Source organism: Paenibacillus sp. NRS-1760 (assembly GCF_050467785.1).
Taxonomy (GTDB): domain Bacteria; phylum Bacillota; class Bacilli; order Paenibacillales; family Paenibacillaceae; genus Pristimantibacillus.
In genome coordinates this window covers 922744-971158 of record NZ_JBITPK010000021.1, presented here as the reverse complement: position 1 = coordinate 971158, position 48415 = coordinate 922744, and the positions used below count along the sequence as shown (strand labels likewise).

The following is a 48415-nucleotide window of genomic DNA, read 5'->3' as shown; positions in this document are numbered from 1 at the left end:
AGCTGGTGGTGGCGCAGGCGGTGGAGCAGGCAGAGGTTATGGTGAGAACCAAGGCAAAGGCGGCGGATTTGGCGGAGGCCAAGGAGAAAACCGTGGCAAAGGCGGCGGCATTGGCGGAGGCCAAGGAGAAAACCGTGGCAAAGGCGGCGGTATTGGCGGAGGCCAAGAAGAAAACCGTGGCAAAGGCGGCGGTATTGGCGGAGGTCAAGGCAATAACCAAGGTATCGGTGGAGGCAACTCTAATAACCAAAGCAACAAAGCTCCATCCGAAAACCAAGGCAAAGGCGGCGCTCAAACGGAAAACCAAGGGCCGAATGGAAGCCATTAAGCAACTCTTTGCATTGATATAAGAAGCAGAGAATATAAGCTTTTTAACTAATGGAACGATTTAAAACTAAAAAGGGGGCTGTCCCAAAAGCAATTTCCTAATCATACAGCCCCCACTTTTCACGTAATATGCTGGCAAAAAAAGAACCTTCAGATTCACTTTCATAGTGGTTTTGAAGGTTTTTTTTCATATACTATGGGATTCTTTCACATCGATTTACCCTTTTGGGATATCCCATTTCTAATTCAGCAAATATGCACTTCTACGTTATTCTTAATTATTTTGTATACTGCATATTCGCAGGATAGCGGCATCTTTCTCACACTTACGTGTAGCTATATTGTATTTCCTACAATATACGCGCTCTTAAAGTGCTAAAATGACAGACCATATAGCAAGTTATTGCGTACATACAACATAAATGTCCAACACAGCTATAAAGGGCGAAGTTCCTGCAATTGTGCAGGATAGCTGGACATAGATCGCGGAGAGCATTTAGAGAAAGTAAAAGCCTCACTTGGGAAGCTCCCTGGAACGAGAATCGCAGATGCTAGCTATGCTAGCTATGGCTGAGAAGAGAATTATGCTTACTTAGAGAAGGAACAGCTTGAGGTGCTGGTCAAATACAGCATGTACCATAAGGAAAAGTCGAAGAAAAGGCAAACCGACATCAGCAAGCTCGACAATTTGCCATACAATGAGGAAGAAGATATGTGGACATGCGCGAATGAACAGGAGTTTGTCTTTCGCTACGAAAGTAAAAGCGCAACGGAAAGTGGATTTGAAATCCGACATCGTCATTACCACAGCCTGGGCTGTGAAGGATGTCCGTTGAAAGCTGCATGTACGAAGGCACAAGGAAATCGAGAGATTTGAGTCAGACTGAATTATATGCGCTACAAGCAGCATGCGAGGGAAAAGCTGCGCTGCGAGGCAGGATATACGTTGTCGGTAAGACGAATGATTGAACCCGAGAGTGTATTCGGGCAGATCAAGAATAACCGGGGATTTCGGCGTTTTCTGATTCGCGGCTTGCCTAAAAGTCTAGAGGTCGGGTGGCTTTCGCTTGTCCACAATCTGCTTAAGCAAGCAGCTATAGACCAAAACAGAAAAATAGCGGTACAGGAATAGTCCTCCACCGCTATTTTTTCATGTTTACCAACATTTTTGTTTATAGTGAGATCTCTGTCTAGTGTACTTATTACTTTTGAGACAGCCACTTTCTTATGCTTTTGGATGTTTCAATAACAGTCATTCTGCATGCCATTATGCGATTTGTGTAATAACAAGATGAGCTGAAACAGATCTTGTTCCTCCAGCGAGCGGTGTGATCGTAAGTGCCGTGGAATTGCCCGCAGGGTTTCGCACGGTGAGTATTGAATTAATGACAGTCGTTTGTACAAGAGCCATTCCTACAATTTGAGAAGTACCTGTTGCTCGGCCAACCACTGTATAAGCTAGATCAGCGCCATTAATGGTTAAAATCAGCTGCCCCGGTTCGGTCACACTTACTTGAAACAAAATCTGATACGTTCCAATTACAGCTAAGTTAAATGTAGTAGCACCAGTGCGGGTAATGTTAGTTCCGCTAGTAGGTCCATTTTGCGGAAAACTTACATCTGCACCGACAGCAACAGTTGCTGCATTATCAGGCGGCATCAATGCAAAAAAATCAGCGAAGCTTAATACTCCTCCGGCTACGCCAGTTGCGCCAGCAGCTCCAGTCGCCCCATTAGTGCCAGTCGCACCAGTTGCTCCTACTGAACCAGGAATACCCTGGGGTCCTTGAGGTCCGGTCGGTCCTACCGGAGCAGTTACATTCACTTGAGGAGGAGGACATGTTACCTTCACAATTTTTTTAACAACTCTATTACGGCATTTCTTTCTGTTTTTTGATTTGCATACTATCACACGTATCTTTTTGCAGCGATTTCTTTTATTCAAACAACTCACTAAAGACACCTACCTATAGATGGTTTAGTGTACGTTTATACCTTTTTTTAAGGTTGGACTAATAACCATTTTTAACTAGACTAAAAACTATTTTAAGAAAAATGGGTTAATGATAGGGTTATTTCGCCGCCCAAAAGTTGGGTCTATTAGACTTTTTATGGAATATAGGATATGATTCTATCGAATAATCGATAGAGTGATAGCTATGCTCATAAAGGAGAGGATGTAGTGAGGTTCAAAGGGAAAACAACCGTTATTATTGGAATCCTGCTAATATTTATGCTGGGAAACGCCGTGCAGGTGTTTGCGTATGATGCGCAATTAAAGCCCTATCGAGATGTACCTGTAAAGGATTGGGCAGCCGAATCTATTTATCGTTTAGTCGCACTTGGAGTCGTTTCTGGATATGAGGATGGAACCTTTCGTCCAAGCGCCGAACTTACGAGAGAAGCATTCGTAAAGCTGCTAGTACAATCCGTTAAACCGGTGATAGATAAAGAGAAGTCTGCTGGACTCTCTGACGTGGCCAAGGATCGTTGGTCTTATGCCTTTATTAAACCCGCATATGATGCTGGTTGGTTGGATTTGCTCATCGTAAATGGAAAATTTAATCCGAGCCAAAATATTAAGCGTGAGGAAGTAGCAGCATTAACGGCTTTTGCGCTGCTTCAAGGAAAAACGGCAGAAGAGAAGCAGCAATGGTTAGATACAGGCTGGCAAGAAGCTAGCGAGAAAGCGGCCTTTGCCGATATGAATCAAGTGGATAAAAACCTTGCACCATATGTGCTGCGTACATACGCGGATTCGATTATGCAAGGGGACAATAAAGGTTTGTTTCTTCCGAAAAAGTCGTTATCACGACGCGAAGCAGCCGCCATTGTTGATCGGATGATCGACTTCCAAAGCGAAAGCCGCCAGCTTGAGGTATCAGTTTTTTTTGCAGCAGGTGGACCTTACAAAAAACTGGATAGATTCGCCGCCTCAGATGAGGTTATCTTTGACTGGGCTAAGCTTGACTATCAGGGAGCGGGCAAAGCATCCGTTCTTATGTCGCCGCCAAGCGACTGGAAGCAGACTCTAACAGCGGCAGAAACGAGTGGTTCTACGAAGACGCTAATGATCTTTGGAAATACAACGCTTCAGAAGCTTGGTGATTTTATAATCGATGCTGAAGCTCGCAAAGCATTTGCTAGTTCTGTAGCCGAGGCAGCCGCTAATCCTTTGTATGGTTTTGAGCGAGTGGCGATTGATTTTGAAGGCATGGTACCTGCTGAGTATAAGCAGCCTTTCGTTGAACTGATTCGTGCAATTAAGGCCGAACTAAGCAGTGAAATATCACTTACGGTAGTTGTACCGCCTTCTTATTATTATGCAGGTTATGATTACAAACAAATTGGCGAACTGGCTGATGAAGTTATATTGATGGCCTATGAATTTACGCATGAGGAAAGTGGATTGCCGTCTGCGCCGCTTACGCTTGTTGGCGATTCCGTACGAAATATACTCTCGTATATTCCAGCAGATAAGCTGAAGCTAGGCATTTCTAAGCAGGCTAACCAATGGACAACAAAGGCAGACGGTACTGTAGAGTTTTTCCGGTCGCCAGCCATCGCGGCTGTAGAAAGTCGCTTAACAGCTGCTGATACGAAATCTGTTATGCAGCTACCGTACTTTTTGAATCAAATTACGTTTAAGGACGATAGAGGCTCGCATCTGCTTTGGTATGAGAATACGCAAAGCATCGAAGCCAAAATACGTTTAGCGAAAGCGTTTGGCTTGCGCGGTGTTGCGGTATGGCAAATCAATCAATTAACGGATGCCGATTGGACAATGATCTCTTCTTATCATCATTAAGAAGCAAAAAAATAGGACAAAGCAGACTGCTACAGCTGCTTGTCCTATTTTTTATTGCCATTAGAAGGCAGACCCTTAGAATTATACCCTTATACCTTAGTTTCTTACATCGTAACATTATGAATGCGCTTTTATAATTGAATTATCGCCTTGATGCGATCGCGTCTCCGAATAGGCTATTCGATAATCGGTTGGGGTTAGATTTGTTTCTTTACGGAAAAATTTCGTGAAATGATTCGTTTCTTTAAAACCAGATTGATCAGCAACCTCCTTAATACTGCGAGAAGTTGTCGTTAAGAGCTGTTTGGCGCGATCTATTCGTTTGCGGCTGACGTATTTAAGTGGTGGCATCCCGAAATGTTTTTTGAAATAGGAACTGAAATAGTTGGGATGAAGGTGAACAGATTCGGCCATTTGATCGACGCTGATGCTCGTATGAAGACGACTGTCTACATATTGCTGTATGACGTTCAAACGGTTCATTTCCTCGGTTCGGTGCTGCAGCACGCGAATCGGAACGGATTCGAGAAAACAGCTTATGATTTCTAGCAATACAGCTTTTTCTCGGAGCCTAGCAACGATTGAATCTTGTTCATGCCATTCGATGAGCTCATGGAACAATCGCGTCATACTATTCGTATCCTCAATGTTGATGCAAAGCGGAACCCCAATCCACTGAAAAAGATCAAGGGGACCTGCCATGATATTGAAATGGCACCAATACTTTAAGTATGGACGATGATTTAAAGAGGAGAACGATATCTTTGTATGCGCAGGCGTGAGAAACAGCTGACCGGGTTTTGGATAATAGTCGTCGTTGCCGATGCGAATCCAGCCTTCACCCTCGCAAATAAAATATAGCTTATTGTATTCGGGAACAGAGTTGGTTTCCCCCCAATTTAGAGAGACTTGGGTTTTATGCGCCATAAGCAATTTTAGCTGCAGCGACTGCAGCAACTCAGATAACGCATGTTGTTCACTTGTTCTATCCACCTGCGGCACCGCCATTCAATTTTTTTGAAGGATTATTAATATAGTAAAGGATTGTTCTCTTAAATAAAAGATGAATAAAAGGGGAATGGAAGATGACGCTGGTTGAAGAAACGCGCTTGTGGTATAAGGAGCCTGCCTCCAATTGGGAGGAAGCGCTGCCTGTTGGCAATGGGAAGCTCGGAGGCATGGTATTTGGGGGCATTAGACGTGAGCGGATAGCTCTGAACGAAGACAGCGTATGGTATGGCGGACCGCGTGATCGCAACAATCCAGACGCACTGCCATATTTGCCGAAAATTCGTGAGCTGCTGAGAGAGGGAAGTTTGAACGAAGCACATGATTTATCCGCGATGGCTCTATCTGGCGTACCCGAAACGCAGAGGCACTATATGCCGCTTGGAGATATAGAGCTAAGCTTAAAATATGATTCGAAAGAAGAAGCACGAGAATATGTTAGAGCTCTCGATATCGTCAACGGTATTGCAAGTGTAACCTTTACTAAAGGAGACGTTTGTTTTGCCCGTGAGACATTTGCTAGTTTCCCAGATGAAGCAATAGTTACAAGATTCACAGCAGATAAGCCGGGCAGCATCAGCTTTACAGCCCGTTTGCTGCGCGGCAGCAATCGCTACTATGACGAGCTGGTGAAAGCAGACGAGAATACGATCGTGATGCGCGGCATGTGCGGCGGTTCAGGCGGGTCTGATTTCCGAACTTCTTTGCGCGCGGTTGCAGATGGCGGTTCAGTATCAATTATTGGCGAGCATCTCATCGTGGAAGGCGCCAATAGCGTAACGCTTCTATTAACCGCAGCCACATCATTCCGTCATGCTGATCCGGAGGCATATGCTGTCCATGCAGGAGCCCGTGCTGGCTTAATAAGCTATGAAGAGTTGAAATCGCGCCATATTCAAGATTTCACTTCATTGTCAAAGCGGGTACTGCTTCGCTTAACGGATGCTGCTTATTCGAATGCCGCCTATGTACCTACAAATGAGCGTTTAAAGCTAGTTCAAGAAGGCAGCGCCGACGTAGGATTAATGGCCTTATATTATCAGTTTGGCCGCTATTTGCTCATTTCAAGCAGTCGTCCGGGCTCGCTTCCTGCCAATTTGCAAGGCATTTGGAACGAGAAAATGCTGCCGCCGTGGGACAGCAAATATACGATTAATATTAATACGCAAATGAATTATTGGCCGGCAGAAGCGGGAAATCTAGCAGAATGCCATGAGCCATTATTTGATCTCATCAAGCGGATGCGTGAACCCGGCAGAATAACCGCAAGAGCAATGTACGATTGTGGAGGTTTTGTCGCTCATCATAATACCGACATTTGGGGCGATACCGCTCCGCAGGACATTTATTTGCCAGCCTCGTATTGGACGCTTGGTGCGGCTTGGCTTTGCCTGCATATGTGGGAGCATTATGAGTATGGCCTAAATGATGCTTTTCTTGAACAAATATATCCAACCTTGAAGGAGTCGGCACAATTTTTTGTGGATTTCTTGACGGAAACAGAGGATGGCCTGCTTGTATTGAATCCTTCTGTATCTCCTGAGAATACCTATTTATTGCCAAATGGACAATCCGGTACGTTATGCATCGGTGCATCGATGGATAGTCAAATTTTATATGAATTGTTTACGGCTTGTGCAGAAGCGGCGAAGAAGCTCGGCATCGACTCATCGGAGCAGGAGCTTTGGCACAATATGAGAGCCCGTTTGCCGGCGCCTGCAATTGGCAAGCATGGGCAAATTCAAGAATGGATGGAGGATTACGAGGAAGCGGAGCCGGGACATCGTCATATCTCGCATCTGTTCGCCCTGCATCCGGGCAAGCGCTTTACGGTTAGAGGGACACCTGAATGGGCAAATGCTGCCAGAGTAACGCTAGATCAAAGGCTTGCAAGCGGCGGCGGTCACACGGGTTGGAGTAGAGCTTGGATTATTAATTTCTGGGCAAGGCTTGAGGATGGGGAGAAGGCGTATGCGAATGTGCAAGATCTGCTAAGTCATTCCACGCTGCCTAATCTGTTTGATAATCATCCTCCGTTCCAAATCGATGGCAACTTCGGAGGCGCTGCAGGCATAACGGAAATGCTGCTTCAATGCCATGCGGGCAGTCTGCATGTATTGCCTGCTTTGCCGGAAGCATGGCCTCATGGAGAAGTGACAGGTCTCCGCGCAAGAGGCGGCTTCGAGGTGGACATCCGCTGGTCAAATGGCTTGCTTGTTGAAGCATGCATACGAGCTGGCGCAGCTAATAGCTGTGTCGTGCAAAGCAGCATTCCGCTCATCGTAAGGAAAGATGGCCATGAGGTGAAAGACGTATTCAGCAAGGATGGGCTTGTATCATGGACGGTGAGTGCCGGAAGCGAGTACGTGCTTTCTCCGAAGTAGAGGGTTTGCCAAAGAAACCAGCTGTACCTGATAATCGGGTGCAGCTGGTTTCTTTGGTTTGCCGGCTTTTCTCGGCAGGAGACATTCAATTCTTGAGGGCTTTGCCAATGCGACGGACGCCCTCATAAATTTGCTGATCGTCCAAATGCCCGTATCCAAGCAGCATTCGGTTATTCGGCAGCAAGTCCGCAAATACAGACGCTGTTTCCAACCGGATCATTAAATCTTCCGGCAGCTGCGCTTCAAACTGAGCGACCAGATGCAAACCAGCCGCTCGTCCACATATCTGGTAAGGCAGGGTAATTTGCTCATGTAAAGCATCAAGCAGGAGCTGGCGTCTCTTTTTGTACAACTTTTTCATTTTTAAAATATGAGCATTAAGCGATCCGCTGTTCATGAAACGAATCAAAGCGAGCTGCTCAATCATAGGCGTTTGATAGTCTGACAGCCGCTTAAGCTGGCGACAGGGTTCAACCAGTGGTTCAGGGACAATCATATAGCCGATTCGCAGCGAAGGGAACATGACTTTGCTGAAGGTTCCAATATAGACTACCTGCTTAGGACATAAGCTTTGGAGTGAATGGATAGGAGCCCCATCATACCGGAATTCGCTGTCATAATCATCTTCGAGGATATAGCTGCCGCTTTGGCGGGCGTATTCAACTAATTCAATCCGCCTTTGTATCGGTAAAATGCCGCCAAGCGGGAATTGATGAGAGGGTGTGACGTAGATGCATTTTGGCCGAAGGTTTACGGGAAGCTTGTGGGTTAAAAGGCCGGAATCGTCAACGGGAACGCCATGTAGCTCGGCTCCTGTAGAAGTTAATATCGTCTTTAAATCTACATTGGACGGATCTTCGACTAAAACATCTTCCCCGCCTCTCAGCAGCAGCTTAACGATCAGCTGAAGCGCCTGTACCGCACCGTTTGTAATTATAATTTGTTCGGGATTGCTGACGACTCCTCTTGAAATCCACAGCTGTTTGGATAGCAGACGACGTAATTCCAAGTCACCGGACGGATCGCCATAACCTAATTCAGCAATAGAGGAATCCATGCATACACTTTGCAAAATAGAGCCCCATTTCTTCATCGGAAATAGATTCAGTGCGGGCAGGCCCGTACGAAACGAGATGAAATCGAGCTCTGATTTGTTCGTCGATTCTGCTAATGAAGCGGGTAATGGTAACGGTGGCGCCTTCGTGAAGCCAAGCAAGCAGGCTCCTTGAGCTACATAAGTTCCTGCACCAGAGCGGCCTGTTATGTATCCTTCAGCCAATAAAAGCTCATAGGCTTCCAAAATCACGTTGCGCGAGACATGAAGCTGCGAAGCAAGCTCTCTTGTGGATGGAAGCTTGTAGCCAGCAGGCAGCTCACCCGAGAGAATAGCACCTTGGAGTGAGTTGAAAACCTGGCGAAACATAGGCAAATTTGCTTGTCTATCGATGGACAGCCACAAAATATCCAGACTCCTTTTGAAGTGGTACTATGAAAATGCCTGTTTAATGGCACTACAACCAGTTAACGACCCTTTGCTACAGTATACATGAAACAAAAGTAGAGGGGTTGCTGAATGTGAATCATTCTCGTATTATTGCGTATTTTGAGCTGACCATTGCCGCTATTCTCATCGGAAGCTCCATAGTAGCCGGCAAAATAACGACGATGCAGATGCCGGTTTTTTTGTCACAAGCGATTAGCCTAATCATTGCTTTATTGCTGTTAATTCCGATTTTGATGCTAAGCGGCAAAACCTCGCTCCGAGTCGGGAGAAAGGATTTTTTATTTTTACTGCTGCAAGCGTTTCTCGGGATGTTTTTATTCCGCGTATTCATGCTGTATGGCCTTCGGACCGCGCTCGCAACGGAAGCGGGTATTGTGACGAGCTTAACGCCGGCGGTCGTTGCTTTCCTTTCGTATATGATTTTAAAAGAAAAATTAACGAATCCGATTAAAATAGGCATCGTTTGCTCCATACTGGGTGTTGTTAGCATTCAGGTGCCAGGATGGCTGATTCCTTCCTCTTCGCCTCCGTCACAAGCTTCGTATATTGGGCTTTTGCTTATTTTAGGCGCAGTTGTTGGGGAATCGATGCTTACGATCCTGCGCAAAATGACTGCAAGCAATGTCTCTTCACTGCTTGGGACAACCTATGTAACCTTGTTTTCATTCATCATGTTTTTGCCTATTGCACTTATTGAGGCTAAACAATACGATTTCAGCAGTGTAACTGTTGGCGATATTGGCCTGTTGTTTTATTACGGTATTTTCGTTACCGCTTTGGCTTATATATTATGGTTTCGCGGTGTTTCCAAAGTGAGTGCGGGAACAGCGGCTGTCTACACAAGCTGCATTCCGCTTAGCACTGTGCTTCTATCCTACGGCATTTTAAACGAACCTTTCTCATGGTCTCATCTCGTAGGGGGAGCGTTTGTTTGCCTAGGCATTTGGCAAGTTTCTAAGAGCGATTCATTAGTGCCGCGGAAGCTGAAAAAAAGCCCCAAAAGCAGCAGCGCTTAAACCTTATAAAGATCAATTCTCAGATTATAGAAACTCCATTGTTTCACACCCTATACATATGGGATAATTAATGTGGAACGATCATCAGGAATGGAGCTTGTGTATGAACAAATTCAGTATTAAGAAAAAAGCGGATTTAGCGCTTCTTTTCTCAGCGATCGGAATATTGGCGGCTTTTCCCTTTCATGAAACATTTATTGGCGGCCTGTTATTTTCCTTATTTAGCGCTGCAACGATTGGCGGACTGGCGGATTCCTTTGCGGTTAGCGCATTGTTTGGAAATCCTTTGCAAATAAAGTGGCCGGTGTGGATGGGAACCAACATCATTTCTCGGAATCGTGAGCGCTTGATTGGCGAGCTTGTCCAAATGGTTCAAAATGAATTGTTAACCATCCCGAATATTAGGGAGAGGCTTGACGAATACAATATTGCAGACGTTTTAGTCACATATTTGAAGCAGCACGGCGGCGAACAGGGTGTGAATGACATTTTGCAGCAGCTGGCGGATGATGTAATTACGACAATTGATTTGCAGGAACTGGCCAAAACCGTTCAAACCTTCCTTCTCGAGCATGCCGATTCGATTCCTGTAGCAGACATTGCTGCCGATGCTGGTGATTGGACCATCAAAAACGGTTACGATGATCGGATTATCGAGTTTATCATTCCGGAGCTTATCAAAATTGTGAAATCGGCACCATTTGGCGCTGTTGTAGGCCAAATTGTCGATTCAGCCATTCGTTCCTACGAAGGCGATAAGTTTAGAAGGAAGCTGATCGATTTCTCTGCAGGGCTGGAAGCGGCAAATATTAGTGGACGATTGCAGGAGTGGCTGGTATCTTTTCTACAGAAATTTCATGCTGAAGACCACCCGCAGCGCAAGGAAATCAAAGCTTTTATTGCGCAATTTGTTGCAAGACTGCGTACGGATGAACAATTGCGCAGCCGAATAGAAGCGGGGAAAACAACGCTTCTGTCATCTGTGAAGGATGAGCTTAAGCTCGATGCGTTCATTCAGCGGGGACTGGAGTCCATTCGACTCGCTGCGGCTTCCAATGCGGAAGGCGAGCAAGTGCGCTATCCTTGGATCAAGGATAAAGTGGAAGAAGGAATAGCTTATGTAGTGGGAAATACAGAGCTGCTTACTCGACTGGATCAATACGTGAAGACGACGCTGCTGAAATGGGTGGAGCAGAAGCATTCTTTTATCGGAAAAATGGTAACTGACAAGCTGAACAGCTTCTCTGAAGAAGAGCTTATCGAGCTGGTTAAAGAGAAAGCAGGACGCGACTTGCAGTACATTCGGATTAACGGAATTGGTATCGGAGCGCTTATCGGCGTAGTCCTGCATCTAGCGACGTTTTGGATTGGAGGGCGAGCATAAATGGCTATGAGAAAAAAAGCAAACCGCAGCTTAATATTGCTTGCCGTCTTGTTCGTCATTGCCGCCTGCTGCTTATATGTCTTCCCAGACCAGTGGTGGGCACGGATGCTGCTCTACACGACCGAAGCGGGCCTCGTTGGCGCATTAGCTGATTTATTTGCTGTAACGGTATTGTTCCGCCACCCATTTGGGTGGAAGTGGATTCCGCATACAGCGATTATCCCTAGAAATCGCGATAAGCTGATTGAAGGCGTCGCGAATATGGTCGAGCAGCAGCTGCTCAGCAAAGATTTGTTAAAGGAAAAGGTAAAGCAAATATCGCTTGTAGAGATCGGCATTTCATGGATCGATCGCCGACCAAACGGCATGCTCGCTGAGCAAGGCTGGACGCTGGTGGCTGGTCTGCTTGCCAAGCTGGATATTAAAGGTCTATCCGTCATTTTGGATGAGAAAGCACGAAAAAGCTTAGGCAAGATCAGCTTGTCGCCTTACGCCGGCAAGGCGCTCAAATGGGTGATGGCGAAAGGCAATTTCCAAAGCTGGGTTAGCCAGATCGTTGAGTTCGCCGCGGCACGCGCAGCAGAAGAAGAAACCAAAGTTGTCATTCGTGAGCTGCTTGGCAAGGAGAAGGAGAAGTTTGTAAATCAAGGCAGTATCTTCTCCAAGTGGCTCAAAAAAATGGCAGTGGAGATTGCTGAATCAACGAATGCGCTGAATCTCGACGATGCTACAAATGTGCTGTATGACGATTTGCAGCTGCTCATTAATGATTTGCGAAATCCAGAGCATGAGCTTCGTGTTTTACTGGAGGAAATGGTGCTGCAGCTTGCCGACAATTTGCAGCACCGCGAGGATGTTTCGGCTGCTGTTGATGAATGGAGAGATGAAGTGATTGAGAAGATCTCGTTGCTTCCTTCTATTGAAGCTTTGCTCGGCAACTTTAGACAGCTGCTGATCAGCGAACCGAAGCTGCAGCTAGCCTTGCCGCAGAAACATTCCGTCAATCCATCCGATATTAAGGAGCTGATTAATCAGTTCATTATGTCATACTGGGAGTGGTTCAAAGCGAACGAGGAAACGAAGGGCTGGCTGGAGCAATATGTGCAGAAATTCGTGCAGAAGATGATTGAAACCGAACATGCAATTATCGGAATCATCGTACGCAAGACGCTTGATAGCTTCACAGAGCAAAAGCTGGTGCATTTCATCGAGAGCAAGGTCGAGACCGATCTGCAGCGTATTCGTTTGAACGGAGCTTATATAGGCTCAGCGCTCGGAGCGGCATTTTATATTCTGCTGTACGGAGTATACGAGCCGATTTTGAACTTGTTATAACACGAGAAGCAGCTGTTTCCAGCAGGTTTTTGAGACCTATTGGGACAGCTGCTTTTATTTTTGAGTGAGCTTGTCTTTGGATGATCGTATGAAGGTGCGCAGGTACACTCGTTTATTTAATACTAGACCATAAAGTTTGCAATTACCCCCGTGTAATCCGAAATACAGTCAGGTAGTATGTAGTTAGGTAATGGTTCCGTATTGAACATCTTTGAATATGCATGAAGGGGAAGGTGAGAGGATGCTGCGTGCTTTAATAGTGGACGATGAATTCGAAATCCGCGAAGGTTTACGTAACCGCTTTCCATGGGAAACATTCGGAATTGATGAGGTACTGGTGGCTGATGATGGAGATACGGCATTAATGCTTGCACTGGATATGAGACCGGATCTTATCGTCACAGATATTAAAATGAATCGGATGTCGGGGCTGGAATTTCTTCGTTCATTGACTACCGTTGAAAATTATAAACCGGAAGCGATTGTTGTAAGTGGGTATGATGATTTTGAGCTGGTGAAGCAGGCGATACAAATCGGTGTTATGGACTATATCCTCAAGCCGATCAATTTGGACGAGCTGACCCAAATCGTTAGAAAAACGATGGATCATATCCACAGAAAAAGAATGGACCAGCATAACGAGCAGCAGCTTATTAATCAAGTGAGGTTTGCGATTCCAAAAATGCGCGAGGAACTGCTCAGAGAAATGATTGAGCAGGACTATGATCCTTATCGTGAAGCACGGAGAAGACATCGCTTGCAGACATTGAATTTGGAGTGGATAGCGAATCAGCATATGACGCTTGTTGTTGTGGAAGCTGATGATCTGAAAGCAATCGAGAATCGCCATACGAAGGAAAAGGATTTAATATTGTTCGGAATCGGCAATGTGGTCAATCAAACGCTGGAGGAAGATTATCCCCACCCCTTTGCGCTTTGCATGGACAGCAGCAATCGATGGATTGTCATTTTCAGCTGCTCGCGGCCAGAGCATGCCGAACTGAGCCGGGGCATGGCGCAGCTTTGCTTACAGCGAATCAACGATTTTGTTAAGGTGAAAGCAAGCGCTGGCATGCGAACAACACCTTGTACATTTGAGAATCTTCATGAAATGTATGCGGAAGCGATAAACGTATTGGAGCAAAAGGCTGTATACGGAGGCAATCGATTATTTACGGAGCAGGGTTTATTTTATGAGGGTGACGGGAGTGACTTGTCGCTTAGCGAGCCTGAAGAGGTGCTCGATCTCGTGAAGTATGGCACGGATGAGGAAATTACAGCAGCGATGGATCGATTTGTGGAGATGGTACAAGCCTGGCGTCTCAATCAATTGCGTGACATTCAGCAAAAAATATTTGAGTGGCTGTTCGAGGTGTTTCGCAGAGCGGCGGCGGCAGGTGTTCCAAGCAAAAATTTGGGCAGCAATCCGATCGCGGTGTGGGAGCTGTTAGAGCAATACGATACATTGCAATCGCTGCGTGTGCAAACAGAGCTGTTCCTTCTTGCAATCGCAGCAGATTTCCGCAAGCTGTCCAATACGCCGAGCCAGATTGTCTATGAAGCGGAGAAAATATTGCAGAGGGATTATGCTGAAAGCTTAACTCTTCAGAGTGTTGCAATGGCCGTTCATGTGACGCCGGTATGGCTGAGCAAGCTTTTTAAGAAGGAGAAACGGAAAACCTTTTTGGAATATTTGACAGAAATACGTATTGAGAAGGCGAAGGAAATGTTAGGCGACATCAAATACAAAGTGTATCAAATCTCATTTCAGGTGGGGTATAAGGACCCGGTTCATTTCTCGAAGCTGTTCAAAAAGCAGGTCGGCTGCACGCCGAAGGAATATAGACGACAAAGAGGCATTGCGGATGAAGAGCCAGCTGTGCCACACTAATGATATGAAAAATTGCACTCAGCAAGAAGCATGAAGAGGCAGACTCCTAGGTGAAAATGGCATAACCTTGGGAGACTGCCTCTTTGCATTTTAACTTTTAGTTTTTTGATTTGGTCATTTTGAAGCTGCGGTTAAACCAATCGTTACGATTTTGAAGCCTTCGACCTGAACGCTGTTTTTGATTTTATTTGCGTTATCGTTCTCCATTATGTCGCTTACATAGGATTCAGAAGCAGCGCTTGGATGAATAGCTAAGCTGGTCGTGGATTCTGCTAAATTGTACCACCTTGCCATGCTGTCGCCACGCTCCTCGTTGATCTTCAGGCTGGAGAAGGCGAGCTGGTCACCATTCCATTTGAGGAAATCACAAGTGGGAGCAAGCTCGCCATCATGCAATCCAGCTGCGATTGCCGTAACAGGTATAGGGAAACGATAGGCTTCTCGATAAGCCTCAAAACGTTCTTCAGCGCTGCCGTAAGGAATGATCATCCATTCCGCTTCATTTGTACCTAAGCACTGCGCTTCAGGCGTATGAAATACACCCCAATCGCCAAGCTCTCCGACGGAGCGCAGAAGGGTTACAGCGATCGTATTTCTGCCATCTTGAAGCACTTCATATTCATTTAAGCCTTTGCCTGCAATCGTGAGGCCTCTTTGCTCGCTATGCACGTCAATGAACGTCTGCATATGCTGAGCATTGCTCGGATTTTGCCATTCCTTTGCAGGAACGTTTTGACGCTCAGCGACCTCGAAGATTGAATCTGCAAAATGTGTGGATGCAGCAATATCCGAAGGAAGAAGCACGCGCAGCCTGTGATCTTGTGATTGATTTTCAATGCGCGCATGGACTTGAACACCTTTGCCCTCACGTTCTAGGCTAACTAGTGTCACAATTTCTAGCGGTACAAGGGAAGTCGATCTGCCAGCCTTCCGCTGCCGGAATTCAACCATTGTGCGGATTTCTTCTGCTAGAAGATCATCTGCCCGCGCAGGTATAGCAAGGCGATGAGTGATTTCAATGGCTGCCCGGTAAGGCGAGTCCTCAACTACTCGAATTTCGGCTTTGCTGCCCTTAGTCGTGATTGGCAAGTCGCCTACTGGCTGCTTGAAAATATATTCATTGCCGATATCGCCTACATTCTCGTAATGGCCAAGATCCGAAAACAGCTGCTGGCTTTTCTTATCATAAACTGTAAAACTTCCGTCTTCCTCTATCGTCAATGTAAGACGAGCATTTTCCAGTGTTCGTTCACTAGTCACTAATGAATGGCTATTCTCGCCGGATGTTTTAATCTCTTTTTGACATGGTATCCATGCAAAAGATTCATATCCCATCGAAGGCAATATGCCGGTCTCGAAGGTTAGACGCAGTGCGCGAGCCATATAGGGCTGCCGGAATTTATCATTTGGCAGTTCATAGCCGAAGCGAACGCCTAAATCATGAGCAGTAAAGTCGATGCGTTCACCGCTGCCGTTCACCAAGTACCCTTCGGCGTGCGTCCGATCTTGAACCTGCTTAGCAATGGCAACAGGATCCTCGCTTTGATCGAAGAAACGGTGCGACCATTCAATCTCGAATTGGTGGACCGATGAGCCTTCATAGCCGCTTGAGTTAAAGACGATAAAGGGAGCAGCTGACTCACTGATATTGGCAAAATGATTTGTATTGACCTTAGTGCTAATAAATTTAACGCTCTCGGTCGTTAATGCTTTGCCAACCTCCATGCTTTTGGCAAAACGAGTTTTCATTTCTTGGTACACTTCGTCGACACTGCATCCGCAAATGCTGTCGTGCGGATGATTTTGCATCAGTGTCTTCCAAGCATATTGGAATAGACCATGCGGATAAGGCTTGCCGAGCTGATGGGCGATGGCAGAGATCGGCTCGGCCACCTTCTCCAGCAGCGTCTGATTTTGTTGATTAAGCTGTTTGATGTAAACACGAGCAGACGCTGTATTCACTAACGAATACCAGCCATCCGTTTGCTGGCCGCGCAGCTCTCCGCGCGTTAGGCTCAGGTTCGGAGGCTGCTGCGTTTGAACCGCCTTTACATAATCGTCAAAGCTCGAGTGGATGAACTCGTACGCAGGGAACAGCTCTCTCGCTACGCGGAGCGCTTCGGAGAGATTGGTCTGAATGGGCTGATGATCGCAGCCGTTCATAAGCAGCAGCTGCGAGGTTGAAGCATATTGTTCCACTCGCGCAAGGCGATGCTCCCAGTAAGGCTTTGCTTTGAGAGGATCAACTGGAATCTCCATACCGTTGTTATACCAATTGGCAAATAGGATGCCTAATACGCTTGAACCGTCGGGTGCCTGCCAGATGAGCTCGGAATAAGGGGACTCAAGGCCGGAGGAATCTTCCACCCGATTGTTGAAGCCAGTTGCTTTTACACCTCTTCCGAACACGGCGGTATCGATGCCTGCTTGTCTTAATAGCTGAGCAGCCTGTCCCATATTGCCAAACGAATCTGGGAAATAACCAAGCTTCGAAATCGGTCCATATTTTTTGGCATCCCTATGTCCGATTTGCAAGTTTCTTACGTTTGCTTCGCTGCTGGTTAGAAACTCATCCTGCAAAATATACCAAGGACCCAAAGAGAGCTTGCCTTCATCACACAGCTTTTGGATTTGGCTCTGCTTCTCTGGGTACACCTGCAGATAATCATCTAAAATTATTGTTTGACCATCGAGGTAAAAGCTGCGAAAATCAGGATCGGCCTCGAACGTTTCCAGCAGCGTGTCCATTGTCTCAATCAGCTTGACATGATGGGCTTCGTAAGGCATATACCATTCTCGATCCCAATGGGTATGCGAAATGACATGTACCACCCTTTTCGATGCAGTCATCGTTGCTCCTCTTTTCGTTGAAAGGTTAGGTATTACGCCATTAGTCTAAAGAATATGCAAGCTGCTCACAATGAGGGATATGCAAACTTTAAGGGGAATTATTATCGCTTTACCAGGAATGAGGAATTAAGCATAACGAAATGCTGTAACAAGCTTAAATTACTTATTGCAAAAGTAACTCAATGAAGTATATTATCGAGGACAAGTCTACTCCAGCGATGGAGGCAGCATAGTGGAAGGCAGGTGTATACTTGTGAATAAAGTGTCCTTTCGGCTCGCTTCATCCTTTCGCAATCGGATGATTCTCATATTTTTTATGATCATTATCGTCCCGTTTCTGCTTTTTGCATATTATGCGCATATTAAATCGATCGAGGGCATCTCCAATACAAATACGAAAATGTCCATGAGCTATCTACTTCAAGCAAGAAAAAACTTCGAGATTTATCTGGGCAACTTAAATGATCAAGTTAACGATGTCATTGGAAATAAGGAACTTCAGGATTTATTGGAAACGGAACCATTAAATCAGGCAGAAGAGGAAGCGTTTACAGTTAATTTATTGACCGTGCTGTATCACGCTACGTCTACGATTGATGCTTTTAGAGTCAAGGTGTACCCAATTAAGCCAACAGATTATCCATCCTATATGAGAACAATTGATGAATCGGTGCGTATCGGAGACCAGTATTGGTTTCAGCGCTCGAAAGCGACGGTTAGTCCAACGTGGTATCTGACCATGCCCATGCATGGGAAATACGCAAAACCGCTGCTCTCCTATGTGAAGCGATTCTCGGGCTTGTACGATCAAAAATTAAGAGGCATTATTGCGACCGACTTATCCGAGGACTATTTAAGAAGATATTTCTCGCCGTCCGATCAGCTAAAGGATCAGAAGCTGCTGCTCATTAATGAGAAAGGCATCGTGCATTATGATTCTACAGTTAATGAATGGACAGGCAATGAATTTCCGTCAACAGCCTTAATCTCTTATATGAAGTCGGGTGATGAAGGCTCTACGTCCATTACGATTGAAGGGGAAACCTACCTCGCCACATATTTGAAGATGGCTAACCATCCCTGGACTATCGTCAGCTTGACCCCTCTTCATGAGCTGACGGGTACGATTGATGAAATTAACCGCATGCTCGTTATTTTTTTGATCGGTTATCTTATTTGCTGCATTAGTGTCGTCTTTTATATCACAGCTTACTATACACAGCCTATTGCGCATTTGGTTCGTTTAATGAGGAGGCTGGAGGCGGAAAATCTTCATTACTTGCTGCCTTCGTCGTCCCGCAAGGATGAAGTTGGCTGGCTGTATAGAGGAGTAAGCAATCTTGTTCAGCGCATAGATGGATTGATTAAGGAGGCAGCGCGCTCCGAAAGGAACAAAAAAGCGCTGGAGTTTCAAGTGCTGAGTCACCAGATTAATCCTCATTTTCTATACAATACCTTGGAATCAATTAGGTGGAAGGCAGAAAATCATGGACGCAGCGACATAAGCGAGATGGTATCGGCACTTGGAAATCTGCTGCGGCTCAGTCTAAACCAAGGGAAAGAGATTACGACGCTGCGCCGCGAGATTGAGCAGGTGAAGGCTTATGTATCGATTGAACAAGCAAGAATGGGCAAGGTCGTTCGTATTTTGTATTCCTGTGAGACAGAGACGCTGGATATGCCGTTTCTAAGGTTATTGCTGCAGCCGCTTGTAGAAAATGCGATTCAGCATAGCGTGCGCGACGATTTTGATAAAGGGAAAATTATGATCGCAGCCAGAAAAATCGGAGAGGATATCGTAATCGATATCGTGGATAACGGCAAAGGCATTCCAGCGCCCGTGCTGGAACAGCTGGAGAGGGAAGAAGAGCCTAGCGAAAAGTTCTCGCGTACGCGCAGAGGCGTAGGGCTTCGCAATGTGAATGATCGTTTGAAGCTTTATTTTGGAGATCGTTACAAGCTTGAAATCAAGACGGGGCCCGAAATGGGAACAACGATAACGTTAAGGCATCCCATTTTGAAGGAAGACCAGAATATCGATTCGATTGGCAATGAGTGAAGCGTGAGTATCAAAGGAGGCATAATCTTGATAAACAAACGTAAACAAACATTTGTTATAAGTATACTCCTGATGTTTATGCTAGTTCTAACCTCTTGCACGTTTAAAGGCTGGGATGGCGAGAATGCGGCAGAGGGATCAAATAGTGGTCAAGAAGGGCAATATTCAGGCAAAACACCAGTTACGCTTAAGCTTCTGACCTGGGGAGGAGAGACGTATAAGGAGCTGTACGATAAATTCAATGCCAAATATCCATGGATTACGATTGAGCCCGTTCAAATCGTGGGCGGCGATGACGAAATCATGAATCAAATTATTGCATTGGAGGCGGCAGGCACACCAGCTGATCTGACTTGGGTTGTTGGTGATTTGCTTCGTTATGAGCAAAGCGGCCTGCTCGAAAATTTAAAGCCGTACATGGATGAAGATGCTTCCTTTCAAGGCAAGGTACTGCCCGATGGATACTTTGATACGATGGCCTTTAATGGCCGAAGGCTTGCTGTGCCGTTCGTCGATGTTCCGATGTGGATTATTGTGAATAAAGATTTATTGGCTAAGCACGGCATAGATATGCCTTCTAATGATTGGAGCTTTGATGATTTGCGTGATATTGCAAAACGTGTCACGGACCCTGCAGCTGGGGAATATGGCCTCACTACGAACAGTGATTTTGTGATGCGATTGCTGCCGATGAAAGCTGCTGCGGATGGGCATGCGCCTAATTTGGCTTACCTAAATGATCGATTGACCCAAAGCTTGTTAAGCACGCCGGATGTGATGGCGGATGTGCGCTGGCTGACTGAATTTGTCACCAAGGATGGGTCTATGCTCTCTTGGGCGGATTCCAAAGCACAAGGCGATGTGGTTAAGCAATTCATAAATGGAAAAACAGCGTTTGACATTGCCGGGGATTGGCTGCTTCCGACACTGCAAAAGGAGGCTGATTTTAACTGGGATATTCTTCCCTTTCCTAGAGGGCAGGTCAACCAATACTCCTTCCATATTTATGGTCCGCTTGCGATGTTGAGCGGCTCGAAGCATAAAGAAGAGGCATATAAATGGATTAGTTTTCAATTCGAGATGGAGGCGCAGAAATGGAAAATCGAGAAGGGAGCGAATGCTTCCGTTATTGATCCAGAGCTGACAGCCTATATTGATGAGGTTCCCTTATGGCAAGGGAAAAATATCGAAGCCGTGAAGATGACCAAGGATAACAGTCTCGTATTGCCCGGCGCCACGATACCCGGTTTTTCGGAGTACAACTGGATTAATGTTATTAATGATATCGTATATCAAGGTGCCGACATTAATCGTATTATTCCTGAGACAGAGGCATGGAACAAAAAAACGCTGGAGCTGCGGGAGCATTGGAAGCGGAATCGTGATAAATGAGAGCTGGCAGCGGAGGGGATGTTTGATGAGGACGAGATGGAAGGTTATTTTTGTTGTTTTCTCGGGCGTGATCATGTTGATGAGCGGCTGTAGTCATTCCATTACGGATACGGCTACAGAAAAGAGAATAGAGTTCATTCAAAACCCGGACTCCTCATTGACGAAGGTAAAAGTTGAAACGGATGGCATGCTGTCAGAGCTCGGTTATACGCATCCCCATCCATTTGCTTTAAACAATGAGGTGTTGGTTGATTTGAATTATTATAAGGAAAATCAAGTATCTCGCGGCGATATTGCCTTATTCCAAGTTGAAAAAGATAAACTAGCGACGGATATAGCAAGAGTTGTTGGGCTTCCTGGCGAGTCGGTTCAGGTTAAACAAGGGCAGGTTTATATTAATGGGAATAAACTGGATGCCTTTTACGGGAGCGATCCTTCTTTCGATAAAAATGATTCTATGAATAAGCCATTGCAGCTAAAGGAGAATGAGTATTTTATATTGGCGGATGTGCGTTGGCGAGGATTCCATGACAGCCAATCAGCTGGTGCTTTTGCCAAAGAGGAAATAGTAGGTAAAGTAGTCGGCTATGAGAACAAACGTTAAGCAGCAAAGGAGGTTAGGAAAGTAACCAAGAGTAATGGGAGCTATGACGTTTTTGATGAACAAAGCTACATATGGATACAAAGCTTAATTGGTAACAACGAAGGAGGAAGTCTGTTACTTCGTTATGTGCATGTAGAGATCACCGGTTGTTTAGGTGGTCTTTTTTTGTTTGAACTCGATAAGCACAAATATATGCTTAAAGAGTAGTTGCGGCGTCTCGGCGAGGTGGAAATGGAGCTGTAAGCACGTATGTGTTCTTACAGCGAGAGAATAGCCTTAGTTTGTTGTCGGTAAGCGCAAATATGCGCTTATTGAGTAGAAAAGCCGTTTGGTTGAGGTTGAAATGAAGCTGTAAGCACACATGTGTTCTTACAGCGAGAGAATAGCCTTAGTTTGTTGTCTGTAAGCGCATATGTGCGCTTATTGAGTAGAAAAGCCGTCTGGTTGAGGTAGAAATGGAGCTGTAAGCACACATGTGTTCTTACAGCGAGAGAATAGCCTTAGTTTGTTGTCAGTAAGCGCATATGTGCGCTTATTGAGTAGAAAAGCCGTCTGATTGAAGTGGAAATGGAGCAGTAAGCACGTATGTGTTCTTACAGCTCGAGAAAAGCCTTGGTTTGTTGTCGGTAAGCGCAAATATGCGCTTATTGATTAAATGAGGCGTCTGATCGAGGTGGAAATGGAGCAGTAAGCACGTATGTGTTCTTACAGCTCGAGAAAAGCCTTGGTTTGTTGTCGGTAAGCGCAAATATGCGCTTATTGAGTAAATGAGGCGTCTGATCAAGGTTGAAATGAAGCTGTAAAAATATATGGGCTTAAACTGTAGAGAAGCCATCTGGTTGAGGTGGAAATGGAGTTGTAAGCACGTATGTGTTCTTACAGCGAGAAAATAGCCTTAGTTTGTTGTCTGTAAGCGCATATGTGCGCTTATTGAGTAGAAAAGCCGTCTGGTTGAGGTGGAAATGGAGCTGTAAGCACATATGTGTTCTTACAGCACGAGAATAGCCTCAGTTTGTTGTCTTTAAGCGCATATATGCGCTTAAAGAGTAGAGAAGCCATCTGGTTGAGGTTGAAATGAAGCTGTAAGCACGGAAGTGTTCTTACAGCTCGAGAAAAGCCTCAGTTTGTTGTCTGTAAGCGCAAATATGCGCTTATTGAGGTAGATGAGGCGTCTGATCGAGGTTGAAATGAAGCTGTAAGCACGTATGTGTTCTTAAAGCTTAAGAAAAGGGTTAGTTTGTTGTCTGTAAGCGCAAATATGTGCTTATTGATTAGAAATTCCGTGTGCTTGAGGCGGAAGTGAAGTTGTAAGCACGCATGTTTTCTTACAGCGCGATACAAGCCTTGGTTTTTTGTCTATAAGCACATCTATACGCGAATAAAACAGAGCTGACGTCTGGGAGACGGGGAAGAGGAGCTTTATGCATAGGAGGATAATCTTAAACCACAAAGTATAAGATTGGCTCATAGTAAGCCCAGGCGGGCTCCCTTAGAATAAAAGTATCACATCAATGGAAGGGAAATCGATTATGAAATCTAATGGAGTCATTCGGGAATTACTCAGAAATCGAACGCTGCTGCTCATGTTCCTGCCCGTCGCGACGCTCCTTTTTCTCTTTAACTACTTGCCGCTTGCAGGTCTAGTCATCGCCTTCAAAGACTTTGACTTTGCTAAAGGAATTTTCGGAAGCGATTGGATGCACCCGCTGCTGAATAACTTTGATTATTTGTTCTCTTCTCCGACCGCTTTTCGGGCGATGAGAAACACGATACTGTTAAACGCATTGTTTATTACAGTCGGGCTCATTTTTGAAGTAGGATTTGCCTTGCTGCTCAATGAGATTAGAAACAAATATTTTAAAAGAGTTACGCAGTCGCTAACCTTTCTTCCTTTCTTTATTTCGTGGATCGTAGTTGGAGTGTTCGCTTACAACTTAATGAACTTTGAGAGTGGAGCGATTAATCGTGTGCTGGAGACGATAGGCTTGCAGCCGATTGATTTCTACAGCGAAGCCGGCTTATGGCCGCTCATTCTAACGATAGCGGTTCGCTGGAAGGTTACCGGATACGGCACAATCATTTATTTGGCGGCGTTAACGTCCATCGACAATTCGTATTATGAAGCAGCGTCCATCGACGGTGCGACAAGATGGCAGCAAATCCGTTTTATCAGCATTCCGATGCTGCGGCCAACGATCATTATCCTAACCTTGCTGGCTGTTGGCAGAATCATGAACGCCGATTTTGGAATGTTTTACGCAATGGTCGGCGATGCTTCTCTCTTATTTCCTACAACTGACGTTATTGATACGTTTGTTTATCGCAGCTTGCGCAAATCAGGGGATATCGGCATGGCATCTGCGGCGGGCTTCCTCCAGTCGTTCATCGCATTCGTGCTCATCATCGGCAGCAATTACGCGGCACGCAAAATAGACAAAGACTCGGCTATTTTCTAAAAACGTCCATTCACATCAAGGGAGGATCATCTGCATGCATCTGAAGAGATTTTCAATTTCACAATTTATTATCATTATAGCGATCTCCTTGTTCAGTCTGTCCTGCTTGTTTCCATTCATTATGGTCATTTCAGGTTCATTAAGCACGGAGAAGGACATTATGGATTATGGATACACGCTATGGCCAAAGAGCATTACTTTCGATTCTTATCGCATATTATTTCTAGGCTCTAATCGCATTATTGATGCGTATGGCGTAAGTCTTCTCGTTACGGTGGCAGGAACAATTCTATCCTTGCTCGTAACGAGCATGGGCGCATACGTAATGGCGAGACGGTCATTCAAGTATAGAAACATTTTGTCTATCTACGTCATTATTACAATGCTGTTTAATGGCGGATTAGTACCTTGGTACATCATTTGCGTGAGATATTTGGATCTAAAAGATACACTATGGGCGCTTATTTTACCGATGCTCGCTAATGCATTCAACATGTTCCTCATTCGCAACTTTATGTTATCCATACCCGAGGATATGAATGAATCGGCCAAAATGGACGGTGCGGGCGACTTTAAAATCTTTTATCGCCTCATTGCACCGCTTTCCTTGCCTGTACTTGCAACCGTCGGTTTATTCGTAGCATTGAGCTACTGGAACGATTGGTTTCTAGGTCTCATGTTTGTCGATAAGCAAGAGCTCCAACCGCTGCAGCTGCTGCTGCGAACGCTCATCTCCAACGTGGAATTTCTGAAGAGCTCGAGCAATGCATCCGCTATGCAGCGAATATCAGCGCAAATTCCTTCGGAATCGATCAAGATGGCGCTTACGGTCGTTACCATTGGCCCTATCATTTTCTTGTATCCATTCGTTCAACGTTTTTTTGTCAAAGGTTTGATGGTGGGCGCAGTAAAAGGATGACTATCTCGGCTACAGCCGTGTAGTATATAAAACATAAGCTAAGGGGAGAGGTTCAGATGCAGAAAAGCATAACAAAAATGCCGCTATTTATTGCTGTCATTATGCTGCTAAGCGTTATTCTAGCAGCATGCAGCTCAAGCAACAGCAATACGCCAAGCAATAATGGGAAGGCGACTAATGCGCCAACTGGCGGAACCGAAGAAGTGAAGCAAGAGGATGAAGTTACGCTGAAGTTTTATTTTGGCGGTGATAAAAAAGCGGCTACGGATGAGGTTTGGTCCAAGGTTAGCGAATATGTGAAAGCGAAAGGTCTTAACGTGAAGTTCGATATTAACTTCATTCCGTTTGGCGACTTCAAAGAAAAGATGCTCGTTATGGCCGCATCCGGCGACAACTGGGATATGAACTTTGACGGCGACTGGCTTTCGTACAAGCAGATGGCTGCAAAAGGTTCATACATGGCATTAAACGATCTGCTGCCGGAATTTGCTCCTAACTTGCATAAGAAATATGAGGAGCAGGGTACACTTGCTGCTGCAACGGTAAACGGCAATATCGTAGGTCTTCCATGGACGATGAAAATGAATGAGCGTAAATTTACTGGCTGGCGCTCTGATCTTGTCGAGAAAGCGGGACTTGATATTCCAGCAGGCTCAATCAAAACGATTGAGGATGTCGACAGATTGCTGCGTGAATTGAAAAAAGCGTACCCGAACGAAAGAATTTCCCGGACGCCGCCGGTATCCCTCATTATGATTCGTGATGAGTGGGTAGATCTTAACTTCCACGGTCTTGGCTTCTATTTAAGCGATGACAAAATTACGATTAAAGCAGTTGAGCAGCAACCATTCTACCTAGAGGCTGCAAAGCTGGCTAAAGTTTGGTATGACGATAATTTGATTAATCGTGATGCGATGATTGATAAGTCAGACGAAGCAGCAGAGTGGAGAAATGGCAAGAAGCTATTCACTGTAACATCTCATGAATGGGTAAGTGCTAATCCTGGTTTCTCTGATCCGTCATTCAAGATGGAATCGGCAGAGCTTTATCCTGACAAAAGATTCGTTAACCGTACGGCTCTTGCCAATGTCGTTGCCATTAACCGCAACTCCAAAAATCCAGAACGAGTGCTTCGTTTCTTGGATATGATGGAAACCGACAAAACGTTGTATGACCTTGTGCAATACGGTATTGAAGGCAAAACCTATGTATTGAACGGGGAAACGGCTGAATATCCGGAAGGCATGGAAACAACGACGAGCAACTATATGGAGTGGGGCGGACAATGGGCATTCTGGAAGCCGCAATTCATGCGTCCGACGATGACATATGGAACGGATTTCTGGCTGAAGGAAGCTGAATTTGCAAGCAAGCCTAATAACGTCAACTCACCTATCGACGGCCTATTTATCGCTGAAGACAATATGAAAAACGAGATTGCAAAACGTGATACAGCAAACGATGAGCTGAACAGACCGATAGAGTTTGGCGTGGTGAAGGATGTTGAGAAAGCGGTTGCTGCTTATATCGAAACGCAAAAGAAAAATGGACTTGATGTCATCATCGCTGAAACTCAAAGACAAATTGATGAGTTTCTTGCGAAGAAAAAATAAAGTGTGACGAATGAGAAGCCGACCTTATGAAGAGGAAGGCTTCTCCTTTAACTACGATTGAAAGCGGATACATTGGATGAGTATAAAAGAAGCCGCTGCGAAACGGCAGTTCTCTTGTATCGCATTTACAACCAGCAGCCTTAAAACGCGAGCCTGGTCCCCCGGGGGACCAGGCTTTTTTTGATACCCCAGAAGCGGTGAAGGAGGTGGTAGGATCGAATAAATAGGGATTGGAGCATCGCGGTATCATCCATTTTTTGAGGAGGGAATTTATGTTGGTTAAAGGAAGAAGACAGGTTTACGTCATCCTATTGCTTGTTCTGGTTCTTATTTCAACGCAGCTCTCGTTTTCACCATCCATGGTATCGGCAGCTGGAAATTTGGCGCTGAACAAAAGTGTAACGGAAAGCAACCATACTCAGAACTATGTAGCTTCAAACGCAACGGATGGCAATCAAGCCAGCTATTGGGAGGGTGCAGCAAGCAGCTATCCGAACTGGATTAGGGTCGATTTGGGCAGCAGCCAAGCCGTCAATCAAGTGGTTCTTAAGCTGCCGCTTGCTTGGGGTGACCGTACCCAAACCTTATCTGTGCAGACTAGCAGCGATGATACAAACTACAACACCATTGTTGCTTCTACGGCCTATACTTATCAATCCGGTACAAATGCGGTCACCATCAACTTTACAAGCACCAATGCGCGTTATGTCAAAATAAATGTGACGGCTAATACTGGAGCAACTGGCGGACAAATATCGGAGCTTGAGGTGTATGGACCGACCGTTGTGGCAACGCCAACGCCTTCACCGAGTGCGACGACAGTTCCAACAGCTACACCTGCTCCAACAGCTGCGCCAGGCTCGAAATCGGCTTTTGTTCAAACGGTAGCTTCCGCCTTTAACAGTCAATTTGGCACACAATTGGAAAACTCCAGTGAAGGCGGTCAAAATGTCGCCTATGTGGACAACGGGGATTACCTTGTGTTTAACAATGTGAACTTCGGGAGCGGAGCCTCATCGGTTGCGCTGCGGGTGGCAAGCCAAACAAGCGGCGGCAATGTTGAAATTAGACTGGACAGCTTGAATGGCACGCTGGCAGGTACCTGCGCGGTAACGACTACGGGCGGCTGGCAGTCATGGACAACCAAAAATTGTTCCATTAACACAATAAGCGGAGTCCATAATCTATATTTAAAATTTACTGGAGGAGCAGGTAATCTGTTTAATATCAATTGGTTCAAATTTGCTGCTGCCGCAATTGGCGGCGATGTAGTCGGAAAGGTGTTTGCGGGCTACCAGGGCTGGTTTACCGCTGGGGGTGACGGATCACCTCTAAATAACTGGACACATTGGTCCAAAAACAATAATAATCTGACAGCGAACTCCAACGTAAACTTCGAGATGTATCCGGATTTAAGAGAGTATACGAAGCTGTATCAAACGAACTTAGGCAATTTAGGCAACGGTCAGCCAGCCAAGCTGTTCTCCTCTTATGATCAAGAAACGGTGAACAAGCATTTTGAATGGATGCAGACGTACAACATTAGCGGCGCAGCGCTGCAAAGGTTCGGGGCGGATGCAAACTATGCGCCGAATAATTGGAATCAGAACCGCGACAGCGTAGCTGTGAAGGTGAAAAATGCTGCAGAAACCTATAACCGCAAATTTTATGTGATGTATGATATTACGGATCTCAATCCAAGCCAGTGGGTCAATGCGGTCAAAAATGATTTTACCAACAATGTTGTTGGCACGATGAATTTAACCTCATCGACTGCCTATGCTAAGCAGGACGGTAAGCTGGTCATCTGTATTTGGGGGATCGGTTTTACCGATCGGCCAGGAACAGCAGCGGAATCCGCAGACTTAATCGCTTGGTTCAAAAACCAAGGCTATTATGTGATCGGCGGCGTTCCTACCCATTGGCGCAATGGGGATAACGATTCGAAGCCTGGTTTCCTCGATGTGTACAAATCGCTTGATATGCTATCGCCTTGGTTTGTCGGTCGGTTCAGCCAGCTAGCGGGCGCTGATCATTACAAGACGAATCAATGGGCGCCGGATTTCGCATTTACTCAGCAGAATGGCATCGTATATCAGCCCGTGATTTGGCCGGGTTTTGCATGGAAAAACATGAAAAACGGTCCCGTCAACGAAATTCCTCGTCTGCATGGCGATTTCATGTGGCGACAGGCTTACAATTTAAAAAGTTTAGGCATCAATACAGGTTATATTGCGATGTTTGATGAATATGACGAGGCGACAGCGATTGCCAAAGCCGCCGAGAACAGCTCGATGATTCCGAACAATCAATATTTCCTTACGCTCGATGCGGATGGCGTAGCCGTATCCTCTGATTTCTATTTGCGGTTGACTGGCGATATTGCACGTCTCTTCAATAATGAAATCCCATTAACCGTAAATCATCCGACTAGTCATCAGTAAACAATCACAGCTTTAAATGAAAAGGCGCTCCCCTAGCGGGATCGCTTTTTTCATGATTATAATAGAGAGGGATAGTAGGAGAGGAGAGATTGTTTTGAACAACATTAAACATATTATTTTTGACTTTGATGGTACACTTGCTGATACTTGGCCGGTGATGTATCAAGTGATTTCAGGTGTATTCCAGAGATATGATGGCAGGCAAGTGTTGATTGAGGATATGTACGCATTGGCAGGGCCGACGGAGCTTCAAATTATTGAACAGCATCTAAGCAATCGCGAGCAAGTGGAAGCAGCCATAACCGAATATGTAGCTGAATATGAGCAGCGTCATGAGGAGCTCGTAGAGCGAAATACGGAAATTGCTGATTTGCTAGTCTCATTGCGGCAATCAGGCATTGGAATTGCCATGTTCACAGGCAAATCGCGGCGTACGCTCGATATTTCGCTGGACAAGCTGGGCTGGGAGATTAGCTTCGACAAGATTGTAACGGGCGATGATGTGGAGAAGCGCAAGCCATCAGCGGAAGGGATCCATCTTATATTGAACGAGCTTGGCTGGGCAAAGGAAGAAACTATTTTTGTCGGCGACAGCAACGATGATATGATGGCAGGTCAAGAAGCTGGAATACGTACCTTTGCTGCCCAGTGGATGGCTGTCGTGCAGGATAAAGATTACCGGGTCCTGCCGGAGCGAATTTTTAACGAGGTAGAAGCGTTCAAGCAGTTTGTACTTGAGCAATTAGAGAAAGTCTAATTTTAAACAGTTAAAAAGAGAGTATCCCATATATTGGATGCTCTCTTTTTTTATATTGTAACTACTAAGGCAATAAGCATCATAGGATTAGGAAAGAGGCTAACAATAGGACAGAAAGTTTAAAAATGCCTCATGTGGAATGCCGTGTGATTGACTTAAACTAAACGAGACACGGAAAGGAAAGGTGAGGGCATGGCGAAAATAACGGGAATCAAATGTATTCGAACGCGTAAGAACGGAACTTGGACGATCGTAAAGGTGATGACCGATCAAGACGGGCTTTATGGACTCGGCTCGGCTTCGGATGTCTACAATCCGGAAGCCGTTGTACAAGTTATTGAGCAGTTGCTGGCGCCGCTTCTGATCGGCAAAGATGCCGCTAACATAGAAGATTTGTGGCAGACGATGTATATGAGCGGCTATTGGAGAAACGGAGCTATTTTGCATACGGCAATCGGCGGTATTGATATGGCATTATGGGATATAAAAGGGAAGGAAGCGGGATTGCCGGTCTATCAATTGCTCGGCGGAGCAAGCCGCGCGGCTGTTCCTTGTTATGGACATGCAGGGGGATCGGATATTTCCGAGCTCAAAGAGGATGTGCAGCGTTTTATGGAGAAGGGCTATACCGTCATCCGCGTGCAGATGGGCGGGTATGGGGGAGGCGGCTTCATTAATGCTGACAAAGCGAACCTGCCCGAGCGTGCTTGGACAAAAGGTCCGGTGTTTGACGAGCAGGCTTATTTGAATGCCATTCCGAACATGTTCGAGCAATTGCGGTCAGCGTTTGGCATGGGTATCCAGTTTACGCATGATGTACATGAGCATCTGTCGCCTATCAATGCGATTCAGCTGGCGAAGCGGGTTGAGCCCTATGGTTTGTTCTTTCTTGAAGATGCGCTCGCGCCGGAGCAAATTGGCTGGTATCGCCATCTTCGTCAGCAGAGCGCAACGCCGCAGGCGGTTGGCGAGCTGTTCGTGAATCCGCAGGAGTGGACGGAGCTAGTCAAGGAGAGGCTGATCGATTTCATTCGCGTTCGCGTCTCGAAAGCTGGGGGCATAACGCCATGCCGCAAAATAGCAGCGCTGTGCGAAGCATTTGGCGTGCGTACCGCGTGGCAGGAAGGCGGAGAGAATGATCCCGTTAACCAAGCAGCGGCGGTACATCTTGATATGGCGATATGGAATTTCGGCATTCAGGAAGTGAACCATTTTAGAGCGGAAGAGCTTGATGCCTTTGAGGGGCATATCGTTAGAAAGGGCGGTTATCTTTACCCTTCGAACAAGCCGGGTCTTGGCATTGAGCTGGATGAGCTAAAGGCGCAGCTGCTCGTTGGGGATAACTGGAATCGCTCCGCATATCACAATCCTTATCATCTGGATCGAAAGGCTGACGGTACGCTTGTGCGGCCATAATACAAAGTTGGAAATTGGAGGTGCTTCTTCTATGAAAACAATCGCAGTAACTGGCGGGAGCGGCAAGCTCGGGACACAGCTCATTGGGGCGCTTCAGCAGGATGGCTATCAGGTTGTTTCCTTGGACAACAAGCGGTCAAATCAGCTGCATTGCAAGCAAATTAAAGTAGATTTAAATGATTTTGGGCAGGTCGTTTCAGCGCTTCACGGTGCGGATGCCATCATACACTTGGCTGCTATTCCTGCACCGCTTGGCCATTCGTACCCGTATATTTTCGCGAACAATACGGTTGCAGCGTATCATATTTTGGAAGCCGCCTCGATTCTTGGTATTCGGAAGGTTGTTATGGGCTCAAGCGAGTCTTCTTACGGCTTTGCATGGGCACCGACGCCATTTGCTCCGGATTATTTGCCGCTGGACGAGGATCATCCGCAGCAGCCGCAAGAGTGCTACGGTCTATCGAAGGTAGTGAATGAAGTGACAGCTGCGATGTTCGATCGAAGGAATGGCATGCAGGTCATTTCACTCCGTTTCTCCATGATTACTAAACCTGAGGATTACAAGCATCTTGCGGTTGATAAGCCGGAGTCCTTTAAACATATTTTATGGAGCTATATTGATATACGAGATGCAGTCAGTGCATGTATCGCGTCGCTTCATGTGGAGGACCGCGGAGCAATATGTCTCAATATTACGAGCAACGATACGCTTAGCGAATGGTCAACCGAGCGTTTGCTGCAGCAGTTTTATCCGGGAGTCATCGATCTGCGCGCGCCTTTAACTGGGCGGACAGCCGTAGTCAGCAATCAAATGGCGAAGGATACGCTGGATTGGAGCCCTAAGTATTCTTGGGCAGACCATCGGTAAACAGCTGAATAAGTACAAATGGAAAAGGCCGACTCAACAGGTGCAAACCTAGCGAGGCGGCCTCTTTTTTTATTGGCAGCTGAAGAGGCTGATTATGGATTTGTTTCCATTATAGAAAGCGCTTTCTAAGATTGGAGGGAAAATAGTGATTTTTAGCTGATAGAGGCTAATTTTTGACAACAAAAGAAAATATCACCTCATATTTGCCGGCGAATGTATGCGTTAACATTAAAAGTAGCAAGAGGAAGACAATACGTCATGAGAGGTGAGCAAGGGTGGGAAGCATTACGTTTAGCCATGTATATAAGCACTATAAAGGGGAGTCGCGTCCGGCGGTCAACGATTTCCACCTTTCCATTGAGGAGGGGGAATTCCTGGTGCTCGTCGGTCCTTCCGGCTGCGGCAAATCAACAACGCTCCGGATGCTGGCTGGCCTAGAGGAAATCACCGAAGGAGATTTGTACATCGATGAGAAGTTCGTAAATTATGTCTCGCCCAAGGACAGAGATATTGCGATGGTATTTCAGAACTACGCCCTATATCCAAATTTAACCGTTTACGAAAATATCGCGCTAGGACTCAAGCTTCGCAAGACGGCAAAGCACGATATCGAGCTAAGGGTCAACCGTGTGGCGAAAATTTTGGAAATATCGCATCTGCTGGAGCGCAAGCCAAGCCAGCTGTCAGGCGGTCAGAAACAGCGTGTCGCACTTGGCCGAGCGATAGCAAGGGAGCCGCAAGTGTTCCTCATGGATGAACCGCTGTCGAATCTCGATGCGAAGCTGCGTGCTCAAACAAGGGCGGAGATTATTAAGCTACAGAGCGACCTCAAGCGGACGATGGTCTATGTGACGCATGATCAAGTCGAAGCGATGACGATGGGAACGCGGATTGTCGTTATGAAGGATGGCGTTATTCAGCAGGTTGCCCCGCCTCGCCAGCTTTATGATGAACCGACGAATTTGTTTGTCGCCGGATTTATCGGCTCGCCTCAAATGAATTTTATGGAGGGGAGCCTAGTCTTGGAGGATGGTCTTTATTATTTCGTTAATAAGCGAATAAAGCTGCTCGTTCCAGAACGTCATTATGCGCATTTTGCGGTAAAAAGCGGATCGCTTCGCAACTGTGTGATGGGCATTCGCCCAGAGCATGTGTGGCTGAAGCGGGAAGAAGCAAATGCGGAGGAGGATGATTTCTTTCGATGCGTAGTAGAGATGACGGAAGTAACGGGAGCCGATTCGTACGTGTACGTGAAGGTAGGAGAGAAGACTCTCATTGGCAGAACGGAGCCAGAGATCGTTTATCACAAAGAGGAGAAGCTTGTCGCTAATTTCAACATGAGCAAGGTTCATTTCTTTGATGAGGAAACCGGCGTATCTTTGGCAGCTGGAGGAGAAGACAGATGAGGAGAATGAGGATGCTGGGCATCGCTCTTCGTCTCATTCTGGTTCTGGCGCTGGTGGTCGGAGTCATCCGCTGGATTACGGCTAGTAGACCCGTTCTTCATGCAACCTCGGTGAGCACGGAGCAGCTGCTGTCCTATAAGAGCAAAACAGAGGAGCTGCCATACGCGAAGCTGATGTACCAATATCCGGAGGCGGCCAAAACCGACGAGAGTCTTCCGTCCATTCTGATTTCACCAACCGAATATCAAGCTGCTGCTGAAGAATCGGCGGTCAGGATTGATAAGGAGCAAGGTGAAGCTGCACTTTATTGGGAAAACGAAAAGGGCTGGGTGGAATGGACGTTCGACGTGCCGAAGGGCGGCTGGTATGAGCTTCATTTTGATTACAAGCCTTTAGAAGGCGGCAACGCCTCCGTCGTACGCGGCGTTCAAATTGATGGCCGATATCCGTTTACGGAGTCGGAACGCATTGAACTGGAGCGACTTTGGAAGGATTCCAAATTTCCATATGATCACAACGAGATCGGACAGCAAATTCGTCCTCCGCAAACCGAGCTTACCGGTTGGAGCGCAAAAGCGGCAACGATATTTTCTGCTTCATCCGAGCCAGTACTCTACCAGTTGAAACAAGGCCAGCATAAGCTGCGGTTGGTTGGGGTGAGAGAGTCCGTCGCGCTCCGAGAAATAGCATTCAAGCCAAAGGAAGAAATTCCAGCTTACGAGTATTACAAAAACTTGCATCCGCCGGAAGAGGAGAAGCAGAGCTGGTTCAGCATGATCGAAGCGGAGCAGTTTCAGCGAAAATCAAGCCTCGCGATTCAGACCGATTTTTGGTCAGAGCCTTATATTTCACCTGACCCGAAAGGGAGAATTACTTATAACGTCTTAGGCGGTCAGCGCTGGCGATTGCCGGGCGAGTGGGTGGAATGGGAGCTTTCTGTGCCAGAGTCCGGCTGGTATGAAATCGACCTGAAAACATTTCAAAACTATCGAAATGGCTTTGAGGCATATCGCACCATCTCGATTGATGGGAAAACACCGTTTCAGGAGCTGCTTCATTACGGTATTCCGACGAAGAAGGAATTCGACATTGGCACGCTTGCTGATGCAGAAGGGAAACCTTTCCTCTTTTATTTAGAGAAGGGCGCACATGTCCTGCGCATGACCGCTGATTCCTCACTCGTTCAGCCCGTTTATCTGGCTTTGAAGGAGACGCTGGATCAGCTTGCAATATTTGACCGTCATATACGATTGCTTACAGGTAACTATAGCAAATCGGCTTTTGACGCCAACATCGATTCAACGCGAACGTGGAATATGAAGAAGCTTGATCCAGATGTGGAACAGAAGATGACGGAATTTGTCGCTCAGTTAACGAATATTCGGAATTATATCAATGGTCTCAATAAAAAGGATTCTGACTTATCTGAGGCGATCAAAGGTTCCGTAGCGATACTCGAGAAGATGCTGGTGGATGTGAACGAAATACCGAATAAAATCAATGATTTCTCGACGATTCAGAACAATATTGGGACGTGGATGGCAACGCTGACTCAGCAGCCGTTGCTCATGGATTATATCGTCGTTCGGACGCCAAATACGGTGACGGATCTGAAAGTGCCTACGACGCTTTCAAGAGTGCCTTACTCAATTGCTGATTTTGGCCGCTCCTTCTATTTGGACTACGACACGCGCAAGCATAACAAGAAGGAAGCACTGACCATTTGGGTACAGCGCGGTCGGGATTACGTCGAGCTGCTGCGTGAGATGGTTGATAATGATTTCACGCCTCGGACGGGAATTGAAGTCAATATCAATCTGATGACCAACCCGAACATGCTCATACTTGGAAATGCAGCAGGAGACGTGCCTGATATTGCGCTTGGCGTTGGGGAGTCTACGCCAGCTGACTTCGCAATGCGGGATGCGGCCGCGGAGCTGTCCGACTTTCCAGGCTTCAAGGATGTGCTTGAGCGATTTATTCCCGGAGTCAGCCGTTCGCTTAGCTACGACGGAAAAATTTATGGACTGCCAGAGGTGCAGAACTTCCAGATGATGTTCTACAGAACCGACATTCTAGAAGGCCTGAACCTGAAGGTTCCGGATACATGGAATGAAGTGTTCGACATTTTACCAACGCTTCAGGAAAACGGAATGACGATGAATTATCCGAAAAGCGATTTCACTACACTTTTCTTCCAAAATGGTGCAGAGGTGTATTCGCAAGACGGTTTGAAGGGTGCGCTCTCGAGCGATGCCGGCCAGCAGGCATTCAAGCGCTGGACAGAGCTCTACAAGAAATACAATCTGCCGATTGACATTCCAGCATTTTTCCAGCATTTCCGCGATGGAGATATTCCTATAGGTGTGGCCGATTTTAACACTTATGTGCAGCTGCTCGTTGCTGCTCCGGAAATAACCGGACACTGGAAAATCGCACCGCTGCCGGGCATCGAGCAAGAGAACGGCGAGGTAGCAAGATGGTCGCCGCAGGCTATATCTGCCGCGATGATCATGAAGAAAAGTGAACGGAAAGACGATGCTTGGAAGTTTCTAGAGTGGTGGACCTCGGAGGAGGTGCAATCGCAATACGCCAAAGACGTCGAGTCCTTTTATGGCATTGAGTTCAGATGGAATACGGCGAATGTCAATGCGATGAAGTCGCTCACTTGGCCGAGCGATGACCTGAAGGCGCTTCAAGAGCAGGCGCGCTGGGCGAAAAACATGCCTTATGTACCGGGTTATTATTTCTTGAACAGAGAGATGGAGTTTGCGTGGAATCGGACGGTTCTCGAAGGCATACCAGCGCAGGAATCGCTTGAGGCTGCTCAGCTGTCCTTGCAGCGGGAAATGAATCGCAGACAAAATGACTTTGGCATATCGGCTAATGAGGATTTGAAAATTCCGCAAATTAAACAACCTTACGAATGGGAGGAACCGCAGAAATGAATACGCAGCTTTCTCCCAGTATAGCTAAGCCGAAGCAGAAATCCGCTTTGCGTGTGAAATGGAATCGCTTTTGGCGGGAAATGAGACGTGATGCTTTTTGTTATCTGTTTCTTGCGCCGTTTCTCATTTGCTTCCTAATGTTTATCGTCATTCCGGTTGTTATGGCAGCGACACTTGGATTTACATCCTATGACGGCTTTGGTTCGCTTCATTTTATCGGGGTACGAAATTACATCAGCTTGTTCACACAGGACATTATTTTTCTAACAAAAGCAATTCCGAATACGTTTTTGTTCGCGTTAATCGTAGGGCCGGGAGGTTATGTTTTAGCTTTCCTGTTCGCTTGGCTCATTCATCAGCTGCCGATTCGCATTCGTGACTACTACACGCTTGCGTTTTATGCACCGTCTATGGCTGGCGGCGTCGCGTTATCCGTCGTTTGGATTGCGACGTTCAGCGGTGACCGCGTCGGTTATTTTAACAATTTTTTGCTTAAGATGGGCTGGATCGATAGTCCGACGATTTGGCTGCAGGACCCTAAATATTTGCTAAATATTATGATCATCGTATCGCTCTGGGTTAGCTTCAGCGTTGGTTTTCTCGCTATGCTGGCTGGTCTTCAGACGGTAAATCGTGAGCTGTACGAGGCTGGCCGCATAGACGGGATTTCCAGCCGCCTGCAGGAGGTTTTCTACATTACAATTCCGTCGATGAAGCCGCAAATGCTGTTCAGCGCGGTCATGTCGATCGTAGGAACGCTGAAGGCGGGAGGCATATCCACCCAGTTGACGGGGATGGCGATTACTCCTTCTTATTCAGGGCATTTGATTATTAATCATATTGACGATTACGCTTTTATCCGTTTCGAGCTCGGTTATGCATCTTCTGTCTCAGTCATGCTGCTGATCATCAGTTATTTTGCAATGAGATTTGCTTATCGGCTGTTCGGATCAAAGGAGGAGCTGTAAAACCATGATTCGAAAACTTCGCAGAGTGACGCCGTTTCAGATCATCCTTGTCACTGTTTTTACCGCGCTGGCCGCATTCATGTCGCTGCCGATCGTGTTTATTTTGAACCATGCCTTCAAGCCGCAAAATGAGCTCTTTCTTTTTCCGCCGCGATTTTTGGTGCAAAACCCAACGCTGCGCAATTTTGAATCGCTTATATTGCATGCATCAAACGCGACGGTTCCGTTTACCCGTTATTTGTTCAACAGTTTAATTGTAGCGGGACTTACGTTGTTTACGGTCATCATCGTCAGCACTATGGCAGGTTATGTGCTTGCGAAATACCAGTTTCATTTCAAGCAGCTGATTTTGTCTCTTATTACTTTATCGTTGATGTTTGCACCCGAGACCGTTGGGATTCCGAGGTACTTGATCATCAGCGGAATCGGCATCAACAATACGTATTTCGGACATATTCTTCCGGCATTAGCTTCTCCGATCGCCGTATTCATGCTGGTTGGCTTTATTTCGCAAATTCCGGGAGAACTGCTGGAAGCTGCTAAGATCGACGGGGCCAGCCACTTCGGTATTTTTACCAAAATGGTGCTTCCGCTCTCCGTTCCCGCCATTGCGACCATATCCATCTTCACATTCCAAGGCGTGTGGGGCGATGTGGAGACGTCAACCTTATTCATGCAAGAGGAAACGATGAGAACGTTAGCCTTCTATGTCAATAGTCTGCTTAGCGGACTGCAAAACAGCGTATCGGGACAAAACATGGCCGCAGCTGCCGGCTTGCTCATGTTTGTACCGAACCTAATTATCTTCTTGCTTTTCCAGCGAAGAGTGCTTGAGACGATGGTCCATTCCGGAATTAAGTAATTCAAACCAGCAAAGGAAGTCGTGACGATGAAGAGATTTCTAATATTCCTGCTTCTTGCGGCGACCTCCATGCTTGTCGCACCAGAAGCGATACACGCGGAGCTTCCCTATCGAACGGCCTACTATGACAGCAATCAATCGACTTGGCTGCGTATACAGCCGGTTTATTCACCAGCTGAAACAAAGGGAATTCGCTTTGTAGAGCCGATCGATCTGCAGGTGGGCGCAGACGATAAGGTTTATGTGGCTGACAAAGGAGCAAACCGAGTTATTGTGCTTGATAATGACGGAGCGCTGCTGCAGACGATTGGCGAAGAAGAGGGAGCCGGCATGCTCAGTGCGCCAGAAGGCTTATTCGTTACGCCGGAAGGGGTCGTTTATGTAGCCGATTCGGGCAATCAGCGCATTGCTGTCTTTCGTGCCGACGGTACGTTCGACCGAGAGTACAAGAAGCCCGCATCCACTTTTCTGGAGCAGGAGCATTTTGTTCCCGTAAAGCTTGTCGTTGATCGGCGCGGCGTTATGTATGTCAGCTTGAATTCCTCCTATCAGGGCTTGCTGCGCATGAATGATAAAGGGGAATTCATGGGGTTCTTTGGTGCCAATAAAGCGCAGCAAACGGTACTCAACTGGCTGAAGAAGCTCGTTCTCAACAAGGAGCAGTTGGACAAAGAGACGGCAAGCCTCCCCCGGCCAATCTCCAATGTTGCCATTGATAAAGATGGATTTATCTTTACAGCAACGGCAGCGGGATTCGGGCAGGGCGCTATTCGCAAGCTAAATGCGGGCGGTGTCGATGCCTTTAAGAATAAGACGCTCGTGAACGGCCATGGCATCGTTGATGTTGCAAGCGATTCAAAAGGGTTCTTATACAACATTGATATGGAATCGGCCAACATTAATATTTATGACCAAAATGGCGAAGCATTGTTTGCTTTCGGGTTCATTGATAACGCAACACAGCAATATGGTGTTCTTGGATTTCCGACGAGCATTGGCGTAGATTCCAAATTCGGTGTCTGGATTTCTGACAGCCGAACAGGTACGATTCACAAATTTGTTCGCACGGAATTCGGAAGCGACGTTATGAATGCGTTAGGGCTCTATTTGGAAGGAAAATATGAAGAGAGCAAGCCTTATTGGGATCGCGTTTATGCCCGCAATGATATGTACAACGGTACTTTTCAAGGACTCGGCAAGGTGTATCTGCATGAGAATAACAACGAGGATGCGCTGTCGTTCTTGAAAACAGCGTTTGATACAAAGGGCTACTCTAAAGCGTTCTGGCAAATCCGACTAGAGTTTTTGCAGCAGCATTTCATATGGATCATTTTAGGCTTGGCAGCTTTGTTTCTCTTGCTTAGGTATAGCCGATTGCTACTAAAAAAGCAGCTTCAGCGCCGCCCTTTGCCTGAATCATGGCAGCGCCCGCTTGGCGATTTGCGCAACCTTTGGTACGTCATGCTTCATCCTTATCATGGCTTTTACAAGCTGAAGGAAGCTAGAGTTGCGCCTTGGATTATTATTTTTATTTTAGTTTCTGTTGTAGCGGTGAAGATCTTAACGATTTATTATACCGGGTTTTTGTTCCATCCCGTGGAGCTCTCGCAGGTCAATCTATTTGGAAGTCTGGGATTATTCGTAGTTCCTTGGGTAACGTGGATCATCGCGAACTATCTCGTATGCAGCGTGAAGGACGGGGAAGGGAAATTCAGAGAGGTCATTCAAGGCAGCACCTATGCGCTTGCTCCGTATCTGTTCTTTTCCATTCCAACATTACTGCTGTCCAATATCGTGACGCTTGATGAGCGAGTGATCGTGGACTCATTAAACACGGTTATGTTCCTATGGATGGGTGTCATGCTGATCGTTATGACGCAGGTCATTCACAATTTCGATTTTGTGGAGACGCTCAAAAATATCGCCATCACGATTTTTACCATTGGCACGATTTGGCTGTTTGCTTTTCTCGTCTTCGGATTGTCCTACAATTTATACGATTTCTTCTATCAGCTTTACAAGGAGGTGACCTTCTATGGTTGAGTTCATCAAGCGTACTTCCCTTCGAGTAAAGCTTGCAGCAATCGCAGTTTGCGCATTACTTATTATCATTTTGGTTGTTATCCTGCAAGGAGATGAGCTCTCGCCGGCACAGGCGCTTGCCTACACAGGGATTAAGGAGAGAGTAGTGAGCAAGGCTCCTCTCTATGAAGGCGAGGCTTGGAAACCGCAAGCGGGAGCTGATGGTTTCGCAGAAGCACTAGCAAGCGAGAACTTCGCGCTTTATATTCAGCCCGCAAGCACACAGATTGCTTTGGTTGATAAACGAACTGGATACAGGTGGAGCAGCAATCCTTCAGAAGCTCAGCTAAGCAGCGAAACGGTTAAAGGTGTGCTGCTCGCCAACTTGAAATCGCCTTTTGTTCTCACTTATGTCAGGACACAAGGGAAGGATCAGACGATCAGGGAAGTGCTGAATGCGAATGATCCGAAAGTGCAAACAACGCTGATCAAAACGGCAGAGGGACTTCAGGTTTCCTATGTTTTCCCGGAAAAACAGCTGGGCTTTACGATCCAATACGAGCTTACTGCAAAGGGGCTTAAGGTACGGATTCCAACGGAGGGAATTAAGGAGGACGGAGAATATGCCGTCTTTACGGTAGACTTGCTTCCCTACTTTGGCGCGGCTTCCTCAGAGGAGGATGGATATATTTTTGTTCCAGATGGACCAGGCGGCTTGATCCGATTTGACAGCGAGCGGGCTGGCGTGTCTAGAGGTTATATCCATCAGGTATACGGCCTTGAACTAACCAATACCGGAAATTGGACGCGTTCAGGTGAGAGACGTGAGAATATTGCTTACCCGGTGTTCGGCATGAAACGAGGCAGCAATGCCTTTATGGCGGTGCTTACGGAGGGCGGTGATTCGGCGAATATTGCTGCGATGCCGCCAGGTCTTAAATCCAATATGTATAACGTATTTTCCAATCAGATTTACCGCGAGGAATATTTGTACAGAATGAGCCGGCTTGCCGCACCGCTTAAAGCGGTACAGAAACAGCGATTGGATACGGATAGAGAGGTTGAATATCGCTTTCTTAATGGAGATGACGCTGGTTATGTCGGAATGGCGAAGGCTTATCGAGATTATATGACGGAAACCGGTAAGCTGAACGAGCCGTTAAAGCCTGTTGAACACACCCCTCTGTATTTGAAAATTATGGGGGGCAACTATACGGAAGCCTTCAGCAAAATCAAATATATTACGGCAACGACCTTTCCGCAGGCAACGAATATCGTAAATGGGCTGCTGGAGAAGGGTGTCGCTAATCTGAAGGTCATTTATTACGGCTGGCAAAATCAAGGCGATTATGACCTTTATGACCGGTTTCCAATTGAGGAGTCGCTAGGCGGCGAGACGGCTGCCAAGGCTTTTGTCTCCAATATGACAAAGCATGGCATTGACGTCATGTTCGAGGATGATTTTGTCTGGATCGATTCGGACAATTCCGATTTATCTGGCAAAACGAACGGTATTCGCGGCATTGATGAAACGGTATTTGTTGATGAGGGATGGTTTATCAGCAAGCCGTCACGCACCGTTGCCATGGCCTATCAAACGATTGAGAAGCTGAAAGAGATTGGCATATCCGGCATTTTGTACAACTGGATGGGTGAAATGGTGTTCCATGACTATGATCCGTCAGGCATAGAAACTCGTTCGGACACGATTGCTGTATACGATGGCTTACTCGAATACACGCAGAAGACGCTTGGCACGGCTGGCGTATATCGCGGGAATGACTACGCAGTTGGTCAAAGCGATTTTATTGCTAATTTGCCGCATGAATCCAGCTATGATTTCATGGTCGACGAGACGGTTCCTTTTTATCCCATCGTGCTTCATGGTTATGTATCGTATTCGTTTGGAGATGGCAATCTTCGTAATGATGTAGAAACTGAGTTTTTAAAAGCCATTGAATACGGAGCTGTTCCTTCTTTCTTCCTCACACATGAGGATTCACGGAAGCTCAAGTACACGGCTGCGAGTTTCTTATTCAGCAGTCAATATGAGAAGTGGACAGACCGCATTTTAAAGGAATACGAGGCTTTTGATTCCCTAGCAGGTTTGTATTCCCAAACGATTAAAAATCACGAAAAGCTGTCTGAAAATCGGTTTGCTACCGTTTATGAGGACGGCACGCGGGTAATCGTCGATTATAACAGCAAGACGTTCGTCGTAGAGAAGGGAGTGGGCGCCTAATGCAAGCAAAAGCTAGAGTCCGTGCAGCGCGCCTTCATCTCTGGAAGCGCTACGGAATGGGACTGCTGTTCATGCTGCCATGGATTATTGGGTTTGCGATGTTCGTCATTATCCCGATTAGCTGGTCGTTATTTATGTCCTTTAACAAGGTGCAAGTAGCGGTCGGAGGATTTAAATATGAATGGGTCGGATTGCGCAATTTTCGGGATGCTTTTTTGAAGGATAACATTTTCCCAATTGAACTTATCACTTATTTCCAAGAAATGCTGCTGATGGTTCCGATCATCGTTATTTTTGCCCTGCTGATCTCATTAATGCTGAATCAGAAATTTCCTGGACGATTTATTTTCCGTGCGTTGTTTTTTCTTCCAGTTATTTTTGCAACAGGGCAAGTGCTCTCAGAGCTGTTCTTGCAAGGAGCTGGAGATATTCCATTCCTGGAGCAATACAATTTGCTTCCGATAGTTGAGGAATATGTTGGCAAGCAATTTGCAGAGACAGTAATGGCTGTTTTGGGCAAAGCGATTCTAATTTTATGGTATTCCGGTGTACAGATACTTATCTTTATTGCGGGTTTCCAGACGATTTCACCAACGATTTATGAGGCTGTGCGGATCGATGGCGCCTCCCCTTGGGACAGCTTCTGGAAAATAACGCTGCCAGCCTGTGTGCCATTCATCAGCTTGAATGTGCTCTACACGATTATCGACCTGTTCACATTCCCGCTTAATCCTGTGCTGAAGCATATCAAAGACAACATGTTTAAGGTCGATACCGGTTACGGCTACGCCAGTGCGCTCGCTTGGATTTATTTTGGACTCATCTTCGCGCTGATCGCCCTCGTATTATGGCTGTTTAACCGGAGCCTCAAGACAAGGAGGGTACATTCATGATTACTGCGATGAAGTCTGAGTTCGAGAAGGTTAGCCGCAGCGTAAGGGGAGTTCTTTGGGGCCGCAAAGCCCAGAAAACGAAAATGCTGGTGCTCGGACGAAGCTTGTCTGACGGATTGCTGGCGAAGCTCATCATTTATTTGCTGCTCTCGATTGTCGCTTATCTTTATTTACAGCCGATTCTTTATATGGTCAGCACGATGTTTAAGAACATGAGTGATCTCCTTGATCCGACGGTAAAGTGGATTCCGCGTGAGATTACCTGGGAAAATGTGACGAAAGCGCTGAAAGGTCTGCAATACCCAGAAGCGCTCAGAAACACTGCCCTTATATCGGTGACATGCTCGCTCGTACAGGTCATTATTTGTGCGATGACCGGCTACGCGCTTGCTAGGCTGGAGCTGCCATTCAAGGGACTTTTTACGGCGCTAATCATATTGACCTTCTTGATTCCGCCGCAGGTTATCATCATTCCGCTTTACGTTATATTCAGCAAGCTCGGCTTGTTGAATTCGATTTTTGTGTTTCTCATACCGGCTATATTCGGGCAAGGCCTTAAGGGAGCATTATTTATTCTCATTTTCCGGCAGTTTTTCAAAGCGCAGCCGCCAAGCTTGGAGGAGGCAGCGAAGCTGGACGGAGCTTCTACAGCGAGGCTGTTTTTCGGAATTATGCTGCCTCTTGCAAGGTCAGCGTGCTTAGTCGTGTTTCTCTTCTCATTTATTTGGTACTGGAACATGTATTATGAGCCATCGATGTTTCTTACCAAAGGTTTCACGCCGCTGTCGATTCGCCTAGATATGCTGGAGGATGTGCTGAATCCGTCCTTACTCGGTAATACGCGAACCATCGTTAATCCGATTACGGAGAGCACCAAAATGGCCGCAGCCTTCCTTATTATTTTACCGCCGATCATCGTGTTTATGTTCCTTCAGCGCTGGTTCGTTAGCGGTATTGAAAGAACGGGAATTGTTGAATAGTCCGCTGTCTACGCTAAGGTGCAGCAGCTCTTTAGGGGGGTGATGTTTCGGCAAACAGCTGCTGGAACGGTTTCAACGTTATAAAGAATGCTAAACCGCAAAAAACGAGGGGAAGGCTTACGAAACTAAGCTTATGCTTACGAAGCCAGTTTTGCTTCACAAAACTTAAAGCTTATGCTTACGAAGCTAGTTTTGCTTCACAAAACTTAAAGCTTATGCTTACGAAGCTAGTTTTGCTTCACAAAACTTTAGGAGGCCAAAAAATGAAAAACAAAAGCGCTTTGACATGGATGTTGTGTATGGTCTTGTTATTTTCAGTCGTTCTCTCAGCTTGCTCCGGCAATGGTGAAAAGAATAAAACGACTAACACTCCTTCTAATAATGCAGCGACAGATGCACCTACCGATGATGCAGCCAAACCGGCTACAGAAGAGAAGCATGAACCTGTTACGATTAAACTCATTTCATGGTCCGATTCTTACACGGAATTATACAAAATGTTTAACGAAAAATATCCATGGATCACAATTGAACAGGTTCCTGTAAACGGCAAACCAATTATGGAGATCATCGCTACTTTGGAAGCGGCAGGAACACCAGCCGATTTAACTTGGATCGACAGTGATTTGATCTCGTTTGACCAAGCTGGCTTGGTTGAGGATTTGACTCCTTATATCGAGAAGGATATGACATTCCAAGATGTTCAGCTGCCTCAAGGATTTTTTGATACGATGACGTATAAAGACAAAAAATTGGCTGTGCCATTCGTTGACGTACCGATGTGGATACTCGTCAATAAAGATTTGCTTGCTAAGCATGGTGTTGAAATGCCAGCAAATGATTGGACTTACGATGATTTCCGCGATGTAGCCAAAAAAATTACCGATCCAGAAGCAGGGGAATATGGCTTAACGACACAGCCAGAATTTCAAATGCGTGTTCTTAGCACAAAAGCAATTGCTGACGGACATGCTGCAAACATTCATTACTTAAATGAAGATTTGACACAAAGCTTGCTCAATACGCCAGATGTAATGAACGATGTTAGATGGCTTTCAGATTTTGTGTGGAAAGACGGCTCCATGCAGAGCAATGCAAAGGCAAAGGAACAAGGCGATGTATCGAGAGAATTTATTAACGGTAAAACGGGCTTTGCGATCGGCGGAGACTGGGTACTTCCAGGCCTCAAAAAAGATGCGAAATTTGAATGGGATGTTTTGCCTTTCCCTAGAGGAAAAGTAAGCCAACCAGGTTATAGTATTTATGGTCCGCTTTCACTGCTCAGCGGTTCCAAGCATAAAGAAGAAGCTTTCCTATGGATTAGCTTCCAATTCTCCAAAGAAGCGCAAAAATGGAAGATTGACCAAGGTGCAAATGCTTCGGTTATCGATCCTGAATTGACAGCTTATTATGATGAAACGCCAATGTGGGAAGGCAAAAACAAGGAAGCTGTAAAAATTGCAAAGGAAAATGCAAAAATTCAGCCAGGTGTAACCGTTCCTGCTTGGTCTGAATACAACTGGAACAATATTTTGAATGAAATTATTTTTGATGGAGCAGATATTAATAAACTGATTCCAGAAACGGAAAAATGGAATAAGCGGACGCTTGAGGTTCGTGAATCGTTGAAATAATCGGAGTCTACCTTTAGTAGGCTAATCTCGAAATCACCCTATGTCGCATGGTTTGCGGCAATAGGGTGATTTTTTTGTATTAATAAGGTATGTAGATAGCCTAAGCTTAGTAATTCATATACTTAGTCATATAAAATAATTAATAATTTCAATATAAATATGTATTATTTAAGAAGTTTCAATCTAATTGGTTTAATTTACATAACATTTTAGTTAAACTGGTTTAATATAGATAAATTAACAGTGGGGGTTATCAAAAATGAAGATGGGATTACGCTCGTTGACGAATAAATTTATGCTAGTCATGGCCGTCGCATTAGTCATAATCGTAAGTGTGATTCTCATTTATGAATGGAAATCTACTCGTATAGCTGTTGAGCAGCAGCTTCTGGACAAGGGTCGCACGATGGTTTTATCGCTAGCTCGCACACTTGAGAATGTTACGGAGCAGGATTTTAAAACAGGTGTTGTGCTGGAGGATGGAACGAAATGGGATGGAAACAAGCTTAAAGAGGATTTTTTCAACGATACATTGACTGTAAATCCTGAAAGTGAGAAAGTGGCAGAAAAAAGACTAAAGGACTCATCCTATGCGGGGAAAGAATCGATTTTGTACAATGGAGAGTCCATTCCGCTATCTCAATATGAACTGAAATATGATAGTGCCTATGACCGTTATACGGATTACCGCTGGCAAGGCATTATGGATAGTTTTCTGACGGAGGAAAATGTTATTTTTGCTATTGCAGGCGCTTATTCAGAAAATCCGAATTTTGCGGGCTATATCCCAACACATAATAGCATTTACAGCCCTATGGGAGAAGAATCAAAAGATGCTTGGGGCGACGAGGGACTTCTTAGTCAAAACTACCGGGCTAATCGGATTTTTAACGATAAAACAGGCTACAATGCCGCTACGAATACGAAGACGGATGATGTCCTTCTGCAAAAATATAATAGACTCATAGACGGGAAAACGGTAGAAACGTGGGATATTTCCTATCCTTTAATTATCGATGGCAAACATTGGGGCGGGGTACGTGTTGCATTGTCAAAAGAAAAGGCCGATGCGCTCATCGCTTCAGAAAGAACGATGGTTGTCATGCAATTTGGCGGCCTGATGGTTGTTGTATTGGTCGTTTTGTTTCTGCTATCACAATTTATGGTAGGACGTAAGCTTCGTAATATTGTTCATGCAGCAATTAATCTTAATTCTAGCGAAGCGGATCTTACCTATCGTATAGAAAATAAAGGAAATGATGAAATTGCTCGCCTAGGCGAAGAAATCAATCATTTCATTGCCCATATGCAAGGCTTAATGCGGACGATTCGGAACAATGCCGCATCCGTATCGGATTTTGCAGGCCGATTAGGTGTAGGCTCGCAGCAAAGCCGAGAGCTCTCCTCGCAGCTTGCTTCCTCTGTGAATGAGATGGCAATTGGCGCGGAAAATCAAGCGGACGGAGCAGTTGAGGCAGCAAGGTCTATGGAGGAAATGGCGACGAGCGTAGGAAGGATTGCTCACTCCTCGAGCCAAATGTCGGAAGCGTCGAACGACATGCTGCAAGCAGCGGAGCTGGGTCATGAAAAATCGGATCATGCGGTTGGTCAAATGGAACGGCTTGGCGCGGCAACGGCTTCGATATCAAGAGTGATCGGACATCTTAATGAGCGCTCATCCGAAATCCAAGAGATGGCAGGCACGATTGCTGCTATTGCAAATCAGACGAATTTGCTCGCTCTAAACGCTGCTATAGAAGCGGCACATGCAGGGGAGTATGGCCGTGGATTTGCAGTAGTATCAAGTGAAGTAAGAAAACTGGCTGAACAGGCTTCGGCTCATGCGGGCCATATCGAAGAAACGATTAATGAGGTGCTAGCCTTGACTGCCGATGCTGTTGACGCTGTCACTGCAGGAGAGTCAGAAATGGAACAAGGATTACTCATCGTTCAGGAGCTGAAGGTATCTTTTGACACGATATGGAAGGAATCCCGCCTTGTTGCCTCACAAATTGAAGATGTATCTGCTTCAACGGAGGAGATGGCAGCAGGCAGTGAGGAAGTGAGCGCTTCCGTTGAATCGATGGCGCAGGTAGCCAAGGATACTTCCACTCATGCTGCGCAATCGGCAGCGGACACTGAGCGGCAAAATCAGCTCGCAGCTGAAACGCAGCAGCTTGCTTCATCTGTAAATGAGCTTTCGGAGGAGCTTCAGCGCTCGATTAAGAGATTCAAAATTGAGTAATTTGTAGCTGAAGTAGATTTATGATGAAATACTAGTCATATGCGCATGAAATCGAATAGAGAATTGTACAAGTTGAAAAAAAACGGTCAGAACCTTTGTCTAATCCTTTCAAATTTGATACAATTCACAAAACAAGCACTTACAATTTCATAGAATAGCTAATATGGTGCTGCCGTGAAT

General features: G+C 46.0%; 30 protein-coding genes, 2 pseudogenes and 1 riboswitch (1 of these 33 cut by a window edge). Of the genes and pseudogenes, 28 read left to right on the top strand and 4 right to left on the bottom strand.

Translation table 11 applies throughout. The features are described 5' to 3' along the window. Positions 1–328 (top strand): annotated as a pseudogene (locus ACIFSR_RS31970) (hypothetical protein); the annotation flags it as partial. A 492-nt stretch (positions 329–820) separates the two neighbouring features. Beyond that, positions 821–1459 (top strand): annotated as a pseudogene (locus ACIFSR_RS31965) (transposase); the annotation flags it as partial. A gap of 135 nt (positions 1460–1594) precedes the next feature. Here the strand turns inward: ACIFSR_RS31965 and ACIFSR_RS31960 are convergent. After that, positions 1595–2179, bottom strand: coding sequence for a collagen-like protein (locus ACIFSR_RS31960; RefSeq protein WP_430063151.1), 585 nt, complete (start codon positions 2177–2179; stop codon positions 1595–1597). A gap of 330 nt (positions 2180–2509) precedes the next feature. Between ACIFSR_RS31960 and ACIFSR_RS31955 the strand changes: the two genes are divergently transcribed. Beyond that, entirely contained in the window at positions 2510–4135 is a 1626-nt protein-coding gene (locus tag ACIFSR_RS31955; protein WP_430063149.1) for an S-layer homology domain-containing protein, read from the top strand. A gap of 117 nt (positions 4136–4252) precedes the next feature. Here ACIFSR_RS31955 and ACIFSR_RS31950 read toward each other — a convergent pair whose 3' ends face one another. Next, positions 4253–5128, bottom strand: coding sequence for a helix-turn-helix domain-containing protein (locus tag ACIFSR_RS31950; RefSeq protein ID WP_430063147.1), 876 nt, complete (start codon positions 5126–5128; stop codon positions 4253–4255). Between the two features lie 92 nt (positions 5129–5220). Between ACIFSR_RS31950 and ACIFSR_RS31945 the strand changes: the two genes are divergently transcribed. Beyond that, entirely contained in the window at positions 5221–7527 is a 2307-nt protein-coding gene (locus ACIFSR_RS31945; protein WP_430063145.1) for a glycoside hydrolase family 95 protein, read from the top strand. Between the two features lie 85 nt (positions 7528–7612). Here the strand turns inward: ACIFSR_RS31945 and ACIFSR_RS31940 are convergent, their stop codons facing one another. Then, positions 7613–8986, bottom strand: a complete 1374-nt coding sequence (locus ACIFSR_RS31940; RefSeq protein WP_430063142.1) for a PLP-dependent aminotransferase family protein — start codon at positions 8984–8986, stop codon at positions 7613–7615. A 116-nt stretch (positions 8987–9102) separates the two neighbouring features. On the opposite strand from ACIFSR_RS31940, the gene ACIFSR_RS31935 reads away from it, so the two are divergent. From ACIFSR_RS31935 to ACIFSR_RS31920, 4 genes are all read left to right on the top strand, one after another. Beyond that, positions 9103–10047: a DMT family transporter gene (locus ACIFSR_RS31935; protein WP_430063139.1), complete on the top strand. Its 945-nt coding sequence runs from the start codon at positions 9103–9105 to the stop codon at positions 10045–10047. A 103-nt stretch (positions 10048–10150) separates the two neighbouring features. After that, complete coding sequence (locus ACIFSR_RS31930; RefSeq protein ID WP_430063137.1) at positions 10151–11431, top strand: DUF445 domain-containing protein; 1281 nt, start codon at positions 10151–10153, stop codon at positions 11429–11431. Next, positions 11432–12766, top strand: coding sequence for a DUF445 domain-containing protein (locus ACIFSR_RS31925; protein WP_430063134.1), 1335 nt, complete (start codon positions 11432–11434; stop codon positions 12764–12766). Between the two features lie 241 nt (positions 12767–13007). After that, entirely contained in the window at positions 13008–14657 is a 1650-nt protein-coding gene (locus ACIFSR_RS31920) for a response regulator (protein WP_339208018.1), read from the top strand. A gap of 114 nt (positions 14658–14771) precedes the next feature. Here the strand turns inward: ACIFSR_RS31920 and ACIFSR_RS31915 are convergent, their stop codons facing one another. Then, complete coding sequence (locus ACIFSR_RS31915; protein WP_430063130.1) at positions 14772–17507, bottom strand: alpha-mannosidase; 2736 nt, start codon at positions 17505–17507, stop codon at positions 14772–14774. 232 nt (positions 17508–17739) lie between these two features. Here ACIFSR_RS31915 and ACIFSR_RS31910 point away from each other — a divergent pair, with 232 nt between their 5' ends. From ACIFSR_RS31910 to ACIFSR_RS31815, 20 genes are all read left to right on the top strand, one after another. Continuing rightward, positions 17740–19566 carry a cache domain-containing sensor histidine kinase gene (locus ACIFSR_RS31910; RefSeq protein WP_339208020.1) on the top strand — a complete coding sequence of 609 codons (1827 nt, stop codon included), beginning with the start codon at positions 17740–17742 and terminating at the stop codon, positions 19564–19566. 27 nt (positions 19567–19593) lie between these two features. Then, positions 19594–20958, top strand: coding sequence for an ABC transporter substrate-binding protein (locus tag ACIFSR_RS31905; RefSeq protein ID WP_339208022.1), 1365 nt, complete (start codon positions 19594–19596; stop codon positions 20956–20958). Positions 20959–20983: 25 nt separating this feature from the next. Further along, on the top strand, positions 20984–21562 hold the full coding sequence (gene lepB / locus ACIFSR_RS31900; RefSeq protein WP_430063127.1) for a signal peptidase I: 579 nt from the start codon (positions 20984–20986) through the stop codon (positions 21560–21562). Positions 21563–23091: 1529 nt separating this feature from the next. Beyond that, positions 23092–24018: an ABC transporter permease gene (locus tag ACIFSR_RS31895; RefSeq protein WP_076269604.1), complete on the top strand. Its 927-nt coding sequence runs from the start codon at positions 23092–23094 to the stop codon at positions 24016–24018. 34 nt (positions 24019–24052) lie between these two features. Next, positions 24053–24937, top strand: coding sequence for a carbohydrate ABC transporter permease (locus tag ACIFSR_RS31890; RefSeq protein WP_076269437.1), 885 nt, complete (start codon positions 24053–24055; stop codon positions 24935–24937). Positions 24938–24993: 56 nt separating this feature from the next. Further along, a complete protein-coding gene (locus ACIFSR_RS31885; protein WP_076269438.1) occupies positions 24994–26550 on the top strand; it encodes an extracellular solute-binding protein in 1557 nt (518 codons plus the stop codon). 272 nt (positions 26551–26822) lie between these two features. Beyond that, positions 26823–28994, top strand: coding sequence for a carbohydrate-binding protein (locus tag ACIFSR_RS31880; RefSeq protein ID WP_430063123.1), 2172 nt, complete (start codon positions 26823–26825; stop codon positions 28992–28994). A 94-nt stretch (positions 28995–29088) separates the two neighbouring features. Further along, positions 29089–29751, top strand: a complete 663-nt coding sequence (locus ACIFSR_RS31875) for an HAD family hydrolase (RefSeq protein ID WP_430063120.1) — start codon at positions 29089–29091, stop codon at positions 29749–29751. Positions 29752–29943: 192 nt separating this feature from the next. Next, entirely contained in the window at positions 29944–31167 is a 1224-nt protein-coding gene (locus tag ACIFSR_RS31870) for an enolase C-terminal domain-like protein (protein ID WP_430063117.1), read from the top strand. A 31-nt stretch (positions 31168–31198) separates the two neighbouring features. Then, the gene (locus ACIFSR_RS31865) at positions 31199–32035 is read left to right on the top strand and encodes an NAD-dependent epimerase/dehydratase family protein (RefSeq protein ID WP_430063114.1); all 837 of its coding nucleotides are present in this window, start codon (positions 31199–31201) and stop codon (positions 32033–32035) included. 275 nt (positions 32036–32310) lie between these two features. Then, positions 32311–33441, top strand: coding sequence for an ABC transporter ATP-binding protein (locus ACIFSR_RS31860; RefSeq protein WP_430063111.1), 1131 nt, complete (start codon positions 32311–32313; stop codon positions 33439–33441). Then, positions 33438–36389 carry an extracellular solute-binding protein gene (locus tag ACIFSR_RS31855; RefSeq protein ID WP_430063108.1) on the top strand — a complete coding sequence of 984 codons (2952 nt, stop codon included), beginning with the start codon at positions 33438–33440 and terminating at the stop codon, positions 36387–36389. Before ACIFSR_RS31860 ends, ACIFSR_RS31855 begins: the two co-directional genes overlap by 4 nt. Further along, positions 36386–37357 (top strand): carbohydrate ABC transporter permease, encoded by a 972-nt coding sequence (locus tag ACIFSR_RS31850; protein WP_339208034.1) that lies wholly within the window; start codon positions 36386–36388, stop codon positions 37355–37357. The genes ACIFSR_RS31855 and ACIFSR_RS31850 overlap by 4 nt, the downstream gene beginning before the upstream one ends. Before the next feature lie 4 nt (positions 37358–37361). Beyond that, positions 37362–38219, top strand: coding sequence for a carbohydrate ABC transporter permease (locus tag ACIFSR_RS31845; RefSeq protein WP_054027383.1), 858 nt, complete (start codon positions 37362–37364; stop codon positions 38217–38219). A 27-nt stretch (positions 38220–38246) separates the two neighbouring features. Then, positions 38247–40262, top strand: a complete 2016-nt coding sequence (locus ACIFSR_RS31840; protein WP_430063105.1) for a YIP1 family protein — start codon at positions 38247–38249, stop codon at positions 40260–40262. Continuing rightward, positions 40255–42483, top strand: a complete 2229-nt coding sequence (locus ACIFSR_RS31835) for a DUF5696 domain-containing protein (protein WP_430063103.1) — start codon at positions 40255–40257, stop codon at positions 42481–42483. The genes ACIFSR_RS31840 and ACIFSR_RS31835 overlap by 8 nt, the downstream gene beginning before the upstream one ends. Further along, the gene (locus ACIFSR_RS31830; protein WP_076269451.1) at positions 42483–43376 is read left to right on the top strand and encodes a carbohydrate ABC transporter permease; all 894 of its coding nucleotides are present in this window, start codon (positions 42483–42485) and stop codon (positions 43374–43376) included. Before ACIFSR_RS31835 ends, ACIFSR_RS31830 begins: the two co-directional genes overlap by 1 nt. Beyond that, positions 43373–44356, top strand: a complete 984-nt coding sequence (locus ACIFSR_RS31825; RefSeq protein WP_076269452.1) for a carbohydrate ABC transporter permease — start codon at positions 43373–43375, stop codon at positions 44354–44356. The genes ACIFSR_RS31830 and ACIFSR_RS31825 overlap by 4 nt, the downstream gene beginning before the upstream one ends. Before the next feature lie 263 nt (positions 44357–44619). Then, positions 44620–45990 (top strand): ABC transporter substrate-binding protein, encoded by a 1371-nt coding sequence (locus tag ACIFSR_RS31820; protein WP_430063099.1) that lies wholly within the window; start codon positions 44620–44622, stop codon positions 45988–45990. Between the two features lie 259 nt (positions 45991–46249). Next, on the top strand, positions 46250–48235 hold the full coding sequence (locus tag ACIFSR_RS31815) for a methyl-accepting chemotaxis protein (protein WP_430063096.1): 1986 nt from the start codon (positions 46250–46252) through the stop codon (positions 48233–48235). 147 nt (positions 48236–48382) lie between these two features. Then, positions 48383–48415: riboswitch (cobalamin riboswitch) on the top strand (it continues 169 nt past the right edge of the window).

Coding starts and splice junctions, on each gene's coding strand:
- ACIFSR_RS31850 (WP_339208034.1), top strand. CDS start 36,386: ATGAATACGCAGCTTTCTCCCAGTATAGCTAAGCCGAAGCAGAAATCC.
- ACIFSR_RS31830 (WP_076269451.1), top strand. CDS start 42,483: ATGCAAGCAAAAGCTAGAGTCCGTGCAGCGCGCCTTCATCTCTGGAAG.
- ACIFSR_RS31870 (WP_430063117.1), top strand. CDS start 29,944: ATGGCGAAAATAACGGGAATCAAATGTATTCGAACGCGTAAGAACGGA.
- ACIFSR_RS31890 (WP_076269437.1), top strand. CDS start 24,053: ATGCATCTGAAGAGATTTTCAATTTCACAATTTATTATCATTATAGCG.
- ACIFSR_RS31855 (WP_430063108.1), top strand. CDS start 33,438: ATGAGGAGAATGAGGATGCTGGGCATCGCTCTTCGTCTCATTCTGGTT.
- ACIFSR_RS31945 (WP_430063145.1), top strand. CDS start 5,221: ATGACGCTGGTTGAAGAAACGCGCTTGTGGTATAAGGAGCCTGCCTCC.
- ACIFSR_RS31915 (WP_430063130.1), bottom strand. CDS start 17,507: ATGACTGCATCGAAAAGGGTGGTACATGTCATTTCGCATACCCATTGG.
- ACIFSR_RS31845 (WP_054027383.1), top strand. CDS start 37,362: ATGATTCGAAAACTTCGCAGAGTGACGCCGTTTCAGATCATCCTTGTC.
- ACIFSR_RS31885 (WP_076269438.1), top strand. CDS start 24,994: ATGCAGAAAAGCATAACAAAAATGCCGCTATTTATTGCTGTCATTATG.
- ACIFSR_RS31920 (WP_339208018.1), top strand. CDS start 13,008: ATGCTGCGTGCTTTAATAGTGGACGATGAATTCGAAATCCGCGAAGGT.
- ACIFSR_RS31925 (WP_430063134.1), top strand. CDS start 11,432: ATGGCTATGAGAAAAAAAGCAAACCGCAGCTTAATATTGCTTGCCGTC.
- ACIFSR_RS31840 (WP_430063105.1), top strand. CDS start 38,247: ATGAAGAGATTTCTAATATTCCTGCTTCTTGCGGCGACCTCCATGCTT.
- lepB (WP_430063127.1), top strand. CDS start 20,984: ATGAGGACGAGATGGAAGGTTATTTTTGTTGTTTTCTCGGGCGTGATC.
- ACIFSR_RS31835 (WP_430063103.1), top strand. CDS start 40,255: ATGGTTGAGTTCATCAAGCGTACTTCCCTTCGAGTAAAGCTTGCAGCA.
- ACIFSR_RS31865 (WP_430063114.1), top strand. CDS start 31,199: ATGAAAACAATCGCAGTAACTGGCGGGAGCGGCAAGCTCGGGACACAG.
- ACIFSR_RS31815 (WP_430063096.1), top strand. CDS start 46,250: ATGAAGATGGGATTACGCTCGTTGACGAATAAATTTATGCTAGTCATG.
- ACIFSR_RS31880 (WP_430063123.1), top strand. CDS start 26,823: ATGTTGGTTAAAGGAAGAAGACAGGTTTACGTCATCCTATTGCTTGTT.
- ACIFSR_RS31895 (WP_076269604.1), top strand. CDS start 23,092: ATGAAATCTAATGGAGTCATTCGGGAATTACTCAGAAATCGAACGCTG.
- ACIFSR_RS31930 (WP_430063137.1), top strand. CDS start 10,151: ATGAACAAATTCAGTATTAAGAAAAAAGCGGATTTAGCGCTTCTTTTC.
- ACIFSR_RS31825 (WP_076269452.1), top strand. CDS start 43,373: ATGATTACTGCGATGAAGTCTGAGTTCGAGAAGGTTAGCCGCAGCGTA.
- ACIFSR_RS31820 (WP_430063099.1), top strand. CDS start 44,620: ATGAAAAACAAAAGCGCTTTGACATGGATGTTGTGTATGGTCTTGTTA.